The organism is Streptomyces lydicamycinicus (assembly GCF_000829715.2).
GTDB lineage: Bacteria > Actinomycetota > Actinomycetes > Streptomycetales > Streptomycetaceae > Streptomyces > Streptomyces lydicamycinicus.
Genome location: NZ_BBNO01000006.1, coordinates 340,729 through 398,399 on the forward strand (window position 1 = coordinate 340,729; position 57,671 = coordinate 398,399).

A 57,671-nucleotide genomic window follows, 5' to 3' on the forward strand; every position below is an offset into this window, starting at 1 on the left:
CGGTACGGCGTCAACGGATCACGCAGCACGACTTTCCGGCGCCGCCTGCATGCGGGGGCCAGGGCGCTCCCCGCAGCCCCCGCCCCCGCCGTCCTCGCCCCCTAGAACACCACCAACGCCCGTCCCCCCTTGCCCGCCAGCATCGCGTCGAAGGCCGCCGGGATGCCGTCGAGGCCGATCCGGTCGGTGACCAGGGTGGAGAGGTCGAACGCGCCGGAGCGGATGTGCCGGGCGATCAGCGGGAGGTCGCGGGCGGGGTCGGTGTTGCCGTAGACGCAGCCGGAGAGGGTGCGGCCGAAGTAGAAGAGTTCCAGGGCGGAGAAGGACACCTGCTGGTCCTGGCCGCCGATGCCGACGACCGTCGTGCGGCCGCCGCGGCGGGTCGCCGACCAGGCCGTACGGATGGTGTCGGCGCGGCCCACGCACTCCACGGCGACATCGGCGCCCAGGCCGCCGGTGAGCTTGCGGACGCGCTTGGCGGTGTCGTCGCCCGCCACCACGAACTCGGTGGCCCCGGCCGCGCGGGCCAGTTCCTCCTTCTCGGGCGAGACGTCCACGGCCACGATCGGGCCGGCGCCCGCGATCCGCGCCGCCTGGAGCGTGGCCAGGCCCACCCCGCCCACGCCGAAGACCACGACCGACTCCCCCGGCCGCACCTGGGCGCTGTGGTGCACGGCGCCCCAGCCGGTGAGCACCGCGCAGCCGAGCAGCGCGGCATCGGCGAGCGGTACCCCCTCCGGCAGCGGCAGCGCGGCCCGTGCGGAGACCACGGTCTCCTCGGCGAACACGGCGGTGCCCAGGCCGGGGTAGAGCTCGGTGGCGTCGTCGGCGCGCCGGGCGTACGGGGCGTTCGCGGCGAGGCCGGAATGGGCGCACAGCCAGGGCTCGGACAGTCCGCAGAAGTGACAGTCGCCGCAGGACGGCGCCCAGTTGAGGACGACCTGGTCGCCGGGGGCCACGGTGGTCACGTCGGGGCCGACCGCGGTGACGGTGCCCGCGCCCTCGTGCCCGAGGACGGCCGGGGCGGGCTGGCGCAGGGTGCCGTTGGACAGCGACAGATCGGAGTGGCAGACCCCGGCGGCGGCGAGCCGGATACGGACCTGGCCCGGGCCGGGCTCGGGCAGCTCGATCTCGGTGATCTGGAGGGGGGCGTTGACGGCGGGCAGTACGGCGGCGCGGACCACAAGGACTCCTCGTGCGCAGGGCGGCGGGCGGGGTGGTACGGCGGCGTGGTGGGGCGGTGGCGGCCGCCCTCACCGGCCGGACGGGTCAGAACTGGAGGGACTTGGTCTGGAGATATTCGGTCAGGCCGTGCGGGCCCAGTTCCCGGCCGACGCCGGACTGCTTGTAACCACCGAACGGGGCGAGGGGATTGAAGCGGCCGCCGTTGATGTCGACCTGCCCGGTGTGCAGGCGGCGGGCGAAGGCGACCGCCGTGGCCTCGTCGCCCGCCCAGACCGCACCCGCCAGGCCGTAGACGGTGTCATTGGCGATCCGCGCGGCGTCGTCCTCGTCCTCGTACTTCAGGATCGACAGGACCGGGCCGAAGATCTCCTCCTGGGCGATGGTCATCTCCGGGGTGACGTCCGCGAAGACGGTCGGCGCGACGTAGTAGCCGGGACCGGCGTCGGGTGCCTCCGGGCCGCCCGCCACCACCCGCGCCCCCTGGGCGATGCCCTGCTCGATATAGCCGCGCACCCGGTCCCGCTGGGCGGCGTTGACCAGCGGGCCGATCCTCTCGCCGGGGACGTACTTCGCGGCGGCCGCCGTCGCCAGCTCCACCGCCTCGGCGTAGTGGTCCCGGTGGACCAGCATCCGGGTCCAGGCGCTGCACGTCTGGCCGGAGTTGGCCATGACGTTGGCGACGCCGACCGCGACCGCCTTCGGCAGATCGGCGCCGGGCAGGATGACATTGGCGGACTTGCCGCCCAGCTCCAGCGCCACCCGCTTGACCGCGGCGCCCGCCAGGGCACCGATCCGCTTGCCGACGGCCGTCGAGCCGGTGAAGGAGACCAGATCGACGCCGTCGTGCTCGGCGAGCGCCTGCCCGGCGACCGGCCCGAGGCCGGTGACCAGGTTGAAGACCCCCGCGGGTATCCCGGCCGCGTCGACGCACTCCGCGAACAGCTGGGCGACCAGCGGGGTGTCCTCGGCGGGCTTGAGCACCACCGTGCAGCCGGCCGCGAGCGCCGGGGCGACCTTGGCGACGATCTGGTGGAGCGGGTAGTTCCACGGCGTGATCGCGCCGACCACGCCGACCGGTTCGTGCAGCACGGTGGAGTTGCCGATGGTCTCCTCGAAGGAGTACGTACGGGCCAGTTCGGCGTAGGAGCCGCAGACCGCGACCGGCACCCCGGCGTGCACCGCCGTACTGAAGGCGAGCGGTGAGCCGAGCTCGGCGGTGACCGTCTCGGCGATCTCCCCGGCGCGGGACGCGAGTTGATCGCGCAGTGCGGCCAGCCGGTCCGCCCGCTCCTCGGGCGGGGTCGCGGCCCAGCCCGGCAGGGCGGCGCGGGCGGCCCGCACGGCGGCGTCCACGTCCTGCGCGGACCCGGCCGGGACGGTGCCGATGACCCGCCCGTCGGCCGGGTTGACGACCTCGATCGTCCCGCCGCCCTCGGCGGGCCGCCAGCTTCCGTCGATGTACATCGCGTCGTGCTGCTTCACGTCGTGGTCCTCTCGCGCCGGCCGATGGTCATCCGCCCTAAACTAGCGCCGGTAGTTTTGCGCCGCCAGGGCTCCGCCGCCCGCTGGGAGGTGACGGTGGCCACGAGCCTAGGAGATGCCCCCGCCCTCACCCCTTGGCGGACGGCTTGCGCATTTCCTCGATGACGCTGATGAATCCCGCCTTGCCGTGACCCGCGGCGATGGTCCGGTCGGCGAGGCCCTTGACGGCGTCGAGCACCTCGGTGTTGAGGCCGCGGTCCACGGACGCCTCGATGATGTGGGCGATGCCCGCGGCCTCCATGACGATGTTGTCCTGGTCGCCCGGGAAGACCCCGCGGTCCGCATCCCGTGCCCAGCCCGCGGCGAGCGGCGGCAGGATGCCGACGATCGCGTCCGTGAACGGCACGAACTTCTCAGCCGCCACGCCCTCGGCGCCGGCCAGCGCGAAGGCGTGCACCAGGCCCGCTATCGCGGAGTAGAAGAAGCCGAGCAGGGCGAGGTCGTACACCGCGGCCGCGCCGTGGTCGGCACCGAGGTACGCCGCCTGACCTCCCAGCACCTTCAGCGTCTCCTCGTACGTCTCGAACGCCTGCCGCGAACCGCTGTAGAGAAGGGTCGCCCCGGGGGTGCCGATGTCCGGCGTCGGCACCATGACCGCACCGTCGAGGTAGTCGATGCCGTGCCCGGCGGCCCAGGCGGCGGCGGACCGTGCGCGCTCCGGGGTGTCGGAGGTGAGATTGACCAGGACCCGGCCGGACAGCCCGGGACCGGCCGGTTCGAGGATCTCCAGGGCCGCGGCGTAGTCCAGTACGCAGACGATCACCAGCGGACTGGCGGCCACCGCGTCGGCCACCGTGTCCGCGCGGACCGCGCCGCGCTCCACCAGGGCATCGGCCTTGCCCGGCGTACGGTTCCAGACCGTCGTGGGGTGCCCGGCCCGGACGAAGGCGCCGGCCAGTGCGCTGCCCATGGCGCCGAGGCCGAGCACGGTCACCGGGGTGCGGGGGTCGTTCGGGGTGCTGCTCATGGTGTGCTCCTCATCCGCTGCGCGGGCCCGGCCCACTGCCCGGCCCGCTGTGCACACCACCCTGCCGAGCTGCGCTTATGGTTCCCTTCGGGTCTGCTTACGGCCCTTCGGGCGGGCTTCGGGCGGGCTTACGGTCCCGTGGTCTCTTGGGGCGGGCCCGCGGTCCCATGGGTCCCTCGGGCCGCGGCGCCGGTCTCCTGGCGCGGGCCCGCGGCCCCCCCGGGGAGGCTTTACGGCCCCTTGGAGCGGGCCTGTTGAGCACCGGCTCCCTTGTCCACCCGCCCCGGCCCGGCCTCCTCTGCCGGCCCGGCCTCCTCTGCCGGCCCGGCCTCCTCCCCCGCCGGCCCGGTCTCGTCCGCCGACGGCTTCACCACCCCGCCGCCGCTCGCGGTTCCGGCGTCCGACGCGCGCCCCGTACGGCCGGCCATCGCGGCGGAGGTCAGCAGCAGCGCGCCGAGCAGGACGAAGGGCGCGGCGGTGCCCGCGACACCGGCGAGCAGTCCGGCGCCGGCCGGGGCGGCGACCTGGCCGAGGCGGTTGCCGGTGAGGCGGAGCGCCAGCGCCGTACTGCGGGCCCGTTCGGGGGCGGCCTGGACGACCGTCGTCATCGACAGCGGCTGGCCGACGCCGAGACAGAAGCCGAGGGCGAGCAGCATCGCGGCCAGCGCCCACACCGGCACCGGCAGCACCAGACCGCCGCACAGCACACCGGCCAGCGCGCAGCTGACGGCCATCAGCGCGGTACGCCCCAGCCACCGGATCATCGGCGTCATCACCAGCCGGCAGGCGATGGTGGCCGCGGCCCGCAGGCTGAGCAGCAGACCGATGGCGGTGGGGGCGATGGCGCGGTCCTCGCCGATGACGGGGAGGTAGGCGGTGAGGATGTCGGTCGCCGACAGCACGGCCAGGCTCATGAAGATGCCGGCCGGTACACCCCGAGTCCGCAGGATGCCGCGGACCGGGACCGGCGGTCCGGCGGCCGGGGCCCGGGTGCCGGACGGGGCGGTGCGGGCGCGCTGTTCGAGCCGCCAGAGCGAGGCGTACGAAACCGCGGCGACGGCGCCGGAGACCAGCAGGGCGGTGGCGCTCGTCGGGGCCATCCGGCCGTCGTGCTCGGAGATGACGAGCCCGGCGGCGACCGGACCGATGAGCTGGCCGAGGGAGGCGCCGATGGTGAAGTGGCCGAAGTTGCGGTCGCGGTCCTCGGGGGCGCTGCGGCGGGCGACGATCGACTGGGCGCCGATGACGAAGCAGAGGTGCCCCAGGCCCATCACCCCGCTCCAGGCGGCCATCGCGGGCAGTGAGCCGGCCAGGCCGCTGAGCGCGCAGCCGCCGCTGATCAGCGCCACCCCGACGACCAGCAGCGGGGCGCAGCGGCCGTGGTCCGTGCGGCGGCCGAGCGGTACGGCGACGAGCAGCGGCAGCAGCGCGTAGACGGCGGTGATCACGCCGACGGCGCGTTCGTCGGCGCCCAGGGCGAGGGCCCGGTAGGAGACAGCCGGCCTGGCCATGCTCACCGCTCCTTGCGCGAAGGAGAAGGTGAGGACCAGACGCAGCAGCCAACTCCTGCCGGGCCTCGCGGTGTTGGTGGCGGTCATCTAGATGATGCCGAAGAGCACACCGGCACACAGGACCACCAGGGAGGTCAGTGCGGCCCATTTGACGGTGAATTTGGTGTGGTCGCCGAACTCGACCTTGGCCATCCCGACGAGGACGTAGACGGCGGGGACGAGCGGGCTGGACATGTGCAGGGCCTGGCCGACGAGGGAGCCGCGGGCGATCTCGATGGGCGCGACGCCGTGGGCGGCGCCGGCCTCGGCGAGGATCGGCACGATGCCGAAGTAGAAGCCGTCGTTGGACATGAAGTAGGTCAGCGGGATGCTGAGCACGCCGGTGACGATGCCCATGTGCGGGCCGAGCGCGTCGGGGATGCCGCTGACCAGCCAGCGGGCCATGTGCTCGACCATGCCGGTGCCGGTGAGCACACCGGTGAAGACCGCGGCGGCGAAGACCATGCCGGAGACGTTGAGCACGTTCTCGGCGTGCGCGGCGACGCGGGCCTTCTGGTCCTTCATGTGCGGGAAGTTGACGGTGAGCGCGAGGGCGGCGCCGATCAGGAAGAGCACCGGGATCGGCAGCGTCTGGAGGATCAGCAGGGTGAGCAGCGCGAGGGTGAGCGCGGCGTTGAACCAGTAGAGCTTGGGGCGCAGGGTGGCCCGCTGCGGGTCCAGGACCTGGAGGCCGTCGTCGTCGGCGGCCTGCTCTCCGAAGCCGGCGGCCGGCCCGTCGTCGGAGCCGGTGCCCGCGCCGCCGGTGGTGGGCCGCGCCTCGGCCGGGGCGCCGCCCGTGCCACCGGTGCCCGCACCGACCAGAACCTGTTCGGTCTCGTTCTCGGGCACGGTCTCGGTCACCAGCGTGGTGTCGCCGAGGGTCAGCACGCCGAGCCGCTTGCGCTCGCGCCGGCCGAGGACATACGCGAGAGCGAAGACCGCGACCAGGCCGACGGCCAGCGCGGGGATCATCGGGACGAAGATGTCACCGGCGTCGAGCTTGAGCGCCGTGGCGGCGCGGGCGGTCGGGCCGCCCCAGGGGAGGGTGTTCATCACGCCGTTGGCGGTGGCGGCGACACCGGTCATCACCACGAGGCTCATCTTCAGCCGCTTGTAGAGCGGGTAGAGCGCCGAGACGGTGATCATGAAGGTGGTGGAGCCGTCGCCGTCGAGCGAGACGATCGCGGCGAGCAGGGCCGTACCGACCACCACCCGCACCGGATCGGCCTTGCAGAACTTGAGGATGCCGCGGACGATCGGGTCGAAGAGCCCGACGTCGATCATCACCCCGAAGTAGATGATGGCGAACATCAGCATCGCGGCAGTGGGGGCCAGGTCGCCGATGCCCTTGAGGACGTAGTCGCCCAAGTGCGCGCCCTGTCCGACCAGGACGCAGAACAGCGCGGGAATCAGCACCAGCGCTGCCATCGGTGACATCTTCTTCATCATGATCAGCACCAGGAAGGCGGCGATCATGACAAATCCGAGGATTGTCAGCATTAGGGGTTACCTCACGTTCGCCCTTGAACATCTGCCGGGGGTGGCGGTTCAGGCGACGTTAGGTCCCGCAAAGTTTCGTTAACAAGGTCTTGACGCGCGAGCAATACGAGCAAAACCCCAGGTCAATAGGGATCTCACCGGACGGGCCTGCGCACAACCGGCGCACCGGACCCGCGCCGCCCGCCGCCGGTGCTCACCCCTCCCCCGCGCCCGCCCCGTCCAGATACCGCGACAGATAGGCCCGCAGCAGCAGCTTGGTCTCGGTGACGAGTGCCGGGTCACCGGCCGGATCCGTACGGAAGGCGAGCTGGAGCAGCGCGTCGGCCGTCTCGACACCGACCAGGAAGGCGGTGCGCAGCCGTTCGTCGGCGGCGTCCAGACCGAGCGGGCCGGCGAAGAGGGCCAGCAGCCGGTCGGCGACCTCGTAGTTGGCCTGCCGGGCGGCGCTCGGGGCGGGGACGGTGAACTCCACCAGGGCGAAGCCCGGCACCGTCCGCTTCATGGCGAGGTACTCGTCAACCACCACGTCCACCGCATGGCGCCATGGGAGCGGGGTGTGTGCCGGGGCGGTCAGCCGGGCGGTGATGCGGTCCGCGTAGGCGTCGAGATTGCGCCGGGCCAGGGCCTCGGCCATGGCGCGCTTGTTGGGGAAGAAGCGGTAGACGGAGCCGATCGGGACCCCGGCGCGGCCGGCCACGGCCCGGGTGCTCAGGTCCTCGTACCCGGTCTCCTCCAGCACTTCGGCACAGGCGTCGAGGATTCTGGCCAGCCGCTGGGCGCTGCGCCGCTGGACGGGGGCGCGGCGCAGGGCGGCGGACGGCGGGTCGGGGTCGGGGGTCGGCTGCGGCACCCCACCATCCTGCCCGCCTCACGGGCGGGCGGTACCTGAGCGCCCTGATCCGGCCGACGCGGCCGGGACTCTCCGTTGACGCCTCCCCACCGCAATCCTAAGGTCTTGCATAGGATTCCTTGAGCGGCGGGAGCACGCGATGGCAGGCACGGGCAACGAGCAGGCGAGGAAGACGGCCGAGGGGCTGGCGTACCACACCGGCTTCGGCAACGAGCACAGCTCGGAGGCCGTCCCGGGCGCGCTGCCGACGGGCCGCAACTCCCCCCAGCGCGCACCGCTCGGCCTGTATGCCGAGCAGCTCAGCGGGTCGGCGTTCACCGAACCGCGCGGCCACAACCTCCGCTCCTGGCTCTACCGCATCCGCCCGTCGGCCGCGCATCCGCCGTTCGTCCGTGCCGAGCGGCACGCGCTCCGCTCGGCGCCGTTCACCGACTGCACCCCCGACCCCAACCGCCTGCGCTGGAACCCGCTGCCCGAGCCCGCCGGCCCGGCCGACTTCCTGGACGGCCTGTGGACCCTGGGCGGCAACGGCGACGCCACCCAGCGCACCGGTATGGCCGTCCACCTCTACTACGCCAACACCTCCATGGAACGGCGGGTGTTCGGCAACGCGGACGGCGAGCTGCTGATCGTGCCGGAACGGGGCGGGCTGCTGCTGCGCACCGAACTCGGCCTGCTGCACGCCGCACCGGGCGAGGTGGCGCTGATCCCGCGCGGCGTCCGCTTCCGCGTCGAGCTGCTGGACGACACCGCCCGCGGCTATGTCTGCGAGAACTACGGCCGGCCCTTCCAGCTCCCCGACCTCGGCCCGATCGGCGCCAACGGCCTGGCCAACGCCCGGGACTTCCGCGCCCCGGTCGCCGCCTACGAGGACGTCGAGGGCCCCGTCGAGGTCGTCAACAAATTCTGCGGCCACCTCTGGACGGCCACCTACGACCACTCCCCCCTGGATGTCGTCGCCTGGCACGGCAACCACGTCCCGTACGTCTACGACCTGCGCCGCTTCAACGTCATCGGCTCGATCAGCTACGACCACCCCGACCCGTCCATCTTCACCGTGCTCACCTCCCCCTCCGACACCCCGGGGCTGGCGGGCGTGGACTTCGTGGTCTTCGCACCGCGCTGGCTGGTCGGCGAGGACACCTTCCGGCCGCCCTACTTCCACCGCAATGTGATGACCGAGTACATGGGCCTGATCGAGGGGGCCTACGACGCCAAGGCGGAGGGCTTCGTCCCGGGCGGCGGCTCGCTGCACAACATGATGTCGGCGCACGGGCCCGACCGGGAGACCTTCGACCGGGCGAGCGCCGCCGAACTGCGGCCGCAGAAGATCGACGACGGTCTGGCCTTCATGTTCGAGACCCGCTGGCCGCTGACGCTCACCGAACAGGCCCGGGACGCCGGCCATCTTCAGCGCGGCTACGACGACGTATGGCAGGGTCTCCAGCGCCACTTCCGTCTGTGACACCGGGGAACACCTCGTGACCACCTTCGCTCCCGACTCGCTCGCCCTGAACCGCAAGCTGCCGCTCTGGTATCAGGTCTCGCAGTCGTTGCGCGCCTCCATACTGGGCCGCTCCCCGGAGGCGCCGCTGCGGCTGCCCACCGAGGACGCGCTCGCCGCGCACTACGGCGTCAGCGTGCTGACCATGCGCCAGGCCCTCAAGGAGCTGGAGACGGAGGGCCTGATCAGCCGGCACCGGCGCCGGGGCACCTTCATCGAACCGAGCGCCCAGCGCGGTGCGCCGGTGCGGCTGCTGGGTTCCGTGGACGCCATCGTGGCCCAGCAGTCCGGGATGCGCACCGAACTGCTGGAGCACGGCCCCACCCCGGTGCCAGCCGAACTGACGGAGTTCTTCCCGGACCTGGCGGAGGTGGCGGGCTTCCGCCGGCTGCGCAGCGACGAGAAGACCGGCGAGCCCACCAACCACGCGTGCAACTACGTCCGCCCCGAGGTCGCCGCGGCCATCGATCCGGCGGATCTGCTGCGCTGGCCGATGACGAAGGTGCTGCGGGACACGGTGGGCGTACGGATCAGCCGGATCACCGACACCGTCGAGGCGCGACTGGCCGACCCGGAGACCGCGCGGCTCCTCGAAGTCCCGCTGCTCAGCCCGATCCTGCACTACACGGGCGTCAGCTACGACGCGGACGGCCGGGCGGTCGATGTCGCCCGGATCCATTACCGGGGGGACCGCTTCTCCTTCACGGTCACAATGGATTCTTGAACGTTTTTGGCTTTCCCGCCGTGGTGGTTTCTCGCCGTTGCGCCTGCGGCGGGCCGGGTGGTTTGTGGGTGCGGTGACGGGCCTCCGGGGCAGGGGTGTGGGACTGCTTCGCTTTACGTCCCACACCCCTGCCCCGGAGGCCCGTCACCGCACCCCGACAGCCCCGCGCAGCGGACCCGGCCCGCCGCAGGCGCCACGGCGGGGGCACCGCGCAAGCGGGCAACAAACGGCGAGCAACACCCACGGCGGGAAAGACAAAAACGTGGGAAGGCTTAAATTCTCTCAAGGCTCCGCCCCGTACTACGCGGCCCCAGCAGCGCCACGTCCACGCACAGCAACAGCATCAGCGCCGCCGAGCCGGTGAAGACCGCGGCCGCGCCGAGGGTGGTCAGCACGCTCAGGGCGACGAACGGCAGCACGACCGAGGTGAGCCGGGACAGCGAGTAGGCGATACCGATCGCACTGCTGCGCAGACCGGTCGGGAAGAGCTCGGTCTGGTAGACGTGGAAGGCGTTGGAGAAGACATTGCTGCACACCGTCAGCAGGAAGCCGAAGGTGACGATGGCCCAGGTGGCGGTGGCGAAGCCGAAGGCCAGACCGCAGCCGGCGATACCGAGCGCGGAGGCGATGATCAGCGTCCGGCGCTCGATCCGGTCGATGAGCGGGATGGACAGCGCGGAGCCGAGCGGATAGCCGCAGAAGCTCAGCGCCGCGTACAGCAGCGACTCGGTGACGGTGTGGCCCTTCGCGGTGAGCACCACCGGCGCCAGCGAGCCGAAGCCGTAGTAGCCGACGGTCTGAAGGACCTGGAAGATCCACCACATCACGGTGCGCCGCCGCTGGTCGCCCCGGAACATCTCCGCCAGCGGCACCTTCCGCTCCGGGACGGTCTCCGCCTCCGGTACGGACGGCAGGCTGCCACCGGTCTCCCGGGCCACCCGCTCCTCCAGCCCGGCCACGATCCGTTCGGCCTCCGCACCGCGCCCCTGCACCGTCAGCCACCGTGGCGACTCCGGGAGCCGGCGCCGCATCAGCTGGAGGAACGCGGCCCCCAGCGCACCGGCGACCAGCAGCCAGCGCCAGCCCTCGATGCCGAACAGCCGGTGCGCGGCCACCAGCCGGGCACCGAGCAGCGCGGCGACCGGAACCCCGACAAAGCCGAAGGTGTACGCGTAGGCGATATAGCGGCCCCGTACCGCCCGGGGCAGGAACTCCGCGAGATAGGTGTCCACCAGCACGAGTTCGGCGCCGAGCCCCAGACCGGACAGAAAGCGCAGCACGAGCAGCCAGGACAGATCCGGCGCTGCGGCGCCAAGCAGCGAGAAGAACGCATATCCCCCCAGGTTGACCAGGAACATCCGGCGCCGCCCGAAGCGGTCGGCGAGCACCGACAGCACATTCGCGCCGACGAACATCCCGAGGAAACCGGCGGCGATCACCCAGGACTTCGCGGTGTGCCCGAGGTGCCACTGATCGGCGAGGACCGCGGCCAGCACCCCGCCGAGGAAGATCTCGTAGAGGTCGAAGAAGGCGCCGATGCCGACGATGAGGGTGAGGCGGCGGTGCCACCGGGACGGCGGCAGCCGGTCCAGCCGGGCCGCGGCCCGGGCACCGATGGGGGTCCCCCCGCGCCGTTCAGGCGTGGAGGAGGTGGTGTCCGTCATGACGGTCCTCCCCTGAGCAGGTCCCGGCGCGCGCGGGACGGAGCCGGGTCCGCACCGCGTGGTCGGGCGTACGGCGAGGACCGTACTCCGTCAAGATCAGCAAGCGGAAGACCGCCTGCGTCCGTCCTGGAAGAGTGGTATGGCCTGCGGATTCGGTGCGGTCTCGGGGGCGCTGGATACCATGCCGGGGTCAACCGAACGGTCCGGGAGGGGCTCCGCGTGACGGCGAAGCAGGACGCGCCACGGCTGTCCGATCTCATGCCGTGGTCCGTGGCGCCGCTGCGGCTCGGCCGTTCCTGGGTGCGGGCGCCGGATCCGGCCACCCTGCGGGCCCGTTGGGCGGCGCTGGTGGCCGCCGAGGACGCGGCGGAACGCGAGCGGCTCTTCCGGCCGTCCCGGGCCCGGACCCTGCACTCCGCCGTCGGCCAGCTGCCGGGCCAGGCCACCCCGACCGGTCGGCTGTACCGGGCGAGCGGACCCTGCCCCGAACCGGTGCGGATCCTGCACGGCCCGTTCGACCAGCAGTGGCTGCTGCCCGACCACCGGCTGCTCGACGGGGCGCGCCCGGAGCTGTGGCGGGTCGCGGACGCCCGGCAGCTGTTCGCGGTCGAGTGGCCGCAGGTGCCGCAGCTGCCCGGCCCGGCCGTGCTGTGCTCGGCGCTGCTGCCGGACGGACGGTCCCCGGCCGGCCGCCCCGGACGGATCCACCCCCTCTACCGGCGGCCCGGCGGGCAGGAGCCGAACATCGCGCCGGGTCTGCTCGCCCTCCTCGGCCGGCGCCTGGACCGCCCGGCGGGCCCGACGGACCTGCTCGCCTGGCTCGCCGCGAGCGCCCACCACTCCCCCGACGGCTGCACGGTCCCGCTCACCACCGACCCGGAGCTCTGGGACCGCGGCGTCGCACTCGGCGCCCGGCTGCTGTGGCTCGGCACCCGGGGCGCCCATGTGCACGGGGACGACGGCGGGCAGGCCGGCGAGCGGCCACGGATGCCGGGCGGCCGGCGCCCGTACGTGCGGTCCGCGCTGCCCGCCCGCGGACTGCCCGAGGCCCTCGGCTACGACCCGGAGGAGGAGGCGCTGCTCCTCGGCAGCGGCCGGATCTCGCCGGTGCCGTCGGGCGCCTGGGACTTCCACGCGGGCGGCGTCCGGGTTCTGGAGGCGTGGTACGCCGAGCGCACCGGCACGGGCACGGAAGGGCCCGAGCCCGGCTCGCTGGCCGCGCTGCGTCCCGACGGCTGGCCCCAGGAGTGGACCTCGGAGCTGCTGGAGCTGATCACCGTACTGGCCCTGCTGGCCGAACTCGCTCCGGAGTGCGCTGAGTTGAGGCGGCGAACGGCGGAGGCGGCACAGCTGACGGCGGGGGAACTACGGGCGGCCGGAATCCTCCCGGCGCCGGTCTCCGCACACCGCCCGGCCTCCGTGCTCGATCACCACGAGGAGGGACCGGAGGGGCAGTTCGCGCTGCTGTGAGCGCCGGACACGGGTCGAGGCCCGTCGGGCCGCGCACAGCAAACCACCCGCCGCGGTATGAGCGACGGGTGGTGGGGAGTGCTGCAACCGGCCGGGCGGGGACGGGGCCGGGCGAAGAAGTGAGCGGCTCACGGCACCTCCGGGGCGAGGGGTCCCACCCCGGCGAACACACCGACGTACTGGTGGCGCCGCCGGCCTGATGAGCGATCGGACCGCAGTGCCGCGCCGGGACGGTGTGATCGCCCGAGATGCCGCTTCAGAAACGGGTCAGCCGTGCCCGCCGAACAGCGAGCGCCGCAGCCTGCGCAGCGGTGCGAACAGCGACACCCTCGCGCCGCGGCCGTTCCTCGTACGCGAGTGATCGCGCGCGGTGAGCTCCTGCATCAGCGACGTCGCGCCCTCCACCTCGCGCTGCGGGATGGCAGGGCCACCCAGCACCGCGAGATGGCGGTCGAGACGCGCACTGGTGGCGCCGCTCCCGCATTTGATGGCAGGGACTCTCGCCCTGCTACGCACTGTTATCTGTTCCATGACTCTCCCCACCCTATGAGGGCACCCCGGCCCGGGCAGGGTAACCCTATCTCTCTTGGAGGACACGCGTGCAGACCGGTCACCGGATTCACCTGCCTCGCTCTGACGTTGACGAACACCATACGGAATGTCACGTACAAGGCTTGGATCAGGGCGAGTTGAGCAACCGTCGGACTTCGGCGCGGGCGGTACGGGGGGCCTGACGGACCGCCGGAACGCACAAGGAGAGACCGGGATCACGGCCTCTCCCCGGCGCCCGGCGTACGGGTCGTCACGCAGCGGAGGCGAACACCGGCAGATAGCCGCCGGACTGGCCGGTGGCGGTGGGGTGGTAGGACTCCAGGACCGGGAAGGTCACGCTGTGCAGCCAAGCGCTGCCGGAGCACAGCTCATGACCGGAAAAGGTGGCGTTGACATCGGCGAAGGTGAAGCCGTGGTCGGCGGCCCGCTTGGCGGTGACGCCGTTGATGTGGTCGGCGGCGGCGTTGATCGCGGCGCGGGACTTCTCGGAGAGACCGGCGATACAGGTTCCCTGGAGCTTGTAGAAGCGCGGGTAGCCCAGGACCACCACATGCGCGGCGGGGGCCTTCTGCGAGATGGCGTCGTACACCTGGTCGAGCCGGCCGGGCAGGGTGGTGTCGATGTAGGTCCTGGCCTGGGCGATGCGGGCCAGGCAGGCGCTCTCGCCCTGGAGCGCACAGGTCGTCATGGTGTCGGCGAATCCGGCGTCGTTGCCGCCGATGGAGATGCTCACCAGGCCGGTGGAGCTGCTGAGCGGTGCGAGTTGTCCGCTGAGAACATCACCCGTTCGGGCGCCCGAACAGGCGGTGAACCGGAAGGAAGAGGGGGAGTGCGCGGCGGCCCAGAGGGCCGGGTAGGCCTTGGTGCTGCGCTTGCAGGAGCCGCTGGCACTGTCGTAGCTGCCGGCTCCGACACCGGAGGAGTAGGAGTCGCCGAGGGCGACATAGCCCGTGGCGGTGGGGAGTTGGGCGGACGCGGCGGCGCTCGCGCCGGTGAGCGCGAGCGCCGTGGTGACGAAGAAGGCGGACGTCAAGGCCGCGAATCGGGACAGTTTCATGGAACCTCCCTTAGCAGGAGCTCTGCCCTATCTGTCGTAGCAAGACTCGCGGGTAGCCGGAAGTGTCCATGCCAAAAGTTGTTCGCGGTTCACGGCAAATCTGCGGATGTGGGCGGAGGTTCACCGCCATGTCATCGTCTCGGCACGGCGTGCCGATGAGCCCCGGGAGACGCCCCGAGGTGTGCACCCGGCCCGGCCTGCCCGCCCGTGGCGCCTCTTGACGGCCCCTCGGCGGCACCCCGCGCGTCACTCCTCGCTGTTGCGGCGACGGCGGGCGAGGCCGGGCACGAGAAAGGCGGTGGCCGCAACGAAGACGGCCACCAGCAGGAGCACCAGTGTCGGACGGGTTCCCAGACCGAGCAGCCCGGCCCCGAGGAGGCCGCCGGCGAACATCGAGACGACCGAGAGCAGCCGGCGGCCCGCGCTGTGCCCGCCGTACCCCAGCCGCGCGTCCCGCCCCAGCGGCGACGCGCTGACCAGCGCCGTCATCGCCCGGGTCTCCACGGTCGTGGTGAGATCGGGCGGCGCGGCCCGCATGGCGGTGACATTGCGCATGCCCATCGCCACCGCCATCAGACCGATGACGACATCACGCCGGCCCTGCGGCAGCCCCGGGACCGCCCCCGACTCCCAGGCCGCCGCCGCGGCCGCGATCAGCAGCGCCGCCTCCACGGCCAGCGCCACCGGGAACCACTGGGAGGCCCGTTCGGCCAGCATGGACTCCATCCGCGCCCCGAGGACCGCGCCCAGCACGAAGGCCCCGAGCGAAATCGCCGTCGCCACCACCGGGAGCCCGCCCTGCCCGGCGATACCGAAGCCGAGGAAGAGCAGATTGCCGGTCTGGGTGGCGGTGAAGACCTGACCGAGCGCCAGAAAGCTGACGGCGTCGAGCATCCCGGTGGCCACGGTCAGACAGACCATGACCACCGTCAGCGGGGTTCCGCTCGGCGGCTCCACGGACGCGACTCCTTCCCGCGGTCACCTCACCTCGCGGCACGTCCTCCCAGTCTCCGGACGGCCCGCCCGACGGACCGTCATTGCGCCGTCTGTGGGCGGCCCGTCGCCACCGGCCCCGGGTCCGGCCGCCTCCCGGCCCCGGCCCTTCGCCGCCGCGCCCGGCTCCGGGGAAACGCCGGGATAATCCGTGTACGTGGCGGCCCGCCGTGACGGATCATGGCCGCATGTGTGCCGATCACGTCCAGCCGTCCGCCGCCGAGGAGTCCCTTCCGCTCCGGCTGACCATGGACGACAGCGATTCGCCCGCCGATGTCGTCGACGCGCTCTTCCTGGGCCGGTTCGCCAGAGGAGAGCAACCGTACGCCCGCAGCCGGTCCGTGGACCGGGTCCGCTCGGGCCTGACCCTGCTGCCCCCGGGCGCCCGGGTCCTGCGCTCGGCGAAGGACGAGGACCGCAGCGCCCTCCTCGCCGAGGGCGACGGTTTCACCCTGCTGGTCTCCCGCTGGAACCGCGGCGCCGATGTGACGGTCACCGCCGTCACCGACGAGCTCGCCGAGGAGGTGCTGGGCCAGGCCGCGGACGGGGCGGAGGACGAACCGGAGCCGCAGCCGGAGAACGTCCCGATGGGCTTCTGGTACTTCTCCCCGCGCCGCGGGCCGCACCGTACCTCCCGGCAGATCTCGGCGGGCACCTGGGAGGAGATCCGCCCCAACTACACGGCGCCGGTGGCCGACGCCATGGACCGGCTGATGAAGGTGGCGCCCGAGGAGATCTCCGGCCGGCTGCTGTTGCTGCACGGCCCGCCCGGAACGGGCAAGACCTCCGCGCTGCGCACCCTGGCCCGCTCCTGGCGGGACTGGTGCCAGGTGGACTGCGTGCTGGACCCGGAGCGGCTGTTCAACGACGTCGGCTATCTGATGGACATCGCGATCGGCGAGGACGACAGCACCGGCAAGGGCCGCTGGCGGCTGCTGCTCCTGGAGGACTGCGACGAGCTGATCCGCGGCGAGGCCAAGCACGCCGCGGGCCAGGCCCTGTCGCGGCTGCTCAACCTGACGGACGGTCTGCTGGGCCAGGGCCGGAACGTCCTGGTCGGGGTGACCACCAACGAGGACCTGGAACGCATGCACCCGGCCGTGGTCCGCCCCGGCCGCTGTCTGGCCCGTATCGAGGTCGGCCCGCTGAGCCGCCCCGAAGCCGCCCACTGGCTCGGCACGGACCAGGGCATCGGCCGCGAGGGCGCCACCCTCGCCGAGCTCTACGCCCTGCGCCGCGGCACCCGCCCCGCCTCGGTCCCGCCCCAGGACTCGGGCGCGGACGCGGGGATGTATCTGTGAACCGCCAAGCAGCGGGCCCCGCCCCTCTCCGCGGTGAACCAGAACTGCCGAGGTCAGCTCGAACGTGCGTCGTGTGACTCGGACAGTGCCGCAGCCAGCCGGGGGCGCAGCACCTTTCCGGTGGCGGTGCGCGGTATCTCCGGTACCGGCACCACACGCGACGGAAGTACTGCCTGGGGGAACCTCGCCCGCAAGGCGGCCCGGGCACCCGCTGTGTCCGTGGCGGTAGCGAGTACCACGGCCGCGATGATGCTCTCTCCGGTGAACCTGTCCGGGACCGTGACGCAGGCCGCGTCCCGGACTTCCGGAACGGCGCGAAGGACCCGGTCCATCTCTTCCAGCGAGACGGTTTCCCCGGACACCTTGGCGATGTTCTTCAGTCTGCCCGTGAGGACGACGTAGTCGCGCCCGTCCTCCTCCACCCGGTAACCCAGGTCCTGGGAGTGGAACCACCCGTCGCGGAAGGCCGCCGCGGTGGCCTCGGCGTTGCCGGCGTAGCCGGACATCACGTTGAAGCCCCGCATGCACACCTCACCGGTCTGTCCAGGGCGTACCGGACGGCACTCCTCATCGAGTACCGCCACTTCGTTGCCGTAGACCGCCACACCGACCGAGGGGATGTCCGGATCCAGCACGAGCCGCCGGTAGGTCTCCTCGGACAGGTCGGTCGGCATCGTGGTGGAGAAGTTCGTGGTCTCGGACAGACCGTAGCCCTGGAGCACCCGGGCACCGAGCCTGTCGGCGACCGAGCGGGCGGTGCGTGCGGTCAGCGGGGCCGCTGCCGAGACGAAGTAGTCGAAGTCCGCCGGTACCTCAGGGCCGCGCCACGTTTCCGCGAGCGCTTCGAGTACGCCCGGAACCACGCTCGCGATGCGCGGACGGTAGTGCCGCAGCGTCTTCGGATAGTTCATCGGCGAGAACGACTCGGCGAGAATCGTGTGCGCCCCGGCCATCATGGTGCCCAGGACGGTGAAGTGGGCTCCGTTGACGTGGTGGATGGGCAGGCATCCCAGCACCCGGTCACCGGCGGCCAGTCCGTGATGGCGTCGCACTGCCTCGGCATTGGCCACCGCGTTGACGTGTGACTGAGCGACAATCTTGGACGCCGCGGTGGAGCCGGACGTCGCGAAGTACAGCGCGTCAGCGGTCGGGTCCACAGGTGGCAGCGGCAGCACCGGCTCCGCCAGGTCTTCCCAGTGCGGCAGGGTGGTGGCGTCCGCGTACCGCGCGTCGGTGCCGGGTGCTTGGAGCACAGCCAGCGCGCCGGCGGCCTTGACCTGCTCGGCGCGGCGTTCCGGCGGATCGGACGGCCCGAGCATGAGCAGGCCGAACCCGGCGCGCAGTACGCCCAGTACCGCCAGGACCGAGGGCACGTCGTTGGTTGGCGCGAGGGCGAGCACGGCCGGGCGGGCGGTACCCCACTCGGCACACAGCCATCCCGCGAGCGCGCGGCTCGCGACCTCGGCGGTGCGGTAGTCCAGTGTGGTCTCCGTGCCGTCGTGTGCCACGGCGGTGATCAGTGGGGCGTTGCCCTGACGCCGTGCGAACCAGTGCAGGGCGTCGAACGGGGTACGCCACGCCGAGAGAGGGAAGCTGGGGTCGACTCCCCGATAGCTATGAGCGCGTATGCGGTCAGCAGATGTCATCGAATAGCCATCCCTCGTGGTTCGCCTTGAATCTGCGGAATGCGGAATGCGGACGACAGGCCTAATCCCGGTCGTGCGTCAGGCCCGTTGCAGGGACCTGTGCGCGGGCCGGGCGCGGAAGGGGCGGTGTGCGGCGGGTCCGTTCGGCCCAGGCCACGACTGCTCCCGTGGGCAGAACTGCCAGCAGGAACGCTCCCCCCAGCACGAGCCAGCCCGGCGGGCCCCACTCGATCAGGAGGAAGGTCAGCAAGATGGGCGCGAACGTCATGGCGGTCGCGTAACCGGTCATCGCGAAGCCCTGGTACTGGCCTTGCTTCCCTGCCGGGGCGAGGCTGAAGGTGATGTGCCACGAGGCCGCCGACACCAGCAGTTCACCGCATACGTGCAGGGCGCCGGCCATCAGCAGCAACACGGTCGACACGACCGGCGAGCCACCCGCCGAAACGGCGAACAGGCCACAGGCGGCGCCGAGCGCCATCCCTGACCACCGGTACGCCCGCACGGCTCCGGGCATCGTGGTCACCCGGGTGCCGATGCGCACTTGGAACAGCACGACGCTGACCGTGTTCAGCACGAACAGTACGGTCACCATCGCCGTCGAGGCATGGGTGTACCTGGTGATCCACAGGGGCAGCACGATCTCCAGCAGCACCGTGTGCAGGGCGAGCACGGCGCCGAGTGCGGTGAAGACCGCGAACGGACCGTCGCGGAACACCGCCCATGTGGGCTCGTCCGGCGGCGAGTCGGGCGCCGGCGGGACCGGGGGCAGGGTCGCGAGCATGGCCGCGGAGGCGAAGAAGCCCAGCGCATTCACGATGATGACCGTCGAGAATGCCGTGGTGGTACCGCTCTGCAAGGCGATGCTCGCTCCCGCGGCGCCGACTCCGATGCCGGCGTTGTTCACCGACCGGACCATCGCCTGCGTCCGCACCACCTCGTCGCCGCCCACCAGCCGCGCGATGAGCGCTTGCTGCGCGGCACGGGACCCGCGCTGTGACGCGGTGAACAGGCACGCCACCAGAACGAAGACCGGGAATCCGCGCACCAGCAAGTAGCCCGCCGCCGCAACGCCGTTGAGCGCCACGAGCAGGACGGCGACGCGCTGCGGCCCCCGGCGGTCGGCCAGGTGCCCCAGGGGTACGCCGACCACCATGCCGATCGCGCACGCGATCGTCAGCCCCAGGCCCATCTCGGTGAGAGTGAGGCCGCCCACCCGGGTGAAGTAGATCGCTGAGCAGGTCGCGAACGCGCCACTGCCCGCGGTCATCAGCAAGCTGGCGGTGACGAGCCTGCGGGTAGGGCTCAGTCTCGGCAACATCAATGGAATGCCCTTCTTGGGTGGCGCCGTTGACCGATTCAGGACAGCAGCAGTCGAGGGCGGTGGACGTCCAGCCAGGTCGCGAGGTTCAGGCTGCGCTCCAGTCCGCTCCGCACCGCCGGGCCCGTTTCCCCGGTCACGGCCCTCTCCAGCCATGGCCTGCTGATCAGCCCGAACACCGGGTGGTCCGGGTCGGCGAGCAGTTCGTTCGCCTGATGCCGCAAGGCGGTCAGATAGCGCGGGTCCTGGATGGACGGGTACGCGCTCTTGACCCGGTCGGCCACCGAAGGGGGCAGCAGGTCCCGGACGGCCGCCCGCAACAGGCTCTTCTCGCGACCGTCGAAGCTCTTCACCGTCCACGGTGTGTTGTGCACGTACTCCACCAGCCGGTGATCGCAGAACGGCACACGGACCTCCAGCCCGACGGCCATGCTCATCCGGTCCTTGCGGTCCAGCAGCATGCGCATGAACCGGGTGATGCCGAGGTGCGAGGTCACCCGGCGGGTGCGGGCCTCGGCGTCGTCTCCGGGCAGCTGCTCCACCTCGGCCACCGCTTCGGCGTAGCGGTCCGCCGTGTAGGCGGACAGGTCCAGTGCCCGGAGCAGCTCCGGCCGCAGTACGCCGCCGTCCCGGCCCTGGCTGCCCGAGGGCACCCCGTTCGCCGGCGACATCCACGGAAAGGTACCGGCCCGCTGCGCCGCCAGAGACTGGTGCCAGTGGTACCCGCCGAACACCTCGTCGGCGCTCTCGCCGGACAGTGCTACCGCCGAGTGCCTCGCGACCGCGTGGAACAGCCGGTAGAGCGAGACGTCGGTGTCACCGGTGCCGGCGGGGACGTCCCGGGCGGTGATCACCGCCCGGCGGATGGCCGGGTCGGCGAGCGAGTCCGTATCCAGCACGATGTCCGAGTGCACCGTGCCCACGTGTGCGACCACATCCCGCACATAGGGCGCGTCCGGGGTGGGGCGTGCCGAGTCCGGTATGAAGTTCTCGGTCTGTCCGGCGAAGTCGACGGCGAAGCTGTGTGCCTTCTGGCCCTGGAGGGACAGTTGTTGCGCGGAGAGAGCGGTCACCGCGCTGGAGTCCAGTCCGCCGGAGAGCAGCAGGCACAGCGGGACATCGGCGACCAGCTGCCGGGAGACGATGTCTTCCAGCAGTTCGCGCACATGGGAAATGGTCGCGTCCCGGTCATCGGTGTGTTCTTTCGAGGTCAGCGTCCAATAGACGTGCTCCCGCACGCCCGTGACATCGACCGTGGTCACCGTGCCGGGCCTGACCTCGCGCATGCCCGCCCATATCGCGTGCCCTGGCGTCTTGATGAAGCCGAAGAGCTCCCGCAGTCCGTCCAGATCGACGGTCCTGGTGGCCAGCGGGTTCGCCAGTATCGCCTTGGGCTCCGAGCCGAAGAGCACGCCATCCGCCGTGGGCCGGTAGTACAGCGGCTTGATGCCCAGCCGGTCACGGATCATGACCAGTTTCGCCGAGCGGGGGTCCCAGACGGCGAAGGCGTACATCCCGTTGAGCCGTTCGGCGACCGCCTCACCCCACTCCAGGTAGCCGCGCAGCACCACCTCGGTGTCTCCGGTGGAACGAAAGACATGCCCCCGGCGTCGCAACTCCTCGCGCAGCTCACGGTAGTTGTAGACCTCGCCGCTGTAGACCATGGCCAGCGGGCTGACGGGGCGCTCCAGCGTCATCGGCTGAGTACTGCCGGCGAGGTCGATGACCGCCAGCCGCCGGTGGCCGAGCGCGGCACGACCGCGTGGCTCGGTCCAGGTGCCGGCCGCGTCCGGACCACGGCAGGACATGGTCTCGGTCATCGCCTCCAGCGTTGGCCGTTCCCGGTTCAGGTCCCGCTCGAAGGCAACCCATCCGGCGATACCACACATGCGACTGTCTCCCTCGGAAAGCGGAACGGGGGCTGGCCTCTGCGGGGACCGAGTCGTCAGGAAAAGCGTGCAGCCACTCCGCCACGGGCAACCGCAATTTCTCGCACCTTCGCGGTTGGATACCTCCACCCTCTGCGAAAAGGTAGCAGCGGGCTCCGTGAGCAAATACCGCTTCCGGTAATGGGCGAACCACTCGCGAGGAACACGGGATGCGGCCGCCGTTGGCGCGGTGCGCCTCGGCACGAGCGCCTCATCAGCGACGGAACACCACCGGACCGGCGGATTGCCGGGAAGTTTCCCCGTAGTGCCTGATGCGGCCCGGCCGGTGGTCCGGGCATGGTGCGGAATGACGTGCGGCGGAAGGGGGCTGATCTACGCTCCCGATGGCCATCATGACAATTCCGCCGGACCTGAAGGAGACACCTGTGCCGGGCACTGAATTCATGACCACCGCGATAAAGGCGGTTTCGGGATGACCACAATGACCTGGGAAGTCGCCGCGGACGCCGGGGAGGTGCACGATCTGCTGTGCGCGAGCGACCGCTATCAGGGGGAGCGGTTCCATTCGCCCGTGCCGCAGCGCAATCCCGCCACCACCGAATCCCGGGTGCGGGACGGCCTGGTGCACCTGTTACGCGTCGGAGGGGCAGCGGCCGCCATGTTCACCCTCACCCGCACACCGGCCTTCGCGGAGCCGCCGGGAGTCTTCCCGGCGGCCGCGAACCCCGCGTACCTGAGCAGGCTTGCCGTCCGGCCCGACCTCGTCGCCGCCGCCTCGCTCGCCGGGCCGCTGTGTCTGCGCCGGGCCATGGCGCTCGCGCGTGAGCGCGGCGCGGACATGCTGAGAGCCGAAGCGAACCCCGACATCGAGTCCACCGTGGAGTGCATGACGCTCCTGGGCTTCCGCCGCTGCACCACGTCATCCGGTGGGGCCGACGGGCCGCGGCGCGTCCACCTCTATCGCTCGCTGATCTGAGTCGCCTCAGTCGCAGTCGAACCGGTAGATGCTGCGGTGCCGGTAGACCTCGCCCGGGTCGAGCCGTGCGGACGGGTAGTCCGGGCGGTTCGGTGCGTCCGGCATGGCCCCGGTCTCCAGGCAGATCCCGCTGCGCGGTCGCTGGGCGAACCAGTCCCCGGTGTACACGCCGACCGCCGGCTGGTCCGTACTGAGGCGCATCACCCGGCCGCTGCCCGGATGCGACAGCTCCGCGAGCACCGACCCGCCCGGGGCGAGGAAGCAGTTGTCGATACGGACACCGTCCAGCGACCGCTCGGCGGTGAAGTCGCGGGCGGTGCCGCGTACCTCTTCGGGGGCACCGGGAAGAGGGATGAGGTCTTTGTCGAAGCGCACCGCCTCGGTCGCCCCGAGCCGGAGCCGGTGCCCGTCGATGGTGCCCTCACCCGCGAGGTTCCAGAAGGCGTGATTGGTCATGCCGACGACAGTGGGCGCCGTGGTGCACGCGGTGTACTCGATGAGCAGCGTGCCGTCCGGCTCGATCCGGTAGGTGGCGCACGCCCTCAGTTCGCCCGGGTAGCCCTGGTCGCCGTCCGGGCTGATCGCGGACAGCCGCACCTCCAACGCGTCGCCGTCTCTCGACGCCTCGGCCGACCATACGCGGCGGTCGAGCCCCTCGGAGCCGCCGTGCACATGGTGCTCGCCCTCGTTGCGGTCCAGCGTGTGGCGTACGCCGTCGAGGGTGAACTCCGCGCCGGACACACAGCGGCAGTAGCGGCCGAGGGTGGCCCCGACGTACGGGTTCCTGCCGCGGTCCAGGTAGGAGTCGAGATCGGTCAGGCGCACGCAGACATTGGCGTATCGGCCCTCCCGGTCCGGTACCCGGACGTCAACCAGGGTGGCGCCGTAGCTCCACACCGTCACCGCGGGTCCGCCGCCGGTGTCCAGCACGTAGGACTCCACCGCGGCGGCGGGGTACCCGGCGCGGGCGGGCGCGACACCGACGGTGGTGCGCTCGATGGTGGGACGTGATGCCACAAGGTCTCCTCTCGGCACCGGGGTGCGGTGACCGCCAGACACTAATCACGCGGGCCCTGCGGCGCGCCCACTCTGCGGTAATTGCCGGGCCATCGGCCTCACTTGGCGGGCCATTCGGAAGTATCCGTTCAACGGGGCGGACCAATTGCCGGAAGGGTGGCGCCGTAGTTACCCGTGCGGTGATCCGGCCGCGTTACGTTCATCGCGCAGTGGCGATCCTTCCCCAGGGCGGACGCAGCAACGGCCGATACCGCGAGGCGGGCGCACACATCGTCCCGTGCCGGTGGAACATCTACCCAGGACAGGTGAGACATGAAAGACGGCCTTGCGCTGACCGAGAGTGAAGTACTCGACTATGTGCACACGCTGCTGTGCGACCTGCTGTTGCGGGAATCCCTTCCGGCCGACTACGACCTCAAGGACAGTGGCGCCCTCAACTCCATCATGTTCCTTGAGCTGTTCGTCCGGCTGGAGACACAGTTCGGGATACACATCACCGGTGCCGATGTGAACCAGGACAACTTCCGTACCGTGGATTCGATCACCCGGTTCGTCCGTGCGAAGCGAGCGGATGTCTGATGGGCACGGAACTCACCATCACCGGCTGCACGCCCGCCGATTACGCCGAGATATGCACCCTTCAGGAAGGGCTGTGGGCCGGCGGGCCGGACGGCAATCACGCTTACCTGAAGTGGAAGTACCACGCCAATCCCTATCTCGACGAGCGTTACACGGTGATCGCCCGCTCACCGTCAGCCGAGGGCGCCGAACTGCTCGGCATGGTGGGGGTCTTCGGCTCGTGCTGGGAAAGGGACGGGCGCCGGTTCACGCTGCCCTGTCTGACGGACACGATCCTCGCGAGCGAGTACCGCAACAGCCCGCTCTTCCACGACATGGTCGACGAGGTGCTCTCCCGGCTGCGCCGCGACGGCGTCCCGTGGCTGCTCGACTTCGGTGACCAGGGCACCGTGCCGGCGATGCTGATCCGCGGCTGGCGGCAGGTCGGTGTCTGGGGACAGTCCGTGGTGACGCGGGCCGCCGGCGCCGGGCACCACGGCCCCTGGGACGCGTTGCCGGTGACCCGCGGTGTCCGCTCCGGTTCGCTGATCTCGCCGGCCCGCACCCCGGACCTCGACGCCATGGCCGGGGTCGTGCGCGAAGTGCCCACCGACGGTCGCCTCCGTGTCGCGCGCGACAGCGCCTACTTCGACTGGCGGGCCTCGAATCCGCTGGCGAAGTACTACTACCTCGTCGCGCGGTCGGAGGCGGGGAGCGCCGAGGGCTATCTCGTCGCGCACCGCTCCGGCGTGGACACCGACCAGGGGCCCACACCGACCACCGTCGTCGAGTGTGAGGCCCGCACCCCGGAGGTCTGCGCCGACCTCATCCAGGTCGCCCACGAGTCCCTGCCCGGCACCCGGGTGCTCATGTGGACACGGGATCTGGCAGACGCAGGCGTCAGCGTTTTGGCCGGCCTGGGCGCCGAGTTCATCGAGCCGACCGGCCGGCCCACGCAGGACCGTCCGCTGCCCAGCCTCCTCATCCGCGAAACCGGTGCCCCTCCGCTCGCGGCCGGGCTCCCGGACCTTAGCAGGCTCGATGGATGGGACTTCCGCGGTGTCTCCGGCCGGGGCTGGCGCTAGACCGTGGCTGCCCGGGTCTCGTCTCCTCCTATGCGAGGCGCGTGGATCGGGTACCGCTCGACAAGAGGAAGAGAGGTGTTGACGTGACCGGCCATCGAGCAGGCGCGTTCCCGGACGCCACCCTCGTCGGGGAACGCCGGGAGTTGCGGGCGTCCTCCGTGGTGGAGCTGATCAGCCGGTGGGCCGATACCGCGCCGGACGCGGTCGCGCTCGACTGCGGAACCACCCGGACCACGTTCCGTCAGCTGTGGCGGCGCAGCATGTCCATCGCCGCCGCGCTGCGTGACATGGACGTGCGGCCGGGTGAGGTCATCGGCATCATCGCCCACCGCACCGCGGAGTCGGTGGCGGCGATGATCGCGGTCATGGCGGTCCGCGCGACCTACGCGCCGATCGATCCCACCAATCCCCTGGGGCGTGTGCGGCTCATCCTCGACCAGGTACGGCCGCGCGTCATGCTGTGGGACGGCGGCGGCTCCGTCGAATGCGCCGCCGGCTTCCCCACGCTGAACACCTCCGACCTGCCGGATCTGCCGGCCGACGGACCGGCCCCCGTCACCGGCGGCCCGCGCCACGACGATCCGGCCTACGTGGTCTTCACCTCGGGCTCGACGGGGTTGCCCAAGGGCGTGGTGGTGGAGCACCGGTCGCTGGTCAACTACATCGGCTGGGCCGCGACCCACGTCCTGCCGAACGCGGGCGGTGCCGCCTGCCCGGTGTTCGCCAGCATGAGCTTCGACCTCGCTCTCACCACCCTGTGGGTACCCTTGGCGCAGGGCCGCACGATCGTGCTGATCGAGGACTCCTGGGACTACCCGAGCCTGTTCGCCCCCCGGGCCCGGCCGTATGACTTCATCAAGGCCACGCCCAGCCACTTCCGCCTGTTCGAGCGCATGCTGCGGCCGGAGTACCGGTCCGTCGCCCAGCGGCTGATGATCGGTGGTGAGCCGCTGGAGCCCGCCATGCTGCGGCAGATGGGCGACCGGCTCGACGGGGTGGAAGTGGTCAACCACTACGGGCCGACCGAGACCACGATCGGCTGCTGTGCCTTCCGTTCCACGGTGCGGGAGATGCCCGACCTGCCCACCGTGCCCATCGGCAGCCCCGCCTGGAACACCGCGGCCTACGTGGTGGACGAGCGCGGCGGACCGGTGGGGGTGGGCGGCCAGGGTGAGCTTCTCATCAGCGGATTCGGTATCGCCCGCGGCTACCTCGGCGGCGGCGGGGACCGCTTCTTCGATGAGCCCGCGTTCGGCGGCCGTGCCTACCGCACGGGCGACATCGTCGAGGTGCTGCCCGACGGTGTGCTGCTGCATCTCGGGCGGAAAGACAGCCAGTTGAAGGTGAGCGGCCACCGGTTCGAGCCGGCCGAGTTGCGCCGCCACGCGCTCTCGCTGCCGCTGATCGCCGACGCCGCCTTCGACGTCATCCGCGGTGGTGTCCTGGACGCGGTCGAGGTTTTCGTGGTCTTCGACGACCGGTCGGCACAGACGCCGCCCACGGAGCGGGAGATCCGCGCACAGCTCGCCTCCCTGCTGCCCAAGGAACTGGTGCCCAGGCGGGTCCATGTCGTGCCCGAGATCAAAGTCAACGCCAACGGCAAAAGGGACGTACGGGCCACCAGGGAAATGGCCGAGGCGAGGGCGGGGGAAACCGGTCCATGAGCCCGGTACGGACAGCGCACACCGAGACGGCCGACGGGGAAGAAGGATTCATGCGGAGCGTTCCCACGCACACCGACGCGCCGGAGTCCGCGCACGACGTGATCGTGCTGGGCGTGACGGCGAGCGACGCGCATGCGGTGGCCAACCAGTTGATCGCACACGGGTTGCGCGCCCAGGGCTACACCGTGATCAATCTGGGGGTCTGCACACCCGTCGCGGAGTTCGCCCTGGCCGTGCGGGAGAACCCCGGGGTGCTCGCCGTGGTCGTCGGCAGCCTCAACGGCCATGCCTACGAGGACTTGTGTGACCTCCCGGCCGCGCGCGCCGCGGGCGATCTGGCCTGCCCGGTCATTCTCGGCGGCAACCTGTCCGTGGGCAGCCGCAAGGATCCCGGTGCGCTGGACCGGCTGCGACGCCTCGGGGTCGACCACCTCCTGTCCGAACTCAGCGATCTCGCCCCGCTGCTGCGTGAACTGGCCCGGCAGGCCGCGCGGTCCCGGCAGCTCCAGACCATATGAACCGGGACATGCACCGCTTCACCGACGCGCCCACCGGCCCCGGGCCTGCCTTTCCCTCGGTGGCCGAGACGGTGCACTTCGCCCGCACCCGCGGCACGCCGACCGTCCGTGACGTACTGGCCCGGTCCGTGCAGAACGCGGTGGTGGCCATCCAGCCCCGCTGCGGGGTGGGCGGGCACGCCGAGATGCGGCAGTTGCTGCGCGCTCTCGACACCGGTGCACGGCCGGATGTCCTGACCCTCACCATTGACTCCCACACCCGGCTCAACCGCTTCGCCCACGCGGCCCGGCTGGCCGGCACCGACCCGAGCGCGCTGAACGGCTATCCGCTCGTGGCGCACGGCTGGCAGCGGGGGCGCGAGCTGGTCGAGTCGGTGTCCGCACCGGTGGAGATACGGCACGGCTCCCCGGACCCACGGCTGCTGTTCGACGTCGCGGTGGCCGCCGGCGCCACGTCGTTCGAGGGCGGCGGCATCTCGTACAACCTCCCCTACTGCAAGGACGTACCGCTCGCACACTCGCTGGCCTGCTGGCGCGAGGTCGACGCGATGACCGGTGACCTCCGGCGCGCCGGGCTGACCTTGGACCGCGAGTTGTTCGGCACCCTCACCGGGGTGCTGACGCCGCCGTCGATCAGCCTGGCCATCGGCGTGATCGAGGCCGCCCTTGCCGCGGCCGAGGGGGTGGGATGCCTGTCGTTGTCCTATCCGCAGGGCGGGCACCTCGCTCAGGACGTCGCCGCACTGCGCGCGATTCCCGTGCTGGCCGCGCGCTATCTGCCGGCGGATGTCGAGGTCTATCCGGTGCTGCACGAGTTCATGGGCGTCTTCCCGGGCCAACGGGCCCACGCCGAGCAACTGATCTTCTACGGGGCGCTCACCGCCCGGCTGGGCGGAGCGGCGAAACTGGTGACCAAGACCTACCAGGAGGCGCTGGGCGTTCCGGACGCCCAGGCGAACATCGACGGAATGCGCCTGGCGGCGGTCGCCAATTCACCGCTCCTGGACTTCGTCACCGTCGACACGGAGCGGGTCGAGGAGGAACTGGACTGGCTGCTCGCCGAGGTGGATGACCTCGTCGCCCCGGTACTCGGCGCCGCGGACCCGGCCCGTGCCGTCACCGCGGCCTTCGCCGACGGCACGCTCGACATCCCGTTCAGCGCCAGCCGGTACGCCCGTGGGGACGTGCTGCCCTGCCGCGACGCCTCCGGTGCGATCCGCTACGCGGTGGCCGGTGCGCTGCCCTTGTCCCCTGCCGCGGTGGACCGGCACCGCAGCGGCCTCGGCCTTGCCGACGGCCCGCACAGCATGCGTACCCTGGTCGACCGGGTCACGCGCGACATCCACCACTTCCTGCACCTGTTCAGAGAGATCGAGCCGTGAGCCGCGGCAGGCCCGGTCCGTCCGGTGGCCCGGACGGCTCCGGTGAACCCACCTCCCGTACGCCGTGAACCGCGCCGGACCGGATGCGGACCGCTTCCCAGCCCTCCGGCGGCTCGGGGCCCAGGTGGTACGAGATATGTGATTCCGTCGCCTGACGCGTGACCTCACACACCCGCACCTGCCCCCGGGGCGCCATCGCCAGCAGCCGGAAACCCCGGTCGACCGCGTCCCCCGTGACCGTCGGGACGCCGCTGTGCGCCGGCAGGTACGACAGGCAGGCATCACCGGTGACCACGGCGACATGCAGACGAAGGCAGGACGGGTCGGTACGCAGCCGGCTGCCCTCGATCCGGTCCCGAAGGGCGAAGGCCGTCCGCACGGCACGCGTGGCGTCGTCCCGGCGCGGGGTGTCGATTCCGAACACGGCGGAGAACACCGGTGCCGTGACCGGCCCCACGGTCCCCCCGTTCTGCGTGGCCTGCTGCCGCATCACCGCCTCGATGTCCGCCATGGCCTTCTGCACGCCGCCCAGATCAGGGTCGTCGGACAGGTCGTGCCGCACCCACACCAGGACGACGCTCACCCGTGTGCGCCGGGGTGTCGACGGGTGGCTCGTACACTGCCGGTCGCCGTCCTCCACGCGGTCGGACACCACACGATGATCGCGTCCGCGGTCCCTGCCCACCCGTGACAGGACGCGGCTCACCGACGGAGCATCACGGGCGTCGGGCGCCTCCGGCCGGCGCATCGCCTGCTGTTCGACGAGGGCCGGCACCCTGGTCCGCGCGGGCGCCTTCCGGTGCTCCGCCACCGGTGCGGCCGGCACATCCAGCTCGGGGGCGTGGTCGAGGATGGAGCGTTCCAGGCGACGCAGCTCCCGCGACGGCTCAAGTCCGAACTGCTCCACGAGTTCGCTCCTGATGCGCCGGAACACCGACAGCGCGTCGGTCTGCCGACCGCACCGGTAGAACGCCACCATCAGCTGGCCGCTCAGCCGCTCACGCAGCGGGTCCTCGGCGACCGCCGTCTGCAACTCGCCCAGAATCTCATGGTGGTGGCCGATCGCCAGTCCGGCTTCGAAATAGTCCTCCAGGGCCCCCAGTCGCTCACTCTCCAGACCGTCCAGCTCGGGCCAGTTCAAGTCGCCGTCCGCCAGGTCGGCGAGTGCCGCACCCCGCCACAGGCCGAGCGCCCCCCGCAGCGTGCTCGCCGCGGCGGCGTGGTCGCCTGCGCGGGCTTCGGCTCGTCCTCGTTCCACGTGCCGGCGGAACAGGAACAGATCCACCGTGTCGGGTTCGACCCGCAGCTGGTATCCGGGAGCAAGCGTCAATAAGGCCGCACGGGGATCCGTGGCCCCGTGGGCCAGATCGAGCCGCAGGCCCCGGACGGCGTTGCCGATCATCTTGCGCGCGGTGCGGGGCGTTTCGTCCGGCCACAGGACGTCGAGCAGCTTGTGTGTGGCCACGACCCGGTTGGCGTTCAGCAGAAGGTAGGCGAGCAGCCGGCGTTTGATCACTCCGCCGAGCGGCATGGCCGCGCCGTCCACGCCTGCCTGAAGAGAGCCCAGTATGCGGAAGTTCACGTCAACCTCATTTCCCTCTGGACCTGCCAAGATCGTTCGGCGGAGAGAACCCTCCGCACTTCCTTGAACCCGGCATGAACCGGACGGACGGTTTGGCAGGTCACGCTCCGGCACATTGCCGGGGCGCCGGGTCGGGAGTCCAGCCTTCCGGCGGGCCTTTGCCCTTTTGAACAGGCCGGCGCACACCCCGGGGCACCGCAGGCGCCGACGGGCCGCCACGGGGAACGACACGCCCGTGTCGCCCCGGGCGTTCCCTTGATCAGATGAGGCCGGCGCGGATGGCGTAGGAGACGGCGTGCGCGCGGTTGCGCAGCTGTAAGCGCTTCATCAGGCCGTAGAGGATGTACTTCACCGTGCGCTCCGAATAGCACAACTTGGTGGCGATCTCGGACAGTTCCCTGCCCTCCGAGACCAGCCGGAGGACATCGAGTTCGCGGGGGCTGACGCCTGAGGCGGTGAGCCCGCGCGGCGCGAGGACCTCCCGGTGGGTCCACCGGATCTGTTCCATCAGCGCGCCCTGCAAGGTGGGCGGGAAGCTGCCGCCGCCGTCCGCGACGGTGAGCAGGGTGCGGACGAAGGCGGCGGGAGTGAACGCGTCACGCCACAGCACGGCGCGCACTCCCCGGTCGATCGCCGCTGAGACGTCTGCTCGCCAGTGCCGTCCGGCGACGAGGAGGAAGCGTGTGTCGGGTCTGTCGGACAGGGCGCGCAGCTGGTCCAGTGCGGTGGCGTCGACGGTGTCGAAGGCCGCGACGACGGCGTCGGCCTCATGGATTCTCTCCGGTGGGACTTCCTGGACGCGGTGGTCGTGCTGGAGGGAGCTGACAAGTCCCGCGTGGACCACGACGTCGGGTGAGTGGACCGCCACACACACGGTGCCGGTGAGTATCTGCTCAGGCATTGCGCCTCCCCATCGGAAATCGCCCATGAGATAGGTGATCGTGCCACGCACTTTTCGGAAACCGGCATTCCGCACGCCTCGATCGCTTAAGGACAGGGAAACCTGGCACGAGTGCCGGGCATGCGGACGATGGGTGGACCGGTGCAGGCGTTCTCCGCCACACCCGCCCCGCGGCGGACGCACGTTCAGTGGTCCGGGGCGGTCAGGGGGTGGCCGGTGAGCATGGCCGAGACGACCTCGGTACGGGACCGCAGGCCGCTGCGTGCGAACAGCCGTGACAGGCGATTGGCGACGGCGTCCTCGCTGAGCCGCAGCACGGTGGCGATCTGGCGGTTCGTGAGCCCCTCGGTCACCAGCGTGGCCAGCAGCCGCTCGTTCTCGGCGGTGGCCTGTCTGCGGCCGGGGACGGTCAGCCCGGCCTCGCGCATCGCGGCCCGGGTGTGGAAGCGGCTCAGCAACGAGCCCGTCTCCCCGTACAGTTCGTACGCCTCGTGCAGCAGCTCCGGGGGGCCCGCTTCCCCGGCCGCCGCCGTCAGCGTGCCCGCGGTCTCGAACGGCTGGCACCGCGAGCGGGCCAGGTCCACCGCCTCGTGCAGCATCTCGCGCGCGGCGCCGGAGCCCTGCTCCCGCACCCGCGCCGCTGCCAGCAGGTACAGCAGCCGGGTGCGTCCGCTGCCGGTGCGCCCGGCGAGTTCCTGGAGGCGCCACAGACAGGCCGCCGCCGCATCGGCCCGGCCGTCCTCCGCCCGGAGCGTGGCGAGGGCGGCGGCCAGCTCGTCGGTTCCGTAGACATAGCCGCGCGCGTCGGCCTCCCGCAGCCCGCGCCGCAGGAGACGGTCGGCCGCGTCGGGACGGCCCAGGGTCCGCAGCACCGCGGCCTCGGCGACGTCCAGGAAGATCTCCGTATGGCCCTCGTGGGTCCCGCGCTCACCGGCGATCAGACGGGCGGCGCCGGCCGGCTTGCCCCTGGCCAGCAGGATGGCGGCCGTCCCCGCGGCGAACAGATGGTGCTGGGGCGCCGCGATGAACGTCTGGTCCTTCGCGACCATGCCGCGCGCCAGCGCCAGTGCGTCGTCCCACCGGCCCTGGAGGTGGAGCAGGAGGAAGTGGCTGGCGGGGGGAAGCGCCTCGGGCGGCATCCCGCGGTCCCTCAGCAGGTCCATGGCGCCGCACAGGTCGGCGTTGCCGAGTAACTGGAGGGCGTACCCGGCCGCTATCGAGTACAGCACCTCCGGGGGGAGGCCGGGATCCGGCGGCGTCTCCAGGGCGCGGGCGAGCACGTCGGTCCGGCCCTGCACCAGGTGCCCGGCTGCCTGCGCCAGCTCGGGCACCAGCCGGATCTGCGGGTGCGGGCGCCAGACCGGCTCCGTCCGCGAGAGCAGGTCCAGCCCCTCCTGCCACCGCTCGCTCATGCACAACGCCAGCGCCTGCGCCGGCAACGCGGCCTCCGGGGGCAGCGGCAGACGGTCCCACCACTCGGCCGCCCCCATCCGGGACAACTGCGGCCAGTCCTTCACGGAGGTGACCGCGACGACCTGGAGGGTGGCGAGCTCGTGGAGGTCCGGGGTGCTGACGACGTCGGAGGGGTCGCGCAGAATCGGCTCCGCCGCCCGGCCCGCCGCCGGGTGGTCGCCCACGATCCAGCCGGCCTTCACACACCGCAGCAACGCCAGTTCCCGGGCCGCCGGTTCCTCGGTCAGGCGCAGCGCCGCCCGGAACCACCGCAGCATGCCGCGGTCCTCGGGGTCGGGGTGCAACGCCTCGGCGGCGGCCGTGAGTTCCGCCGCCGCGCGCTCGCGGTCGATCAGTCCGCCCGCGTCGGCGAGCCGGTCGGGCAGGTACGTCACGGCGTCCGCCTCCGCCAGGAGCACGGCCGGGCGCCGCGGGGCCGTCGCTGCGGCCGCGCCGTCCCGCGCCGCCCAGAGAGCCTCCACCGCGGCGGCGGATATCCGGGCGCGTTCCAGGGGCCCGAGCCGTTCCCGTATGGCGTGCTCCATCAGCGGTGACCGGAACACCCAGCCCCGGGGGCCACCGCCGTCCTCGCCGGGCAGTTCGTCGAGGAGGCCCGCGGCGATCAGGCGGCGTACGCCGTCGCCGGCCTCCCGCTCGGACAGACCGGTGGACCCGGCCACCAGCGCCGCCGCCGTCCGGCCGAGCGGCCACAGGATGCTCAGTGCCGCCGCCGTCGTCCCGCACGGTTCGCCGAGCTCGTACAGCGCCCTCATGAACCGGTCCGCATCGGGCAGTACCGGCACCGGCGCGCTCGCGGCGAGGAAGGCGTGCCCGTCGGCGATCCGCACCGCATCCCGCCGCAACCACTCGGTGAGCAGCGCGTCGGCGGCTGCGGGAATCCCGCGGGTCAGCCCGAGGACGCGCTCCACCAGGGCCGGGTCGGGCACCGCCTGCGACCGCCGCGCCACCATGTCGGCGAGCTGCGGCCGGGTCAGGCGCGGCAGGCCGATCGTCCGCGCCGGGCCCGCCTCCGCCGGCAGTCCGACGGCCTGGTCCGGCCGGCAGCCGGACGCGGCGTCACCGGCCCCGCCGGTGTGCCGTACCGACGTCATCACCAGCCGGACCTCCGGGGGGCGCCGGGCGGCGACGGCTCCCAGTACGTCGAGGGATGCCACGTCGGCGTACTGCGCGTCGTCCACCACCACGGCCACGGGCGCCACCTGCGTCAGCGCGGACAGCAGGGCGTCGGCGAGCGCCGCCCGGTCGCCCCGCTCCATGGCGGGCAGCACCTCGGCGTCCAGGTCCGCCCGGCCGGCCGCGGGCTGCCTCCCGGTGACCGACCGGTGCTCCCGCACGGCGGTGACCACCCGCAGCGCCAGCAGGAGCGGGCGGTCCCGGTCCCCGCGCACACAGACCAGCGGCAGGACCACGTGATCCCGCGCAGCCAGCCGTGCGGCGGCGGCCTGCGCGAACGCGCTGCGCCCTGCCCCCCGTTCTCCGTGGACGAGCACCACGCCGGGACCGTCCGGGGCGTCCAGGCAGCGCTCGAACGCGGTCAACTCCCTTTCACGGCCCACCAGGTGTGCGCTCACGCACTCCCCCCACGTCGCCGTGGCGCCGCGCGCCGCCCCGGTCTCCGCCGGCCGGCCACTGTCCACGCAAGCTCCTCGAACGACGTGTCACCGGCGGGCGTTCCGCCTGGTGCGCGCGACGGGACCGGTGCACCGGTCCCGTCGGAGCCTGCATTATGGCCGTCCCCCGCGACGACGTCACGATCGGCGGGACGGCCCCGGTCGACGTGGGCCGAAGCGAGTGAGGAGTCCAGTGGAACGCCGTGCATCTCTCGTCGGCAGGGACGACCACGTCGGCGTGGTCGCCGACGCCCTGCGTCCGGCCGGTACGGCGCGGACCCTGCTCGTGACCGGCGAGGCCGGAGCGGGCAAGACCGCCGTGCTGGACGAGGCGCGGCACACGGCGGTCCGGGCGGGGGCCAAGGTGCTGCGGCTGCCCTGGGAGACCGCCACCGGGCCGAGCGGGGCCGCCACCCTCGCCGACGCCGTCTGCGGTGTGCTCGCCGAGGTCCAGCACGGCCGGTTCCTGGCCCACATCACCACCGTGCGCCGGGCGCAGTCGCGCTCCGGGGACGGCGGCGAACTGACGCTGCTGTCCACGCTCGGCGAGACCCTCGCGGACGCGGCGCGCCACGTGCCGTTCGCCCTCGTCCTCGACGGCGCCGAGCGCATGCCCCCGCCGACCGCGTCCGCGCTCCAGCTGATGCTGCGGGTGTTCCGGCCCGCGGGCCTGCCGGTGGTGATGGCCGGGCGCCCGGTGCCCCGGGGCCCGGCCGACGCGCCCGACCTGGCGACGGCGGCCGACCGGGTGCTCGACCTGCCGCCGCTGCGGCCGGAGGACGTCGGCGAGCTCGTCGGACAGCGCCTCGGCCGCCCCGCCGAACCCGCGCTGCTCGCGGCGGTGCGGCGTTCCCTCGGCCCCCTGTCCGGCAACCCCGCTGCCGTGCTCTCGGTGCTCACCGCGCTGGACGAGGACGACGGCCTCATCGGCCTCGACGGCCGTATCTGCCTGGCCGGAAGGGAGGACGAGCTGCGGCTCACCGTGGACGCGGAGCCGCTGCGCCGGGTCACCGCCGACGGTACGGACGCCGCCGTCGTCCTGGCCGGCCTCCTGCACCGCGCCGAACTGCGGCTGGAGGACCTGCACAGCCTGATCCCGGCGTGCGCGGTGCTCGCCGCGGACCTCGGCCGGACGGTGGACCGGCTGGTGCGGGAGCGGGCGTTGACCGTCGACGGGGACGGCCGGCTGGCCTTCGCCGTCCCCGCGCTGGCGGCGGCGCTGCGGACGCTGCCGTCCCGCCGCGAGGTCCGCTCGGTGCACGCCGCCGTCGTGCGGACGGTCGCCGAGCGGCTGGGCCCCGCCACCACGGGCGCCTGCCATCCGCTGCTGGCCGACCACGTCGCGGCCGCGGGCCCCGCGCTGAACGACGGCGTGGCGGTGCCGCTGCTGCTGGCGGCCGCCGCCAAGGACGCCCGGTCCTACCACCCGCGGGCGGCGCGGGCCTACCTGTCCGCGCTGCGCCGCCTGCCGCCCAACTACCCCGCGACGCTGGGCGTGCTGCGCGAGGCCGCCGAACTGGGGCTGGGGTGCGGCGACCACACCGGCGTCCTCGCGCTGGGCGAACCGATCCTCGCCGGCCTGCGGGACCCCGGCCCCACCGACGGCGGCGGGCTGGAGTTCGCCACCCTCGCCTGGGGGCTGTCCGCGCTGCACGAGCACCGGTCGCCCTACGACGCCGGCGCCGTGCCCCGGGAGGTGTGCGCACGGATGCCGCGGGCGGCGATGCTGGCCGCGCTCGGCGGTTGGTACGGGATCGGCCCGCTCCCCCCGAGGCCGCCGTCCGCGGAACCCGCCCCGGACAGCGGGCGGCTGCGCGACGGGCACGGTCCGCTGCCGTCCCGGGCCGAACTGCGGACGCTGGCCGCCGCCGTGGGCGGCCACGAGGAGCTGGCGAGGGCCGTCCACGGCCTCCAGCGGGAGGACGGCGGCGCGGCGGCCATCGGGCGGCTGCGTGACGCCGCGGCCTACGGCGACCTGGCGGGCGCCCTCGATGCCGTGCTGGGTGAACGCTCCGTACGCGCGGACCACAGCGCCGCCGGCCGCTACCACGCCATGGTCCGTGACTACCTGGCCGGGCGCTGGGACGACGCCCTGTCGGCGGCCCGCGGCATCGAGCGGCGCGGCGGGGCCTGCGGCGGGCCGGGCACCAGCCAGTTGGCCCGGGCGCTGGCGGCCGAGATCCACTGCTTCCGCGGTGACCTCGTACGCGCCCGCGAGTGGCTCGACCGCATTCCCGGCACGGTCGTCCATCCGTTGGTGGCCCGCGCCCGGCTGGGGGTGCGGTACTGGTCGGGACAGCAGGACGCGGCACTGGAGGAGGCCTGGCACGACGTGCGGCGGGCGCGCGGCAGCGGCCTGCTCACGGGGGCCGAGCGGGTGCTGCTGCGCATCCTGGAGTTCGCCGAGGAGACCCGGCCACGGCAGGCGCGGCAGGCCCTGGAGCAGCTCGCGGCACTGCACGCGGAGGCGGACACGGCCATGACCCGGGAGGCGCTGCTCATCGCCCGTGGGGTGCTGGACCGCGACGCGGACGGCGCGCACGACGCCTACCGCTCGGCCGAGCGGCGGGGCGACCGGCACATGATGCTGTACTGCTGCCAGGTCCTCGCCGAGGTCGGCGACGATCCCCAGCCGTGGCTGGCCGAGGCGGCGCGGCACACCCACCTGCTGTCGCTGGGGCGTCCCGGGCGCGTCCTGCTCGACAGGTCGGCGCAACGCCGCAACGTGCCGCTGCCGAGGGGCCGTTCGGCGCGCGAGGGCCTGAGCGAGGCGGATGTGCGGCTGATCGGCATGGTCGGCGAGGGCGGGACCAACCGGCAGATCGCGGCCCGTCTGGCGTGCAGTGAGAAGACGGTCGAACAACGGCTGGCCCGGCTGTTCCAGCGCACCGGCCGACGCTCGCGGGTGGAGCTGGTGGCAGCCTGGCTGGACGGCAGCCTGGCCGGGCTCGGCCCGGGGCCGGACGTCCCGCCGGGCGGTGCGGCGGGAGCGGGGCCCGGCCCGGCCCGGCCGGCGGCTGAACGCGCGGGCGGGACAAGGGGCGTTCACTGAAGTGGCGTGCACCGGCCACGCGATCGAGCCCCTCGGCCCGGCCTGCGGGGCGCCCGCGGTTCAGGATGATGTCCGCCGTCCTTCACGGTTGAGCAGCGAACGGCCGGCCAGGGCAGCGGCCAGGGCCCGGGTGTGTCCGGGAAAGGCGAGCTCCTCCGCTTCGCTGAGCACACAGCAGCCCTGGGTCTCGGTCGTGCGTGCCATCTCGGGCAGTCCCGCGGCCGCACGCGTCGGCAACAGCGCGAAAACCTCCAGGGTGTCCCGTGTGCTGTGCGCCCCGAAAAGACGCACACCTTGCGCAGAGGCCATGAGCCCGGTCTCCTCCCGGAGTTCGCGCACGGCCGCCTCCTGCCAGCTCTCCCCGACTTCCAGGTATCCACCGGGCAGGGCCAATCGGCCACGCCCCGGGGGGAGGGCACGGCGGATCACGACGATGCCCCGGGAGCCGTCCTCCTGTGTCACGGGCTGGAGGGCGACCGCGGCGGGCAGCGGGTTGCGCCAGAGTGTCTCCGCACACGCCTGGCAGTTCAACGGCCAGCTCGTGCTGTCCGTGTAGGCGTGGCCGCAATACGGGCAGTGTGTGATGCGGCGCCCGTGCGTGAATCCCATGAACGCCTCATTTCATGCCGGGGCCCGCAGAGGAGCTGAGGCGGGCCGGGCCGGTAAAGGTGCCGTCGTACACCAGCGGCCCGTAGGAAGTATCAATTCTTGAACGGCTGAGACCTTAACAATCTCCGGAGAATTCCCGGTTAATCGGCCGGCTATCGCCCGTGGTCCACGGTGGCTCTTCGTGATTCCCGGGTGATTCCGGCACCGCCTCTAGAGTGCTCCGCGTGCCGAGTCGAAGCCGCGGGAGTACCGGCCTGTGGGGGATGGAGAGGGACTCTTCGGAGACTGCTCCATCGGTTTCGTCCGCACACCCGCCCATGGCTGAGGCCGGCATCACGGTTTCTTCTCCACCCGTGCGCCCAGGCCGTCAATATCGCACCCCTTTATCTGACCGTCAGCGTCATCGAGAGGGGCCGAATACCACCGCTCCACAGTTTCTTGGCGTCCGGTAGCTGATTCGTCCGAGCAAAGGAACAAGGCATGGAACAGTCCGCCTTCGCATCCTCCGAAGCCATAGGTGCGGCAGCGCGCGATGTCACGCACGGAAGCTTCCGGGCGTCGCGGTCCGACCCCCACCTCGCGCCAAGGGAACGGCTGCTGGGCAACGCGGCGCCCCTGCACGGTCCGACAGCGGCCACCCTGGGGGAGCAAGAGGCCGACGCCCGCGGCGTGCACCAGGAGATCACCGAACAGCTGTGGCGTCAGGGCCTGGCCGTCGTTCAGCTCGACCAGCCGCTGTCACCCCACCGCTTCATGACACTCGGCGACGGCCTGGGCACCGCGACCCCGGAAACGGATCCCGCGGTACAGCCGTTCGTACAGGACGGAGTCATCCTCAACCTCCGCAGCCGGCACGCGCCCACAGCGGAGGTGTCGCTCCAGCCCTTCGCCCGCAACTCACTCTCCCTGCACTCCGAAAGCAGCGGTGCCGCCGCGTCGAGGCAGCCCCGGTACATCGTGCTCCTGTGCGTCAATCCCGGCGACGACACCCCGCACGCCCGGACGGTGCTGGTGCCCATGCGGGAGGTCGCCCGTCGGCTGTCGCCCAGGACCCTGGAGCTGCTGTCGCATACCGGTTACCGGGACAGTCCAGCGGCGCCGCCCATCGCGCGCCATGTCGACGGCCGCTGGGTGTTCTCCTTCCGCGACTTTCTCGATCAAGAGCTGCGGTGGACACACGACCGGCCGGACACCGACCCCGAGGCGGTCAACGCGGCCCTGCGCGAGCTGCTCACCGCCATGTACACGCCCGAAGAGGCGATCGCGGTGCGCTGGCGCCGGGGACTGCTTGTCGTGATCGACAACACGTACTACTTCCACGGCCGAACCGCCGGTGCCGCGACACCCCCGCGACAGCAACGGCACCTCCAGCGCCTCCGCATCCGCTAGGAGCGTCGCCCGCGCCGCCCCCCACCGAAGGCCCCTCCCCACCACTCCCTGCGAGATGCCGATGACACTCTTCGACTCCCCTCTGGTCCCGCGTCCTTCGCACGCGTCGCGGGACGCCCTTGCGATGTCCCGGCGGGCACCCCGGCACGCCGGGATATCCGACACGTTCGTCACCCACGTCGACGAGCGGGTGCTTGACGTATTCGCCCGGGCCCGCCGCCCCGACGATCCGCTGGAACTGCGCAACCTGTGGCTGGGCCGCGTGGAGAACGAACTGGGCGGCCACGCGCACCATCCGGCACTGGCCGAGCAGTGGCGCGACAGCCGCCGGCTCCGCTCGGTCGAACCGGAGCAGGTGCTGAGCTCCCGGGCGACCGTCCGGTTCGTCAAAGAGCTGTTCAACTGGTACTTCCGCGACGACCTGTACGGCGATCTCCGGGACAACGCGCAGTACATCCTCTCCGGCGGCGCGGTGGACGAGGAACGGTGGGGTCTGCCGCAAAGCCTGAAGGAATGCATCCGCTTCGCTCTGGACCGCGACTGGTACGGCTACTCCGACTCGCGGGGGCGCTACCCGGCACGCGAAGCGATCGCCGCCTACGAGACCGCCCGGCTCGACGGTGTGCGCTACGGGCCCGAACACGTGGCCATGACCATGGGCGGGACCTTCGCCGTGAGCACGCTCGCGGACTTCGTACTCCACCAGGTCTCCCCGTCCACACCACCGGCGCTGTGCGCGATCCCCAACTACCCGCCCCTGGTCGAGACGATCGCCCGCCGGCACGACATACAGCTCGTTCCCCTGGACAGCGGGCACGGGCAGACCTCGATCGAGCCGCTCCTCGCGGCGCTCACGCCCGACACCCCTCTGGTGCTGCTCCAGACCGTGGGCAACCCCACCGGGGCGGCCGTCACGGAGGAGGGCCTGCGGCGGCTGATCCAAGCGGCCTCCCCCTCCACCGTCATCGTCCTCGACGAGTGCCATGAGTGGCTGGGCGCCTACGAGGAGCGCTCCGCCGCGCGCGGCGCGCCCAACGTCGTCCGTGTGTCCAGCCTGTCCAAGACCTGGTCGGCTCCGGGGCTCAAGGCGGGCTGGTTCCTCGCCGACCCCGGCTTCATCGCGGAGTACTACGAGTACGCCTCGTCCTCCTTCGGAGGGCCGCCGTCGTTCTTCTACACGATCGTGGAAGTGCTGGCGCGCATGGAGCGATGGCTGATCACCGGCCTGGACGAGCCCGGACCCGGCGAACTCAAGGAGTTCGAGGCGTCCTACGGACTCGACATCGAGCAGCTGCGGCACGCCTACCGCACCTACCGGACGGAGCGGTTGCGAAGGGCCGAGGAGCTCACCGTGCTCCGCGACGCCGCCACCGTCCGCCTGGCGGAGACCCCCGCGCGGGTGCTCGCGCCGCGCTTCTCCATCAACACCACCGTGGAGCTGCCCGGCTGGGACGACTCCTACCGGTGCTTCCGGGACGTGCTGCGCGAGACGGGGGTGTCCCTCTTCCCCGGCATCCTCACCTTCTGTTTCTCCGGTGCCGTCATGCGGATCACCACCGCCCGTCCTTGGGAGCAGCTCGCACCCGCTCTGGACCGGCTGGGATCCCATCTCGTGGCCAGGGCGGCCCGGTGACGTCCTCCCCCCACCACGAAGAGCGAGGGGCCGCATGAATTCCTGGGCCGTACCGGACGGCAGGCACAAACTCGTCCTCGGCATGGTGCACTTGGCGCCCCTGCCCGGCACTCCCTTCCACCAGCCCCACACCTTCCCGGAGATCCTCGACACGGCGCTGGCCTCCGCGCGGGCCCTGTACGACGGCGGGGCGGACGGCTGCCTCATCCAGACGGTCGACCGTGTCTACAGCGTCGCCGACCAGTCGGACCCGGCACGTACCGTCGCGATGGGCCTGATCGCGCGGGCGGTCGTCGAGGCGACCGGCGGGGCGTTCCGCGTCGGTGTCCAGATGATGCGCAACGCCACCAGGGCATCGCTCGCCGTGGCACAGGTGGCCGGGGGCGACTACGTCCGGGCCGGCGCCCTGGTGGGGCAGACCCTCACCGCCCACGGCATGGTGCGGCCCGATCCGCTGGAGGTGATGAGCTATCGCCGCTCGATCGACGCGGAGAGCGTGGGCATCGTGGCGGACATCGACTCCATGCACTTCACCTGGCACGGCGGGGAGAAGACCACCGCCGAGGTGGCTCGCGCGGCCCGCACCGTCGGCGCGGACGCCGTGTCGCTCTCGCACCCTGACCCGCGCACGGCACTGCACATGATCGCGTCCGTCCGCGAGGCCGTGCCCCATCTGCCCATCATCCTGGCCGGACACACGAACCACGACAACGCGGCGCGCTTGCTGGCCGCCGCGGACGGGGCGTTCGTGGGAACGTGCCTGGAGAGTGAGGGGTGGGGCGGCAAGGTCGATACCGGCCTCGTGCGGCGTTACGTCGACATCGTCCGGGAGGCCGAGCGATGACGCCCGCGCACGGCCCGGGGCCCGGCCCGGCCGGAGCACCGCCGCTCGAACCGGAGGTGATGCTCCGTCAGATGCGGTGTCTCGCCGACGACATACGGGCCCACACCGCGCCCTTCGCCGAACAGGTGCGAGCCCTGCCGGGCTCCTTGGGCCTGGCGGGCATCGAGTCGGTGGTCATCGTGGGCAACGGCGACAGCGATCACGCCGCCCGGGCCGTCGAAATGGCCTTCCGGTCCCTCGCCGGTGTGGACTGCCGGCCGGTGAGCGCGCTGCCCTTCACCCACTACCGGAAGTCCGCTGCCCCCTCCTCGCCGGCCCGCGTGCTCACCCTTGCGATCTCCGCCTCGGGCGGCAGCCCGCTCGTTGTCCGGGCGGCCGAGCAGGCGAGGGCGGAGGGGGGAGCGGTCGTGGCTCTCACCGGAAGGGCGGAGAGCCCGCTCGCCCGGTCCGCACACGGCACCGTCCTGCTCGCGCTGCCCGGCCAGGAGCCGTCTCCGGGCGTACGCACCTACCAGGCCAGTCTCCTTGGAGCGCTGCTGCTGGCCATAGCCCTGGGGCAGGCACGTGGACACCTGGACCGCGCGGCGGCCGACATGCTCCGGGACGAACTCGGCGCACTGGCCGACGCGGTCGAAGCCACCGTGGGTGAGAACACCGGACGGACCCGGCAGATCGCCGACCGGATCGCTCACGCGCCGGTGCTCACCCTGCTGGGTGGCGGACCGTCCCATGGCAGCGCCCTGTACAGCGCGGCGAAAGTCATCGAGACCTCCGCCGTCTTCGCCGTCGGCCAGGACCTGGAGGAGTGGTGCCATGTCGAGCGGTTCGCCGGCCCGCGTGACCTGCCGGTCTTCGTGCTGGCCCCGGCCGGCCGCTGCTCCGGGCACGCCCGGCGGGTCGCACAGCGCGCCACCGAGCTGGGCCGACGCCTCGTCGCCGTCGCGCCCGCGGGCCGGCTCGACGGCTTCCCCGCCTGGGCGCACCTGCCCGTCCACGGGCAGGTGCGCGAGGAGTTCTCCCCGCTGCTCTACCACTTGTTCGCCGCCCCGCTCGCCTGTCACCTCGCCCAGTGCCTGAACCGTGTCCCGTTCGCCGCCGGCCGGGCCCCGCAGGCCCCGCCCGGGCGGCCCTCCGCCCCCGCCGTTTCCTCCCCGCAACTGCCACGACCGTGAAGGACGAAGAACAGTGACCCAGACGACGCACAGCCTGCCCGTCGAGGAGACCCTCAACATCCTGCGCGAGGAGCTGCACCACCTCCCCGTGGCCGAACGCGAGGCCAAGGCGGTGCAACTGCTGTCGGTCCTCGGCCGCGCGAAGGCCGCGGAGGCTTCGGCGCTCCCGCCCCTCGAAGAGCCCGGCAGCCGCCGCTCACCCCTGCTGATCTGCGACTGGGCGGCTGATCTCGGGCTGGACGGTACGACCCAGCAGCTCGGCATCACGGTGGCCCCCGGCCCCACCCAGGTGTCGAAGACCGACGACGCCACGGGACACTCACTGCTCTCCAGCGGTCACGTCGGCGCCGACATCCTGCACGTGCCGGCCGGCAGCGGCTTCGCCCCGCACACCCACCCCGGGGACCATCTGCTGTTCGTCCTGGCGGGCACCGGCACCATCGCCGTCGCCGGAGAGATCGTGGAGACACGTCCCGGACAGGTCTACATGGTGGAGGGCGCCCTCACGCATGCGGTGGGCGCGGTGACCGACCACATGATCCTCGCCGTAGGCGCTCCGCACCGCCATCTGGACAGCCCCGAACGGCAGGAACTCACCGCATACACCGCGCTCCTGGGTGATCTCGGCCGTATCACCTGCCGCATCTGCGACATCGAGGGCTCCAGCGGCGAGGAGCTCGCCGCTAAGGGCTGCCCGCACTCCCCGCACCGGCTCGGGTGAACCGTCGGGTCGTCCCACCACCTGCCGTCTCCTGACCCGAAACCACCTGGAAGCAGGGCCCACTGTGTCGCAGCACCCTCTCACTCTGCCCTTGACCGACCCGCGCACCGGCCAGGAGCGGTCGTCCCTTGCCGTCGGCCGCGCACCCGAGACCCGGGCGGCGGTGGCGGCCGCCCGCCGCGCCCAGCCCGCCTGGGCCGCCCTTACTCCCCGGGAGCGGGCACGACGCCTGCTGCGGTTCGCGGACCTCATTGAAGAGGACGCCGCCGCGTACGTACGGGCCGAGCAGGCCGGAACGGGAAAACCCGTCGCCGAGGCACAGGGCGAGGTCGAGAACTGCGCCGATCTGCTGCGGTTCTACGCCGGCGCCCTGCGTGCCGATACCGCGCCCGCGGGCGGTCGGCGGATGCCCGGCCGTGAGAGCTGGGTGCGGTGGGAACCCATGGGCGTCGTCGCGGCGATCGTGCCCTGGAACTACCCCCTCATGATGGCCGCCTGGCGCATCGGGCCGGCGCTCGCCGCCGGCAACACCGTCGTGCTCAAGCCCGCGCTGACCACTCCGGACACGGCCGTGCTGCTCGCCCGGGACGCTGCCGCGGCGCTTGTCCCCGACGCGTTGGTGACGGTGGCGGGCGACCGTGACACCGGGCGGCTGCTCGTCGCCGAGGACATCGACATGGTGGCCTTCACCGGCAGCGAGGCGGGGGGCCGGGATGTCGCGGTCCGTGCGGCACTGCACCGGGTCAGCCTGGAACTGGGCGGCAACTGTCCCGCTCTGGTCCTCCCGGACGCGCCCGACGACACCTGCGCGGAGCTGGTGCGGGCCGTCACCTACAACGCCGGTCAGAGCTGTGCCGCTCCGGCACGGGTGATCACCCTGCGGGAGAACTACGACCGGACCATCGCCGGGTTGGCCAAGGCGATGAGCGAGCGGCGCGCCGGATCCGACTTCGGACCGCTCAACAACGCCGACCAGGCGGCGCGTTACGACCGCATCGTGGGGAGCAGCGCGGCGGGCATCGACCATGTCGCCGGCATCGCCCCGCGGCCGGGACAGGAGAACGGTTTCTGGCGGCCCGGACGGATCCTCGCCGATCTGGCGCCTGACGACCCGGCGGTGGTGGAGGAAGTGTTCGGCCCGGTGCTGACGGTCCAGGCGGTGAACGGCATCGAGGAGGCGCTGGCATCGGCCAACTCCGTACCGCAGGCCCTCGCCGCGAGCGTCTGGGGATCCGACACGGCCACCACGCTCGCCCTGGCCCACGAGTTGAACGCCGGGGAGGTCTGGGTCAACTGCCATCTGGACCAGAGCCCGGAGCTGCCCCATGGCGGCCGCGGCACCTCCGGGCACGGCACGGACATGAGCGTCCTCGCCCTCACGGAGTACCAGCGCCCCAAGACCGTCACCGTGCGCCTCCACACGCACTGACGCCCCCGGCCGGGCCCGTTGCCCCCAGCCCGGTCCACTGTGCGGGCCGGGCCGACGAAGGAGAAGAGGAACATGAGTGAGATGGCCGGTCGAACCGGTGACGCGCTGCGCGAGACGGTCCGTGATCTCGTCGCTCGGCAGCTGCCCGACGCGGTGGGCGGTGATCTGTCACCGGACCTCCCGCTGCGTGAGGCCGGGTTGAGCTCCCTGGGCATGGTCGCGACGCTGGTGGCGATCGAGAGCGAGTTCGGTGTCAGCCTCCCCGACGACCTGATCACCCCGGAGACCTTCCACAGCCTGCGGACGCTGGCCACCGCTCTCGCGCCAGTGGTGGAGGCGCAGACGGGCGCGACGGGCACGGCGAGGGCAGAAGATGCCGTCTCCTGAACCGGCGCTGAGGTTCGGCGTCCACTCCGGGCAGCAGTACGAGAGGTACGACGAGATCCTGGCGTTGTGGCGCAGGGCCGAGGAACTCGGCTACGACTGGTGCTCGGTCTTCGACCACCTGCGACCGCCCATGGGCGGACCGGACAGTCCGTGCTTCGAGGGCACCACACTGCTCTCCGCACTGACCGCCCGCACGGACCGGATCCGCGGTGCGCTGATGGTGGCGCCGGTGGCGTGGCGGCATCCGGCGATGCTGGCCGCGCTCGCCGCGACCGTCGACCATGTCAGCGCCGGGCGGGTGGAGATCGGCATCGGCGTCGGCGGAGCCGATCTGGCGCACGAGCAGTACGGCTTCGACCTGCCCGGACGCGCCGAGCGACTGGCCATGCTGGAGGAGACCGCCGCGATCCTGCGGGGTCTGTGGTCGGGTGAGAGGTTCTCGTTCACCGGCGAGCACTTCCGCATCACCGACGGCTACCTGCGTCCCGCGCCGGTGCAGCCGCGGTTGCCGCTGGTCGTCGGCGGTGCGAGCACGCCCGTGCTGCGCGTGGTCGCGCGGCACGGCGATGTGTGGAACAGCCTGCTCACGGACCCTGACCGGTATCGCCGGCGGGTGGCGCAGCTGGACCACGAGTGCGAGCGGGCCGGCCGTGACCGGGCGGAGATCCGTCTTTCGATGACCTTCCGCGCCCTGCTCGTCGACGACCCGGCGGAGCTGCCGGGCAAACTCGACCGCTTGCGCGCCACCTTCCCGCCCGATTCGCCGGTGTGGCCGGAGTATCTGGTCTTCGGTACGCCGGAGCAGTGCGTCGAAGCCCTGCTGCCCTACCGCGCACTGGGCGTCAGCGACTTCGTGCTGGGAGTCCGGCCACCGGTGGACCGGGACAGCGTCACGCTCTTCGCCGAGCGGGTCATCCCGCGTCTGCGTCCCGCCTCCGTCCCGGCGTGAGCCGGACGTCCGCCCGGTGAGCAATCGCCCCCGGAACACCACCGCGCTGAGGTCCGCGTGCCCTGCGCGGCGCCAACAAGAAGGGTTACTCGTATGGCCAATTACTACTCCCACGGATTCGCTGCCTTCTTCGACAGCAGTTACACCGGCTGGGTGGACCGGTTCTCGCCGAAGCTGGTCGCCCACCTGGCACAAACGGCCGGGGACAACCTGACCGCTGCGGACATCTGCTGCGGCACCGGCGTGACCGCCGCCCATTTCCTCGACGCCGGATGGACCCTGTACGGGGTGGACGGTTCCAAGGCCATGCTCGATCTCGCGCGTGCCCGGCACACCGAGCGGATCGAGGAGGGCAGGTTCGGCGTGATACAGGCCGACGCCCGCTCCTTCGACCTGCCCGCCCACGTCGCCGCGTGCGTCAGCCTGGACGGCGCCCTCAACCACCTTCCCTCCACCGACGACCTGCGGCAGTGCTTCACCTCGGTGGCCTCCGCGCTCACACCGGGAGGCGAATTCATCTTCGACCTCTATGAGCAGTCGCACTTCCTGCACTGGAACCACGCCACGCTCACGGACAGCCCTGACGCGGTCGTGGTCAAGCGCGGGGTATGGGACACCGGCAGCCGCACCGGAATGCTGCGCGTCTCGGGGGTATTCGACGCCGGGGACCGGGCCCAGCGGGTCGACCAGACTCTGACGAGCTGGTACTACGACCACGCCGACGTCACCGATGCGCTGCACGCGGCAGGGCTGGAGCCGCTCTCCCACGGCTTCGGCGGCACCGATCTCAAGTGCGACTCGGGTTCGTGCTCGCGGACAGACGTGCCGTGCCGCACGATCTATCGCGCTCGAAAGGCCTGATGCAGCGACGGGCTACCGACTCCACCGGCACCGGGGTATCGGCTGACGACCTCCATCGAGCGCTTGGCGAAGCTCGCCGAAGCCTCCACCCACATCAACACCAGTGCACGTTCCGCTCCAAGGAGGTGGCAGCCACCACGGCGATCCAGGTCCCGGCGACCGCGCAAGGCTCGGTGGCCGGGACGAATTTCAAGTCACTCGCCGCGTCCGTGAGCTACGACGACGGGAAGACCTGGCAGCTCGTGAAGGTCGAGAATTGCCTACTGCGGATGACGGTAGGGTCTTCGGACGTGCCGACCGGTCGATCGGCACGCCGATGTGCCCGATCCAGCCGCGGGGGGAACACGTGGGAGAGAAGTTTTCGGTCGATACCGGTGAACTGGGTGACTTCATGAGAACACTCAAAAAAGCTCACGAGTCGCTCGATGGCGTACGCAAGCTGATGAATCAGACCACATCTGACCGTATGGGCACCGACGAGCTTGACGAAGCCTGCAACGACTTCCAAGAACACTGGAAGTACGGTTCCGAGCAGATCGCCGAGCAGACCGAGAAGCTCACGAAGGCGGTAGGCAAGACCAAGGACAACTACGAAGAGGTCGAGCAGGCCCTGGAAGAGGCATTCAAGAAGGCTGCAGGCAAGGCGGGAGCCAAGTGACACAGCCGTACCCCCACTTGGGTTTCAACCCCGCCCCCGGAAACGTCGCCGCCGTCTCGGCCCTTAAATCGAAGCTGACGTCCTCAGCGGAGACCCTGGCAAACGCGCACCGGCTGGTGCAGCAGCTGCAGTCCGGCAACTCGTGGGAGGGCGACGCAGCCACCGCATTCCGCGAGGAACTGGACGGCGCACTCCCGGACAACTTGAAGAAGGCCCACACCTCCCTCCTGAAGGCTGCGACTGCGCTGGACAGCTGGAGTCGCGCCTTGCACGGCTACCAGGGCGATGCGAAATCGCTGGACAACGAGGCCAAGGCCGCGCAGGACAAGCTCGACGCGGCCCAGGACCGGGAGAAGAACGCCAGCAGCAACCCTGACCTGAAGCTCGCGCACCAGACGTTCGACGACGACGCGTCGCTGCAGAACGCACAGGCCCGGCTGGACAAGGCCACCACGGCACTCAATGACGCGCGGGACGCGGTCACCGACGCGCAGGACCACCTCTCGTCGATCAAGCGGCGCGCTCACGATCTGGAAGCCGAGCACTCCTCCGCCGCGGGCAAGAAGGCCACCCTGATCCGGGACGCGACGGACAAGCTGGCGCCCGAGGAACCGGGCTGGTTCGACAAGGCCATGGACTGGCTGGACGACAACCTCACGGACGTCCTGGGCACGGTGGCTGCGATCGCCGGCCTCCTCGCACTGATCCTCAGCGGCCCCGTCGGCGTGGCGTTCCTCCTGGTCGCGGCGACGGCAAGTGCGGCCACACTTGCCTCGCGCCTTTCCAACCCCGCCGTCGTCGCCTCGCTCAAGGACGGGTTCACCAAGGGCGAGTTCGACGCTGATTTCTGGAGCAACGCAGTGGGGGTGGCGGGGGACACACTGGGCATGGTGCCCGGAGTCGGCGCTGTGGCGCGCGGCGTCAACGGCGCGGTCCGCTCGGCCGGGGCGGCGAGCGAGGCCCTGTCCCTCACCGATCACCTGGCGAGTGCAGGAAGCAAGACGTGGCTCGCCGCAAACCGGATCGCCGGGGCTGAGAACCCTTTGACCGCCTGGGTGGTCAAGGGCGCGGCCAACCCGGAGCGAGCCGGGCAGATGATCGATGTTGGTGTCGCCGGCGCCGGAGCCGCCACCGGCACGTATGGCACGGCCAAGGACCTGATCGACGCGCTGGACAACGACACTGTTAACAATGTGGGCACCGGTATGGACGGCGCCCGGGCCGGCAGCTTCGACGGCGCCGGCAACGGAGCCACGGCGCTCAAGACCCTGAAGGTGCTGCTCAATGCCAGCCACTGACGCCATGGACGAGTTCGCCGTCGCTGGATCAGCGATGAGCGCCGAATGCGACATCTGGTTCGCCATGCCGCCGGGGTTCGTTGAGGTGCCATTGGCATCACCCCCCGACCCACCCGACGCAACAGCGACCGATGGGCTGGAGATGCTCACCGAACTCGTACCGGAGGAGCAGTACGAGTCGCTCCGCTCAAGCATGGACGAAGCGCGGGCGATGGGCCGTCTGCTGGCACGGACCGGCGCCGTTCATCTCTCGATGGGTGTGCACCACGGCGAGTCGGGCGAAGTTCTGCACTCCGTGTTCCTGATCAAGTGGGAAGAGGTGCCCTGGGCCCCGCCGAAGCTCGCGGCGGCGAAGGCCGCTCTTGCCTCGTCGGAGGCGCGCGAGGCCGAATTGGTCGACCTGCCGTGTGGCCCGGCGGCCGTGGTGGAGAGTCTGAACAAGCGAGAAGGTCAGAACGTCTTCCAGTTGACGGGTTACCTCCCCCACCCCGACGGCCGCCGGGTCGCGGTGCTCGCGTTGAGCACGACGGCCGGATCAGACCATGAGCATTACCGTGACATGTTCTACGGCATCGTCGGCATGGTGAGCTTCGACAACCCTCTTCCGCCACAGCTGCGCGAGCAGATTCCGGAGGCCCAGGAAGTCGCCGCCGCGCGAGACGTGTTCGGCTGATCAGAGACCTGCGATGACAGAGGTGACGTCCCTGATGCACTACAAGACGGCCTGGGAGGACCCGGCCACCCGCAAGGCGTGGCGCCGCACCGCGATGTTCCGGTGCACTGCCCTGCTGGGCTTGCTGCTGGGCTTCCCGGCGTGGCTGTTCGCCGTCGTCATGACGCCGACCTGGCTGCTGGTGCTGTGGCTGCCGGTGCTGTGCGTCGGCATCTGGTACACCCTGCTTGCGATGGTCACAGTCGTCTCCCTGAGGGGAATCCGGCGAGTACTGCGCGTCTACCCGTGGCAGGTGGACATTGCCGACGTGCGATCGAAGAAGAAGGGAAGTACGCAGTTCGTCGTGCCGGTCCCGGAGCAGCCGGAGAAGTCGGTGAGCCTCGGTTACGGCGGTCTGATCGGGACAGGGCGGCACTTCTGGGTGCGCACCGTGAAGTCCGGTGAGGTCACGTCGGCATGGTTCGCCGGCGACCCCCGGTACCTGGGCGTCGTAGCGTCCCCTGGGCCGCGGAACCTCCTGTGGGTCGCCCAGCGGGAAGCGACAGACTCACGGATGTCCCCCCGCAAGCGCGGCGTCAGCCCCGGGGCACGGGCGCTGGCACGAGCCGCCGGAGCGCGGGTCGGGGAGGACTGACAGGCTGACCGGTTGCCTCTGCCCGGAAGAAGGCCCGACCACCCTTCACGGCAACCTCCCCTTCAAACATCTCCGCAGTTCAGCGCGCCCTCCCCCGAGGCTTCAGGGCCAGTGGCGGTAGTTCGGGAGCGGCCAGCCGGTCCCCGTCGTAGCCGTGGACGGTGCCGAAGCGGGAGCCGGTCGTCCAGGCGTCGCGGGCGTCCTCGATGTCCTGCTGGGAGCGGCCGATGAAGTTCCACCACATCACGATCTGCTCCTCGAACGGCTCGCCGCCGAGGAGCAGCAGGCTGCTGTCGGAGTCGGCGCGCAGCGGCAACTCGGCGCGGCCGCAGCCGAGGTAGAGGAGGGAGCCGGGGGCCAGCCGGACGCCGTCGACCTCGCTCTCGCCGGAGATGGTGAGTGCCGCGTACTCGAAGTCGGGGTCGAGGGGCAGGCGGGTGTCCGTGCCGGCGGTGAGGGTGAGGTCGGCGCCGACCAGGGGGGAGTAGGTGGTGCCGGGCGAGGTGGCGCCGGCCAGTTCGCCGAGGATGACGGTGGCGGAGAGGCCGCCGCCGTTGATCACCGGCAGGTCGGTGTGGTGCTCGAAGGACGGCGCGGTGTCGCGGTGTGCGCCGGGGAGGGCCACCCAGAGCTGGGCGCCGTGCAGGAAGGGTCCATGGCCGTGCGGTGATTCCTCGGAGTGGGCGATGGCCCGGCCGGACGTCATCAGGCCCAGTTCCCGCGGCCGTACGGTCTGGAGGCTGCCGAGGCTGTCGCGGTGCAGCACCTCGCCCTCGCGCAGCCAGCTGACGGTCTGGAGCCCCACGTGCGGATGCGGCGGCACCTGCATCCCGGGCTCGTCGACGATGTCATCCGGACCGTAGTGGTCGACGAAGCACCAGGCGCCGACCATCCGCCGGCCGAGGTTCGGCAGCAGCCGGCGGACGACGGTGCTCTCGCCGAGGGGGACCTGCTTGCCGGGCTGGACGTCGCGGACCGGGCCCGTGCGGCCGGTGCCGCCGCACAGGCCGGGCGCGGGTCTGAGTTCGAGGTTGCTCATGGCGCCACGATAGGCACGGTCAGCCGCGCGGTCCGGGCAGGCACACGAAGCGCCGGGGATGATGCCCCGTCATGCATACAGCTCGCGCAGCCGCACGGACAGGCAGGTCACACAGCCCTCCAGCTTCTCGAACTCGCTGATGTCCACGACGACCGGCTGATAGCCCAGGTCGGCGAAGAGCTCCGCGCTGCGGGGCGCGCCGGCGGCCATCAGCAGCTTGCCGCCGCCGAGCAGCACGACATGGGCGCCGGACTCCTCGGGGACGGGCAGGAAGCGGGGGAAGGCGGCGGGGTCGTCGACCAGGGGCGGATGGCCGATGACGGTGCCGTCCGGGAGCGCGGTCACGGCGGATTTGAGATGCAGTACGCGGCTCACCGGCACCGCGACCACACGGGCACCCAACGGCTCGAAGGCGGCCCGGAGTTGGCGTACACCCTCGGCGTTGGTGCGGCCGCCGCGGCCCACGTAGACCGTGTCGCCGACCTTGAGGATGTCGCCGCCGTCCAGGGTGCCGGGCGCCCGGATCTCGTTGACGGAACAGCCGAGCGCCTCGACGGCCGCGCGGGCGTCCGCCACTTCGGGCCGGCGCTCTCCGGCGCCGGGGCGGGCGAGCAGGGCGACATTGCGGAACATGACCATGGTGTCCTCGACGAAGACCGCGTCGGGGCAGTCGTCGGCGGGGGCGACCTCGGTGATGTGCCAGCCGTGGTCGCGCAGCACCTGGACGTAGGACTCCCACTGGCGCAGGGCGAGGGCGGAGTCGACCGGGCGCCGGTCTATATGGGTGACCAGCCCCTCGGCGAGGCGGGGGCCGGGGCGGCGGACGAGCGCCTGCTTGCTGGGCATGCGGCTCCTTTCGGGCGGTGACTCGGGGTGCGGGCGGGTAGCGGTGGGATGCGGTCAGGGAGCGGTGCCGGTGGGACCGGCCGGTCGCCGGCTCGGCGGGTGCGGCCGGGCGGCGGCGGACACGGCCGGGCTCGCGGCAGGCGCGGTCAGTCGTCGGCCCCGTACGTGGCGCGCAGGGCGTTCTCGACGGCCGCGCGGGCGGCGTGGTGGTCCAGGCCGAGTCGCTGGGCGCGGCGGGCGTAGGTCTCGGCGGCCGCGGCGGCTTCCTTGTCCGCGGCCTCCCCGGCCGCCGCGATGAAGCTGCCGTTGCGGCCGCGGGTCTCGATCACGCCGTCGGTCTCCAGGGCGCGGTAGGCCTTGGCCACGGTGTTGGCCGCCAGGCCGAGCTCTTCGGCGAGGCCGCGGACGGTGGGGAGTTTGTAGCCGACCGGCAGACCGCCGTCCCTGGCCTGATCCGCGATCTGGGTGCGTACCTGCTCGAACGGCGCGGCGGCCGCGGCCGGATCGATGGTGAGGGTCAAGGTCTGCGGGGACACGGTGGCGCTCCTGGTGCTGGTGGTGGGGCGGGCGGATGCGCGACGGCGCGTACCCCTGGGGGCCCCGGGGTGCGTGCGCGTACGCGTACCCGTCGGTGCGCGTGTTTGTCGCATCCATTGTGCGTCAGGAGCGCCCGCCGTGACGGGAGGTCTCACCTCTCGGGAGATGTCACCCTGGGGGCGTCCCCCGGGGAAGGGTCACAGCTCCAGGGTGGTGCCCGTCGTCCGCAGCCAGGCGTTCATGCCGAGGACCAGCTCGGCGCCGGGGCGGATGCCTGGCGTCGCGCCGTCGGCGGTGGCCTGTGCGAGGGCGCCGGAGTCCAGCAACGGCCGGACGGGAGCGGCCCGGTCGGCGGCCAGCTCCTTCAGTTCGTCGTGCAACGCCTCCAGATAGCGCGGGTCCTGGGTGCTGGGATACGGGCTCTTGACCCGGTCGGCCACCGCGTCGGGCAGCACGTCGCGGGTGGCGGCGCGCAGCAGCGACTTCTCCCGGCCGTCGAAGACCTTCATCGACCAGGGGGTGTTGAAGACATAGTCGACGAGCCGGTGGTCGCAGAACGGGACGCGGACCTCCAGGCCGACGGCCATACTGGCCCGGTCCTTGCGGTCGAGCAGGATCTGCACGAAGCGGGTCAGATGCAGATAGCTGATCTCGCGCATCCGCCGCTGGAGGCCGGTGTCGCTGTCGAGGCGGGGCACTTCGGCGAGCGCCTCGCGATAGCGGCGCGCGGTGTATCCGGGCAGGTCGAGCTTGCCCAGCAGGCCGCGGTCCAGCAGCGCCTCGCGGGTGCCGCCACCCCCGGCGAACCGGCCGGAGAGACCGGCCGCGATCCAGGGGAAGGTGTCGGCGTGCACGGCCTCGGGGTCGTGGAACCAGCGGTAGCCGCCGAAGACCTCGTCCGCGGATTCGCCGGACAGCGCGACCGTGGACTGCTCGCGGATGGCCTTGAACAGCAGGTAGAGGGAGGTGTCCCCGTCGCCGAAGCCGTTCGGCAGATCGCGGGCGGCCAGGACCGCGGCGCGGTGGCCGGGGTCCATCAGGGCGGCGGTGTCCAGGACGATGTCCTGGTGCTCGGCGCGGACGTGCTCGGCCAGGGCGTGCGCGTACGGCCCGTCGGGGGTGCCCCGCAGCTCGTCGGGCCGGAAGTTCTCGGTGTAGCCGGTGAAGTCGACGGCGAACGAGCGGACCGGGCCGCGCCCCTGGGCGGCCAGCGCGCCGGCGGCGAGCGCGGTGATGGCGGAGGAGTCCAGGCCGCCGGAGAGCAAGGTGCACAGCGGCACATCGGCGATCAGCTGGCGGTCCACGATGTCGTCGAGCAGCGTGCGGATGTGCACGACGGTGGTACCGAGGTCGTCGGTGTGCTCGCGGGCGGTGAGGGCCCAGTAGCGCTTGACGGTCACCCCGCCGCGGCCGACCCGGACGAGATGGCCGGGGCGTACCTCGTGCATGCCCTGGTAGACGGCGTGGCCCGGGGTCTTGGTGAAGGTGATGAGCTCGGCCAGGCCCTCGGCGTCGACGGTGGGGCGTAGGGAGGGGTGGGCGAGGATCGCCTTGGGCTCGGAACCGAAGAGCACCCCGTCGGGGGTGGGGTGGTAGTAGAGCGGCTTGATGCCCATCCGGTCGCGTAACAGCAGGAGTTGCCGGCTCCGTGGGTCCCAGAGCGCCAGGGCGTACATGCCGTTGAGGCGCTCGGCGAACGCCTCGCCCCACTGGAGGTAGGCGTGCAGCACCACTTCGGTGTCGCTGTGGGTACGGAAGGTGTGGCCCAGCTGCTCCAGTTCGGCGCGCAGCTCGCGGTAGTTGTACACCTCGCCGCTGTAGGTGGTGACGAGCAGGGTGCGGCCGTCGTGGGTGACGGTCATGGGCTGCTTACCGCCGTCGGGGTCGATGACGGCGAGCCGGCGGTGGCCGAACGCGGCATGGGTGTCGAGCCAGAGGCCGGCCGCGTCCGGGCCGCGGCAGGCCATGGTCTCGGTCATCGCCTCAAGGGTGGCGCGCTGTCCGCTGAGGTCGTGGTCGTAGGAGATCCATCCGGTGATTCCGCACATGCTCGCGGCTCCTCCTTCGGGGCCGTCGCATCCAGGCGGCGGCCTGCGGCAGGCACCGTACGCGCGGATAGGTGTATCGGCCACACAAGCCGTCCGGGAGCGCCCGGAACGGGCCACGCGCTCACCGCATTACGGAAAAGCAGCGGCAAAGCGGGGCCCGCACACCGGAAAAGAAGCGGCAATTTCGCCTCGTGCCGGCCCTTGATCACTCCCCCAAGCGCCGTGTCACCTCAGCGAGTCGGGGGGCGGCCGAGGCGTCGCGCGCGCTCGCCGGTTCACCCCGTCGGCCCCGTCCGTCGAGCACGACCGCGCGGCCGGGGCCCGACGGGTCGTGGGCGACGGCGTCACCGGGCCGGTGCCGGTGGAGCAGGAAGCGATGCCCTGCGCGCGGTCCGTCCAGTCCGGCGCGGCATGGACGTCGACCACTCAGGTGTGCCGACGGGGGAGGTCGGCGATCAGCACATACCGCTCATCGGCCACCTCCTTGCCCCACAGGGCCGGATCGTGCGCGAGGCTCTCCACTCGTGTGCGCACCGCCAACGGCTCGACGAGGGCGATGAGTTCGCCGGCCGACAGGCCTATCGGGTCGGCCTCGCCCCAGCGGCCCTCCACCAGCACCAGCCGGCCACCGGGGGTGAGCAGACCGGCCCAGTGACGCAGCGCGGCCGCGGGATCGGGCAGGGCCCACAGGACATGGCGCACCAGGACGACATCGAACCGCCGCTCCCCCACGGGTGGTTCGGCGGCGTCACCGACCAGGAACGCGGCATCGCGGCCCGCGAGCTTGGTGCGCGCCCGCTCGATCATGCGCGCGGAGCGGTCGACGCCCGTGACCCGATGGCCCTGCTCGGCGGCGAGCAGGGAAAGGCTTCCGGTGCCGCAGCCCAGGTCGAGGACGGCGGCGGGCCCGGCAGGCAGCCAGGAGCGCAGCCGGGCGGCCCAGGCGGAGCGGACGACGGGGTCGCGCAGACCGTGGTCGGGCTCCTCGTCGAAGGAGGCGGCGGCCGCTTCCCAGTAGGCGGCGTCGGCGGTCGGCAGCGGTGGGTTGAGGGGGTCGGCCACGGGCTGACGGGACGGATCATCGGGCGCTACGGGGCTCATGTGCCGATGGTGGCAGCACCCACTGACAACGGTGGCGGCACGGCTTCGGGGCGTGCTGCGCGGGCCGGTGGCGGGCGCCGGGGAGAGCGCCCGGACAGGGTGAGGGGGTACCGTGGAAAAGGCCGGTCGAGTGCGGCGGCGCCACCCTGAGAAGCGCCTGTCGCACGGTGGGGACCGGCATTGGACCGGTCATATGTGTGCCTCCCAGAGCGGCCGTCTCTCCGGAGACGACGTCTTCGACCTCACGCGGACGGCCGTGGTGATGGCCGATCGCGCGGGGGTGGCGCAGGGCTGGACGAAGGGCGCCGAGCGACTTCTGGGCTATGCGGTGTCCGAGGCCGTCGGCAGGCCCCTGACGGAGCTGTTCGCGGGTGTGGCCGCCGGTGCGCCGCCGGACAACAGGTGGGAGTCCCGGCTGGCGGCGGCGGACGGCTGGAGCGGGCTGGAAGCCGTACGGCACAAGGACGGTCACCGGCTCGACCTGGAATTCCGCGTACTGCCGCTCATGGATGCCCAGGAGCACTCGACACGGCTCGTCCTCGCCGCCGAGATGACCCGGACCCCCTGGTCGGGAGCGAGCCGGTCGTTCCTGGAGGGCATTCTCGGCATGTCACCGATCGGCGTGGCCATGGTGAACGCCGATCTTCAGTTCGTGTGGCTGAACGACGCCTTGGAGCAGATGGGCGGCACCAGCCGCGAGCAGCGCCTCGGGAAGCGGCTGGGGGAGATCCAGCCGGGCCTCGCCGTGGAGGCCATCGAGGCGGAGATGCGCAAGGTGCTGGCCAGCGGGACCCCGTCGGTCGGCTACGAGTACCTGGGGCGCCCGGAGTCCGATCCGCAGCGGGAGCACGCCTACTCCACCTCGTTCTTCCGGATCGAGGACGAAGCCGGTCAGGTGCTGGGCGTCTGCTACATGGTCCTCGACGTCACGGAGAGCTACCGGGCGCGCCAGCGGATGGCCCTGCTGAACCGGGCCGGTGAGCGCATCGGCAGCTCCCTGGACGTCTGGCAGACCGCACAGGAGCTCGCCGATGCGGCGGTTCCGGAGCTCGCCGACTTCGTCACCGTCGATCTGCTCGACGCACTGCTCTCCGGGGAGGAGCCGATGCCCGAGCCTGCCGATGGCGCGGATCTGTTCACCATGCGCCGGGCGGGGCAGCAGTCGGTACGCGAGGGCTGTCCCGAGGCGGTGGTGGCGATCGGGGACGCGGCCGCCTATCCGCCGTCGGCGCCCGTCGTGCTGAGTCTCATCGAGGGCGATTCCGCGCTGTTCCAGACGCTGGATCTCGCCGAGGGTGACTGGGCGGCCGAGG

Annotated in this window: 47 protein-coding genes and 1 pseudogene (1 of these 48 running past the window's edge); 25 read left to right on the forward strand and 23 right to left on the reverse strand. The window is 71.8% G+C overall.

The window, feature by feature from the left end; all coding sequences use genetic code 11:
* Window positions 1-101: 101 nt before the first annotated feature.
* From TU31_RS21945 to TU31_RS21970, 6 genes are all read right to left on the reverse strand, one after another.
* Window positions 102-1,184, reverse strand: coding sequence for a Zn-dependent alcohol dehydrogenase (locus TU31_RS21945; RefSeq protein WP_042157317.1), 1,083 nt, complete (start codon window positions 1,182-1,184; stop codon window positions 102-104).
* Window positions 1,185-1,269: 85 nt separating this feature from the next.
* A complete protein-coding gene (locus TU31_RS21950) occupies window positions 1,270-2,667 on the reverse strand; it encodes an aldehyde dehydrogenase family protein (RefSeq protein ID WP_042157319.1) in 1,398 nt (465 codons plus the stop codon).
* A gap of 127 nt (window positions 2,668-2,794) precedes the next feature.
* Entirely contained in the window at window positions 2,795-3,694 is a 900-nt protein-coding gene (locus TU31_RS21955) for an NAD(P)-dependent oxidoreductase (RefSeq protein ID WP_042157322.1), read from the reverse strand.
* A gap of 230 nt (window positions 3,695-3,924) precedes the next feature.
* The gene (locus TU31_RS21960) at window positions 3,925-5,292 is read right to left on the reverse strand and encodes an MFS transporter (RefSeq protein WP_078885894.1); all 1,368 of its coding nucleotides are present in this window, start codon (window positions 5,290-5,292) and stop codon (window positions 3,925-3,927) included.
* Entirely contained in the window at window positions 5,293-6,744 is a 1,452-nt protein-coding gene (locus TU31_RS21965) for a CitMHS family transporter (protein ID WP_042157324.1), read from the reverse strand. It abuts the gene before it with no gap.
* 193 nt (window positions 6,745-6,937) lie between these two features.
* Window positions 6,938-7,594 carry a TetR/AcrR family transcriptional regulator gene (locus tag TU31_RS21970; RefSeq protein ID WP_042157327.1) on the reverse strand — a complete coding sequence of 219 codons (657 nt, stop codon included), beginning with the start codon at window positions 7,592-7,594 and terminating at the stop codon, window positions 6,938-6,940.
* Window positions 7,595-7,733: 139 nt separating this feature from the next.
* Between TU31_RS21970 and hmgA the strand changes: the two genes are divergently transcribed.
* Window positions 7,734-9,059, forward strand: coding sequence for a homogentisate 1,2-dioxygenase (gene hmgA, locus TU31_RS21975; protein WP_042157330.1), 1,326 nt, complete (start codon window positions 7,734-7,736; stop codon window positions 9,057-9,059).
* A 16-nt stretch (window positions 9,060-9,075) separates the two neighbouring features.
* Entirely contained in the window at window positions 9,076-9,822 is a 747-nt protein-coding gene (locus TU31_RS21980) for a GntR family transcriptional regulator (RefSeq protein WP_042157333.1), read from the forward strand.
* A gap of 272 nt (window positions 9,823-10,094) precedes the next feature.
* On the opposite strand, the gene TU31_RS21985 is transcribed toward TU31_RS21980, so the two are convergent.
* A complete protein-coding gene (locus TU31_RS21985) occupies window positions 10,095-11,486 on the reverse strand; it encodes an MFS transporter (protein ID WP_042157335.1) in 1,392 nt (463 codons plus the stop codon).
* A 219-nt stretch (window positions 11,487-11,705) separates the two neighbouring features.
* Here TU31_RS21985 and TU31_RS21990 point away from each other — a divergent pair, with 219 nt between their 5' ends.
* Complete coding sequence (locus TU31_RS21990) at window positions 11,706-12,956, forward strand: type ISP restriction/modification enzyme (protein WP_042157338.1); 1,251 nt, start codon at window positions 11,706-11,708, stop codon at window positions 12,954-12,956.
* A gap of 267 nt (window positions 12,957-13,223) precedes the next feature.
* Here the strand turns inward: TU31_RS21990 and TU31_RS21995 are convergent, their stop codons facing one another.
* The 3 genes from TU31_RS21995 to TU31_RS22005 form a co-directional block, all read right to left on the reverse strand.
* Window positions 13,224-13,487 carry a hypothetical protein gene (locus tag TU31_RS21995; protein ID WP_042157340.1) on the reverse strand — a complete coding sequence of 88 codons (264 nt, stop codon included), beginning with the start codon at window positions 13,485-13,487 and terminating at the stop codon, window positions 13,224-13,226.
* A gap of 271 nt (window positions 13,488-13,758) precedes the next feature.
* On the reverse strand, window positions 13,759-14,565 hold the full coding sequence (locus tag TU31_RS22000) for an SGNH/GDSL hydrolase family protein (protein ID WP_042157342.1): 807 nt from the start codon (window positions 14,563-14,565) through the stop codon (window positions 13,759-13,761).
* Between the two features lie 246 nt (window positions 14,566-14,811).
* The gene (locus tag TU31_RS22005; protein ID WP_042157344.1) at window positions 14,812-15,522 is read right to left on the reverse strand and encodes a YoaK family protein; all 711 of its coding nucleotides are present in this window, start codon (window positions 15,520-15,522) and stop codon (window positions 14,812-14,814) included.
* Window positions 15,523-15,746: 224 nt separating this feature from the next.
* Between TU31_RS22005 and TU31_RS22010 the strand changes: the two genes are divergently transcribed.
* The gene (locus TU31_RS22010) at window positions 15,747-16,859 is read left to right on the forward strand and encodes a DUF5925 domain-containing protein (protein WP_042157347.1); all 1,113 of its coding nucleotides are present in this window, start codon (window positions 15,747-15,749) and stop codon (window positions 16,857-16,859) included.
* A 53-nt stretch (window positions 16,860-16,912) separates the two neighbouring features.
* Here the strand turns inward: TU31_RS22010 and TU31_RS22015 are convergent, their stop codons facing one another.
* The 3 genes from TU31_RS22015 to asnB (TU31_RS22025) form a co-directional block, all read right to left on the reverse strand.
* Entirely contained in the window at window positions 16,913-18,505 is a 1,593-nt protein-coding gene (locus TU31_RS22015) for a class I adenylate-forming enzyme family protein (protein WP_042157350.1), read from the reverse strand.
* A 61-nt stretch (window positions 18,506-18,566) separates the two neighbouring features.
* On the reverse strand, window positions 18,567-19,823 hold the full coding sequence (locus TU31_RS22020; protein ID WP_078885895.1) for an MFS transporter: 1,257 nt from the start codon (window positions 19,821-19,823) through the stop codon (window positions 18,567-18,569).
* Between the two features lie 38 nt (window positions 19,824-19,861).
* Complete coding sequence (gene asnB / locus TU31_RS22025) at window positions 19,862-21,712, reverse strand: asparagine synthase (glutamine-hydrolyzing) (RefSeq protein WP_042157352.1); 1,851 nt, start codon at window positions 21,710-21,712, stop codon at window positions 19,862-19,864.
* 472 nt (window positions 21,713-22,184) lie between these two features.
* Here asnB (TU31_RS22025) and TU31_RS22030 point away from each other — a divergent pair, with 472 nt between their 5' ends.
* On the forward strand, window positions 22,185-22,688 hold the full coding sequence (locus TU31_RS22030) for a GNAT family N-acetyltransferase (protein WP_245698625.1): 504 nt from the start codon (window positions 22,185-22,187) through the stop codon (window positions 22,686-22,688).
* Window positions 22,689-22,694: 6 nt separating this feature from the next.
* Here the strand turns inward: TU31_RS22030 and TU31_RS22035 are convergent, their stop codons facing one another.
* Complete coding sequence (locus tag TU31_RS22035) at window positions 22,695-23,705, reverse strand: aldose epimerase family protein (RefSeq protein WP_245698626.1); 1,011 nt, start codon at window positions 23,703-23,705, stop codon at window positions 22,695-22,697.
* Between the two features lie 312 nt (window positions 23,706-24,017).
* Between TU31_RS22035 and TU31_RS22040 the strand changes: the two genes are divergently transcribed.
* The 5 genes from TU31_RS22040 to TU31_RS22060 all read left to right on the forward strand — a co-directional run bounded on the left by TU31_RS22040 (window position 24,018) and on the right by TU31_RS22060 (window position 28,912).
* Window positions 24,018-24,284, forward strand: coding sequence for an acyl carrier protein (locus TU31_RS22040; RefSeq protein ID WP_052718998.1), 267 nt, complete (start codon window positions 24,018-24,020; stop codon window positions 24,282-24,284).
* Complete coding sequence (locus tag TU31_RS22045) at window positions 24,284-25,348, forward strand: GNAT family N-acetyltransferase (RefSeq protein ID WP_042157353.1); 1,065 nt, start codon at window positions 24,284-24,286, stop codon at window positions 25,346-25,348. Before TU31_RS22040 ends, TU31_RS22045 begins: the two co-directional genes overlap by 1 nt.
* Window positions 25,349-25,431: 83 nt before the next feature.
* On the forward strand, window positions 25,432-27,012 hold the full coding sequence (locus TU31_RS22050) for an amino acid adenylation domain-containing protein (RefSeq protein ID WP_042157357.1): 1,581 nt from the start codon (window positions 25,432-25,434) through the stop codon (window positions 27,010-27,012).
* A 50-nt stretch (window positions 27,013-27,062) separates the two neighbouring features.
* Window positions 27,063-27,530, forward strand: coding sequence for a cobalamin-dependent protein (locus TU31_RS22055; protein ID WP_042157599.1), 468 nt, complete (start codon window positions 27,063-27,065; stop codon window positions 27,528-27,530).
* A gap of 8 nt (window positions 27,531-27,538) precedes the next feature.
* Window positions 27,539-28,912, forward strand: a complete 1,374-nt coding sequence (locus TU31_RS22060) for a methylaspartate mutase (protein ID WP_042157360.1) — start codon at window positions 27,539-27,541, stop codon at window positions 28,910-28,912.
* Here TU31_RS22060 and TU31_RS22065 read toward each other — a convergent pair.
* The 3 genes from TU31_RS22065 to TU31_RS22075 form a co-directional block, all read right to left on the reverse strand.
* On the reverse strand, window positions 28,893-30,494 hold the full coding sequence (locus tag TU31_RS22065; RefSeq protein WP_052718999.1) for an AfsR/SARP family transcriptional regulator: 1,602 nt from the start codon (window positions 30,492-30,494) through the stop codon (window positions 28,893-28,895). The two genes, TU31_RS22060 and TU31_RS22065, sit on opposite strands and share 20 nt — an antisense overlap.
* Window positions 30,495-30,753: 259 nt before the next feature.
* Window positions 30,754-31,395 (reverse strand): helix-turn-helix transcriptional regulator, encoded by a 642-nt coding sequence (locus TU31_RS22070; protein ID WP_042157363.1) that lies wholly within the window; start codon window positions 31,393-31,395, stop codon window positions 30,754-30,756.
* Between the two features lie 185 nt (window positions 31,396-31,580).
* The gene (locus TU31_RS22075) at window positions 31,581-34,439 is read right to left on the reverse strand and encodes a LuxR family transcriptional regulator (protein ID WP_042157603.1); all 2,859 of its coding nucleotides are present in this window, start codon (window positions 34,437-34,439) and stop codon (window positions 31,581-31,583) included.
* A 232-nt stretch (window positions 34,440-34,671) separates the two neighbouring features.
* On the opposite strand from TU31_RS22075, the gene TU31_RS22080 reads away from it, so the two are divergent.
* Window positions 34,672-37,530: an AAA family ATPase gene (locus TU31_RS22080; protein WP_063770816.1), complete on the forward strand. Its 2,859-nt coding sequence runs from the start codon at window positions 34,672-34,674 to the stop codon at window positions 37,528-37,530.
* A gap of 60 nt (window positions 37,531-37,590) precedes the next feature.
* Here TU31_RS22080 and TU31_RS22085 read toward each other — a convergent pair whose 3' ends face one another.
* On the reverse strand, window positions 37,591-38,139 hold the full coding sequence (locus TU31_RS22085) for an NUDIX domain-containing protein (protein WP_042157366.1): 549 nt from the start codon (window positions 38,137-38,139) through the stop codon (window positions 37,591-37,593).
* Between the two features lie 480 nt (window positions 38,140-38,619).
* On the opposite strand from TU31_RS22085, the gene TU31_RS22090 reads away from it, so the two are divergent.
* The 13 genes from TU31_RS22090 (at window position 38,620) to TU31_RS22150 (ending at window position 50,787) form a co-directional block, all read left to right on the forward strand.
* The gene (locus TU31_RS22090) at window positions 38,620-39,528 is read left to right on the forward strand and encodes a TauD/TfdA family dioxygenase (RefSeq protein WP_052719001.1); all 909 of its coding nucleotides are present in this window, start codon (window positions 38,620-38,622) and stop codon (window positions 39,526-39,528) included.
* Window positions 39,529-39,583: 55 nt separating this feature from the next.
* Window positions 39,584-41,161, forward strand: coding sequence for a pyridoxal phosphate-dependent aminotransferase (locus tag TU31_RS22095; protein ID WP_245698627.1), 1,578 nt, complete (start codon window positions 39,584-39,586; stop codon window positions 41,159-41,161).
* A gap of 34 nt (window positions 41,162-41,195) precedes the next feature.
* Window positions 41,196-42,005 (forward strand): BtpA/SgcQ family protein, encoded by an 810-nt coding sequence (locus TU31_RS22100; protein ID WP_042157368.1) that lies wholly within the window; start codon window positions 41,196-41,198, stop codon window positions 42,003-42,005.
* The gene (locus TU31_RS22105; protein WP_042157372.1) at window positions 42,002-43,177 is read left to right on the forward strand and encodes an SIS domain-containing protein; all 1,176 of its coding nucleotides are present in this window, start codon (window positions 42,002-42,004) and stop codon (window positions 43,175-43,177) included. The genes TU31_RS22100 and TU31_RS22105 overlap by 4 nt, the downstream gene beginning before the upstream one ends.
* Before the next feature lie 13 nt (window positions 43,178-43,190).
* Window positions 43,191-43,898, forward strand: coding sequence for a cupin domain-containing protein (locus tag TU31_RS36005; protein WP_052719002.1), 708 nt, complete (start codon window positions 43,191-43,193; stop codon window positions 43,896-43,898).
* 91 nt (window positions 43,899-43,989) lie between these two features.
* On the forward strand, window positions 43,990-45,327 hold the full coding sequence (locus TU31_RS22115) for an aldehyde dehydrogenase family protein (RefSeq protein ID WP_245698628.1): 1,338 nt from the start codon (window positions 43,990-43,992) through the stop codon (window positions 45,325-45,327).
* Between the two features lie 72 nt (window positions 45,328-45,399).
* Window positions 45,400-45,714, forward strand: a complete 315-nt coding sequence (locus TU31_RS22120; protein WP_052719003.1) for a phosphopantetheine-binding protein — start codon at window positions 45,400-45,402, stop codon at window positions 45,712-45,714.
* Window positions 45,701-46,663: an LLM class flavin-dependent oxidoreductase gene (locus tag TU31_RS22125; RefSeq protein ID WP_042157377.1), complete on the forward strand. Its 963-nt coding sequence runs from the start codon at window positions 45,701-45,703 to the stop codon at window positions 46,661-46,663. The genes TU31_RS22120 and TU31_RS22125 overlap by 14 nt, the downstream gene beginning before the upstream one ends.
* 93 nt (window positions 46,664-46,756) lie before the next feature.
* Window positions 46,757-47,524 carry a class I SAM-dependent DNA methyltransferase gene (locus tag TU31_RS36010; protein WP_052719004.1) on the forward strand — a complete coding sequence of 256 codons (768 nt, stop codon included), beginning with the start codon at window positions 46,757-46,759 and terminating at the stop codon, window positions 47,522-47,524.
* A gap of 346 nt (window positions 47,525-47,870) precedes the next feature.
* Window positions 47,871-48,182, forward strand: a complete 312-nt coding sequence (locus TU31_RS22135) for a DUF6317 family protein (protein WP_042157379.1) — start codon at window positions 47,871-47,873, stop codon at window positions 48,180-48,182.
* Entirely contained in the window at window positions 48,179-49,480 is a 1,302-nt protein-coding gene (locus tag TU31_RS22140; RefSeq protein ID WP_045867329.1) for a hypothetical protein, read from the forward strand. The genes TU31_RS22135 and TU31_RS22140 overlap by 4 nt, the downstream gene beginning before the upstream one ends.
* Window positions 49,481-49,484: 4 nt before the next feature.
* Window positions 49,485-50,153 (forward strand): hypothetical protein, encoded by a 669-nt coding sequence (locus tag TU31_RS22145; protein WP_158894592.1) that lies wholly within the window; start codon window positions 49,485-49,487, stop codon window positions 50,151-50,153.
* Between the two features lie 13 nt (window positions 50,154-50,166).
* Complete coding sequence (locus TU31_RS22150; RefSeq protein WP_245698629.1) at window positions 50,167-50,787, forward strand: hypothetical protein; 621 nt, start codon at window positions 50,167-50,169, stop codon at window positions 50,785-50,787.
* 79 nt (window positions 50,788-50,866) lie between these two features.
* Here the strand turns inward: TU31_RS22150 and TU31_RS22155 are convergent, their stop codons facing one another.
* The 5 genes and pseudogenes from TU31_RS22155 to TU31_RS22175 all read right to left on the reverse strand — a co-directional run.
* Window positions 50,867-51,826 carry a pirin family protein gene (locus TU31_RS22155; RefSeq protein WP_042157383.1) on the reverse strand — a complete coding sequence of 320 codons (960 nt, stop codon included), beginning with the start codon at window positions 51,824-51,826 and terminating at the stop codon, window positions 50,867-50,869.
* Between the two features lie 69 nt (window positions 51,827-51,895).
* Complete coding sequence (ddaH, locus tag TU31_RS22160) at window positions 51,896-52,672, reverse strand: dimethylargininase (protein WP_042157385.1); 777 nt, start codon at window positions 52,670-52,672, stop codon at window positions 51,896-51,898.
* Window positions 52,673-52,818: 146 nt separating this feature from the next.
* Window positions 52,819-53,208 (reverse strand): GntR family transcriptional regulator, encoded by a 390-nt coding sequence (locus TU31_RS22165; RefSeq protein WP_042157388.1) that lies wholly within the window; start codon window positions 53,206-53,208, stop codon window positions 52,819-52,821.
* 198 nt (window positions 53,209-53,406) lie between these two features.
* Window positions 53,407-55,257: an asparagine synthase (glutamine-hydrolyzing) gene (gene asnB, locus TU31_RS22170; RefSeq protein WP_042157390.1), complete on the reverse strand. Its 1,851-nt coding sequence runs from the start codon at window positions 55,255-55,257 to the stop codon at window positions 53,407-53,409.
* A 429-nt stretch (window positions 55,258-55,686) separates the two neighbouring features.
* A pseudogene (locus TU31_RS22175) lies at window positions 55,687-56,295 on the reverse strand (class I SAM-dependent methyltransferase); the annotation flags it as partial.
* A gap of 256 nt (window positions 56,296-56,551) precedes the next feature.
* Here TU31_RS22175 and TU31_RS22180 point away from each other — a divergent pair.
* On the forward strand, window positions 56,552-57,671 hold the start of the coding sequence (locus tag TU31_RS22180) for a SpoIIE family protein phosphatase (RefSeq protein ID WP_042157392.1). The gene runs 1,406 nt beyond the window's last position; only the first 1,120 of its 2,526 coding nucleotides appear in the window; it begins with the start codon at window positions 56,552-56,554; its stop codon lies off the right edge, out of view.

What these genes read in the sequence shown, in the direction of transcription:
- TU31_RS21960 (WP_078885894.1), bottom strand. Translation starts at nt 5,292, where the DNA reads ATGACCGCCACCAACACCGCGAGGCCCGGCAGGAGTTGGCTGCTGCGT.
- TU31_RS21955 (WP_042157322.1), bottom strand. Translation starts at nt 3,694, where the DNA reads ATGAGCAGCACCCCGAACGACCCCCGCACCCCGGTGACCGTGCTCGGC.
- TU31_RS22155 (WP_042157383.1), bottom strand. Translation starts at nt 51,826, where the DNA reads ATGAGCAACCTCGAACTCAGACCCGCGCCCGGCCTGTGCGGCGGCACC.
- TU31_RS36010 (WP_052719004.1), top strand. Translation starts at nt 46,757, where the DNA reads ATGGCCAATTACTACTCCCACGGATTCGCTGCCTTCTTCGACAGCAGT.
- TU31_RS22120 (WP_052719003.1), top strand. Translation starts at nt 45,400, where the DNA reads ATGAGTGAGATGGCCGGTCGAACCGGTGACGCGCTGCGCGAGACGGTC.
- TU31_RS22015 (WP_042157350.1), bottom strand. Translation starts at nt 18,505, where the DNA reads ATGACATCTGCTGACCGCATACGCGCTCATAGCTATCGGGGAGTCGAC.
- TU31_RS22010 (WP_042157347.1), top strand. Translation starts at nt 15,747, where the DNA reads ATGTGTGCCGATCACGTCCAGCCGTCCGCCGCCGAGGAGTCCCTTCCG.
- asnB (WP_042157390.1), bottom strand. Translation starts at nt 55,257, where the DNA reads ATGTGCGGAATCACCGGATGGATCTCCTACGACCACGACCTCAGCGGA.
- ddaH (WP_042157385.1), bottom strand. Translation starts at nt 52,672, where the DNA reads ATGCCCAGCAAGCAGGCGCTCGTCCGCCGCCCCGGCCCCCGCCTCGCC.
- TU31_RS22125 (WP_042157377.1), top strand. Translation starts at nt 45,701, where the DNA reads ATGCCGTCTCCTGAACCGGCGCTGAGGTTCGGCGTCCACTCCGGGCAG.
- TU31_RS22030 (WP_245698625.1), top strand. Translation starts at nt 22,185, where the DNA reads ATGACCACAATGACCTGGGAAGTCGCCGCGGACGCCGGGGAGGTGCAC.
- TU31_RS22105 (WP_042157372.1), top strand. Translation starts at nt 42,002, where the DNA reads ATGACGCCCGCGCACGGCCCGGGGCCCGGCCCGGCCGGAGCACCGCCG.
- TU31_RS22095 (WP_245698627.1), top strand. Translation starts at nt 39,584, where the DNA reads ATGCCGATGACACTCTTCGACTCCCCTCTGGTCCCGCGTCCTTCGCAC.
- TU31_RS22090 (WP_052719001.1), top strand. Translation starts at nt 38,620, where the DNA reads ATGGAACAGTCCGCCTTCGCATCCTCCGAAGCCATAGGTGCGGCAGCG.
- TU31_RS22145 (WP_158894592.1), top strand. Translation starts at nt 49,485, where the DNA reads ATGGACGAGTTCGCCGTCGCTGGATCAGCGATGAGCGCCGAATGCGAC.
- TU31_RS22055 (WP_042157599.1), top strand. Translation starts at nt 27,063, where the DNA reads ATGCGGAGCGTTCCCACGCACACCGACGCGCCGGAGTCCGCGCACGAC.
- TU31_RS22150 (WP_245698629.1), top strand. Translation starts at nt 50,167, where the DNA reads ATGACAGAGGTGACGTCCCTGATGCACTACAAGACGGCCTGGGAGGAC.
- asnB (WP_042157352.1), bottom strand. Translation starts at nt 21,712, where the DNA reads ATGTGTGGTATCGCCGGATGGGTTGCCTTCGAGCGGGACCTGAACCGG.
- TU31_RS22070 (WP_042157363.1), bottom strand. Translation starts at nt 31,395, where the DNA reads ATGCCTGAGCAGATACTCACCGGCACCGTGTGTGTGGCGGTCCACTCA.
- TU31_RS21995 (WP_042157340.1), bottom strand. Translation starts at nt 13,487, where the DNA reads ATGGAACAGATAACAGTGCGTAGCAGGGCGAGAGTCCCTGCCATCAAA.
- TU31_RS22000 (WP_042157342.1), bottom strand. Translation starts at nt 14,565, where the DNA reads ATGAAACTGTCCCGATTCGCGGCCTTGACGTCCGCCTTCTTCGTCACC.
- TU31_RS22040 (WP_052718998.1), top strand. Translation starts at nt 24,018, where the DNA reads ATGAAAGACGGCCTTGCGCTGACCGAGAGTGAAGTACTCGACTATGTG.
- TU31_RS22085 (WP_042157366.1), bottom strand. Translation starts at nt 38,139, where the DNA reads ATGGGATTCACGCACGGGCGCCGCATCACACACTGCCCGTATTGCGGC.
- TU31_RS22020 (WP_078885895.1), bottom strand. Translation starts at nt 19,823, where the DNA reads ATGTTGCCGAGACTGAGCCCTACCCGCAGGCTCGTCACCGCCAGCTTG.
- TU31_RS21985 (WP_042157335.1), bottom strand. Translation starts at nt 11,486, where the DNA reads ATGACGGACACCACCTCCTCCACGCCTGAACGGCGCGGGGGGACCCCC.
- TU31_RS22045 (WP_042157353.1), top strand. Translation starts at nt 24,284, where the DNA reads ATGGGCACGGAACTCACCATCACCGGCTGCACGCCCGCCGATTACGCC.
- hmgA (WP_042157330.1), top strand. Translation starts at nt 7,734, where the DNA reads ATGGCAGGCACGGGCAACGAGCAGGCGAGGAAGACGGCCGAGGGGCTG.
- TU31_RS22060 (WP_042157360.1), top strand. Translation starts at nt 27,539, where the DNA reads ATGCACCGCTTCACCGACGCGCCCACCGGCCCCGGGCCTGCCTTTCCC.
- TU31_RS21965 (WP_042157324.1), bottom strand. Translation starts at nt 6,744, where the DNA reads ATGCTGACAATCCTCGGATTTGTCATGATCGCCGCCTTCCTGGTGCTG.
- TU31_RS22100 (WP_042157368.1), top strand. Translation starts at nt 41,196, where the DNA reads ATGAATTCCTGGGCCGTACCGGACGGCAGGCACAAACTCGTCCTCGGC.